At 64.3% G+C, this 56436-nt stretch carries 50 protein-coding genes and 1 pseudogene (1 of these 51 only partly in view); 30 read left to right on the top strand and 21 right to left on the bottom strand.

Annotation, left to right across the window (positions count from 1 at the left end; genetic code table 11):
- On the bottom strand, nt 1–840 hold the 5' portion of the coding sequence (locus OCW50_RS13425; protein ID WP_262297888.1) for a LysR family transcriptional regulator. It extends 54 nt beyond the left edge of the window; the window shows 840 of its 894 coding nt (coding positions 1–840); the start codon lies at nt 838–840; its stop codon lies beyond the left edge, outside the window.
- 139 nt (nt 841–979) lie between these two features.
- Here OCW50_RS13425 and OCW50_RS13420 point away from each other — a divergent pair, with 139 nt between their 5' ends.
- Complete coding sequence (locus tag OCW50_RS13420; protein WP_262297887.1) at nt 980–1708, top strand: SDR family oxidoreductase; 729 nt, start codon at nt 980–982, stop codon at nt 1706–1708.
- A 16-nt stretch (nt 1709–1724) separates the two neighbouring features.
- Nucleotides 1725–2084: an Atu4866 domain-containing protein gene (locus tag OCW50_RS13415; RefSeq protein WP_262297886.1), complete on the top strand. Its 360-nt coding sequence runs from the start codon at nt 1725–1727 to the stop codon at nt 2082–2084.
- Between the two features lie 448 nt (nt 2085–2532).
- Here OCW50_RS13415 and OCW50_RS13410 read toward each other — a convergent pair whose 3' ends face one another.
- Nucleotides 2533–2979, bottom strand: a complete 447-nt coding sequence (locus OCW50_RS13410; RefSeq protein ID WP_262297885.1) for a BLUF domain-containing protein — start codon at nt 2977–2979, stop codon at nt 2533–2535.
- Between the two features lie 166 nt (nt 2980–3145).
- Here OCW50_RS13410 and OCW50_RS13405 point away from each other — a divergent pair, with 166 nt between their 5' ends.
- The 3 genes from OCW50_RS13405 to OCW50_RS13395 all read left to right on the top strand — a co-directional run bounded on the left by OCW50_RS13405 (nt 3146) and on the right by OCW50_RS13395 (nt 6243).
- Complete coding sequence (locus OCW50_RS13405) at nt 3146–3370, top strand: hypothetical protein (protein WP_262297884.1); 225 nt, start codon at nt 3146–3148, stop codon at nt 3368–3370.
- 338 nt (nt 3371–3708) lie between these two features.
- Nucleotides 3709–4473, top strand: coding sequence for a GAF domain-containing protein (locus OCW50_RS13400; RefSeq protein ID WP_262297883.1), 765 nt, complete (start codon nt 3709–3711; stop codon nt 4471–4473).
- A 288-nt stretch (nt 4474–4761) separates the two neighbouring features.
- Complete coding sequence (locus tag OCW50_RS13395) at nt 4762–6243, top strand: methyl-accepting chemotaxis protein (protein WP_262297996.1); 1482 nt, start codon at nt 4762–4764, stop codon at nt 6241–6243.
- Between the two features lie 225 nt (nt 6244–6468).
- On the opposite strand, the gene OCW50_RS13390 is transcribed toward OCW50_RS13395, so the two are convergent.
- From OCW50_RS13390 to OCW50_RS13365, 6 genes are read right to left on the bottom strand one after another with little or no spacing between them, the layout of a single operon-like run.
- On the bottom strand, nt 6469–7365 hold the full coding sequence (locus tag OCW50_RS13390; protein WP_262297882.1) for a carbohydrate kinase family protein: 897 nt from the start codon (nt 7363–7365) through the stop codon (nt 6469–6471).
- On the bottom strand, nt 7362–8432 hold the full coding sequence (locus OCW50_RS13385) for an ABC transporter ATP-binding protein (protein WP_262297881.1): 1071 nt from the start codon (nt 8430–8432) through the stop codon (nt 7362–7364). Before OCW50_RS13385 ends, OCW50_RS13390 begins: the two co-directional genes overlap by 4 nt.
- Nucleotides 8432–9940 (bottom strand): argininosuccinate lyase, encoded by a 1509-nt coding sequence (gene argH / locus OCW50_RS13380; protein WP_262297880.1) that lies wholly within the window; start codon nt 9938–9940, stop codon nt 8432–8434. The genes OCW50_RS13385 and argH overlap by 1 nt, the downstream gene beginning before the upstream one ends.
- Nucleotides 9941–9945: 5 nt before the next feature.
- Nucleotides 9946–10800: a carbohydrate ABC transporter permease gene (locus OCW50_RS13375; protein WP_262297879.1), complete on the bottom strand. Its 855-nt coding sequence runs from the start codon at nt 10798–10800 to the stop codon at nt 9946–9948.
- Entirely contained in the window at nt 10800–11726 is a 927-nt protein-coding gene (locus OCW50_RS13370; RefSeq protein ID WP_262297878.1) for a carbohydrate ABC transporter permease, read from the bottom strand. Before OCW50_RS13370 ends, OCW50_RS13375 begins: the two co-directional genes overlap by 1 nt.
- Before the next feature lie 26 nt (nt 11727–11752).
- A complete protein-coding gene (locus tag OCW50_RS13365; RefSeq protein ID WP_373371384.1) occupies nt 11753–13018 on the bottom strand; it encodes a sugar ABC transporter substrate-binding protein in 1266 nt (421 codons plus the stop codon).
- Nucleotides 13019–13175: 157 nt separating this feature from the next.
- Between OCW50_RS13365 and OCW50_RS13360 the strand changes: the two genes are divergently transcribed.
- Genes OCW50_RS13360 through OCW50_RS13350 form a run of 3 tightly spaced genes read left to right on the top strand, consistent with a single transcriptional unit; the run spans nt 13176 to nt 17721 of the window.
- Complete coding sequence (locus tag OCW50_RS13360; protein ID WP_262297877.1) at nt 13176–14429, top strand: ROK family transcriptional regulator; 1254 nt, start codon at nt 13176–13178, stop codon at nt 14427–14429.
- Nucleotides 14419–16815 (top strand): PIG-L family deacetylase, encoded by a 2397-nt coding sequence (locus tag OCW50_RS13355; protein WP_262297876.1) that lies wholly within the window; start codon nt 14419–14421, stop codon nt 16813–16815. The genes OCW50_RS13360 and OCW50_RS13355 overlap by 11 nt, the downstream gene beginning before the upstream one ends.
- A 6-nt stretch (nt 16816–16821) precedes the next feature.
- The gene (locus OCW50_RS13350) at nt 16822–17721 is read left to right on the top strand and encodes a DMT family transporter (protein WP_262297875.1); all 900 of its coding nucleotides are present in this window, start codon (nt 16822–16824) and stop codon (nt 17719–17721) included.
- 94 nt (nt 17722–17815) lie between these two features.
- On the opposite strand, the gene OCW50_RS13345 is transcribed toward OCW50_RS13350, so the two are convergent.
- Nucleotides 17816–18832: an LLM class flavin-dependent oxidoreductase gene (locus tag OCW50_RS13345; RefSeq protein WP_262297874.1), complete on the bottom strand. Its 1017-nt coding sequence runs from the start codon at nt 18830–18832 to the stop codon at nt 17816–17818.
- 289 nt (nt 18833–19121) lie between these two features.
- Nucleotides 19122–19874: an SDR family NAD(P)-dependent oxidoreductase gene (locus OCW50_RS13340; protein ID WP_262297873.1), complete on the bottom strand. Its 753-nt coding sequence runs from the start codon at nt 19872–19874 to the stop codon at nt 19122–19124.
- A 111-nt stretch (nt 19875–19985) separates the two neighbouring features.
- On the opposite strand from OCW50_RS13340, the gene OCW50_RS13335 reads away from it, so the two are divergent.
- The 3 genes from OCW50_RS13335 to zwf all read left to right on the top strand — a co-directional run bounded on the left by OCW50_RS13335 (nt 19986) and on the right by zwf (nt 23688).
- Nucleotides 19986–20894, top strand: coding sequence for a LysR substrate-binding domain-containing protein (locus OCW50_RS13335; protein ID WP_262297872.1), 909 nt, complete (start codon nt 19986–19988; stop codon nt 20892–20894).
- Nucleotides 20895–21181: 287 nt separating this feature from the next.
- Entirely contained in the window at nt 21182–22177 is a 996-nt protein-coding gene (gene gnd, locus OCW50_RS13330; protein WP_262297871.1) for a phosphogluconate dehydrogenase (NAD(+)-dependent, decarboxylating), read from the top strand.
- Entirely contained in the window at nt 22174–23688 is a 1515-nt protein-coding gene (gene zwf, locus OCW50_RS13325; protein WP_262297870.1) for a glucose-6-phosphate dehydrogenase, read from the top strand. The genes gnd and zwf overlap by 4 nt, the downstream gene beginning before the upstream one ends.
- Nucleotides 23689–23831: 143 nt before the next feature.
- On the opposite strand, the gene OCW50_RS13320 is transcribed toward zwf, so the two are convergent.
- Together OCW50_RS13320 and OCW50_RS13315 are read right to left on the bottom strand one after the other, a co-directional pair.
- Nucleotides 23832–24233, bottom strand: coding sequence for a hypothetical protein (locus tag OCW50_RS13320; RefSeq protein ID WP_262297869.1), 402 nt, complete (start codon nt 24231–24233; stop codon nt 23832–23834).
- 134 nt (nt 24234–24367) lie between these two features.
- Nucleotides 24368–27706, bottom strand: a complete 3339-nt coding sequence (locus tag OCW50_RS13315) for a M10 family metallopeptidase C-terminal domain-containing protein (protein WP_262297868.1) — start codon at nt 27704–27706, stop codon at nt 24368–24370.
- Between the two features lie 1079 nt (nt 27707–28785).
- Here OCW50_RS13315 and OCW50_RS13310 point away from each other — a divergent pair.
- The 10 genes from OCW50_RS13310 to OCW50_RS13265 all read left to right on the top strand — a co-directional run bounded on the left by OCW50_RS13310 (nt 28786) and on the right by OCW50_RS13265 (nt 39256).
- Nucleotides 28786–29445, top strand: coding sequence for a FadR/GntR family transcriptional regulator (locus OCW50_RS13310; RefSeq protein WP_373371389.1), 660 nt, complete (start codon nt 28786–28788; stop codon nt 29443–29445).
- Nucleotides 29442–30614: a PLP-dependent transferase gene (locus OCW50_RS13305; protein WP_262271410.1), complete on the top strand. Its 1173-nt coding sequence runs from the start codon at nt 29442–29444 to the stop codon at nt 30612–30614. Before OCW50_RS13310 ends, OCW50_RS13305 begins: the two co-directional genes overlap by 4 nt.
- 61 nt (nt 30615–30675) lie before the next feature.
- Nucleotides 30676–31941: an ABC transporter substrate-binding protein gene (locus OCW50_RS13300; protein WP_373371383.1), complete on the top strand. Its 1266-nt coding sequence runs from the start codon at nt 30676–30678 to the stop codon at nt 31939–31941.
- Nucleotides 31942–32005: 64 nt separating this feature from the next.
- Complete coding sequence (locus OCW50_RS13295; protein ID WP_262271411.1) at nt 32006–32938, top strand: carbohydrate ABC transporter permease; 933 nt, start codon at nt 32006–32008, stop codon at nt 32936–32938.
- 10 nt (nt 32939–32948) lie between these two features.
- Nucleotides 32949–33788: a carbohydrate ABC transporter permease gene (locus OCW50_RS13290; protein WP_262297867.1), complete on the top strand. Its 840-nt coding sequence runs from the start codon at nt 32949–32951 to the stop codon at nt 33786–33788.
- Nucleotides 33789–33799: 11 nt separating this feature from the next.
- Nucleotides 33800–34894 carry an ABC transporter ATP-binding protein gene (locus OCW50_RS13285; RefSeq protein ID WP_262297866.1) on the top strand — a complete coding sequence of 365 codons (1095 nt, stop codon included), beginning with the start codon at nt 33800–33802 and terminating at the stop codon, nt 34892–34894.
- A 187-nt stretch (nt 34895–35081) separates the two neighbouring features.
- Nucleotides 35082–36113: a trans-3-hydroxy-L-proline dehydratase gene (locus tag OCW50_RS13280; protein WP_262271415.1), complete on the top strand. Its 1032-nt coding sequence runs from the start codon at nt 35082–35084 to the stop codon at nt 36111–36113.
- Nucleotides 36114–36325: 212 nt separating this feature from the next.
- Nucleotides 36326–36694, top strand: coding sequence for a HigA family addiction module antitoxin (locus tag OCW50_RS13275; RefSeq protein WP_262271416.1), 369 nt, complete (start codon nt 36326–36328; stop codon nt 36692–36694).
- Nucleotides 36666–38162 carry an ATPase domain-containing protein gene (locus tag OCW50_RS13270; protein WP_262297865.1) on the top strand — a complete coding sequence of 499 codons (1497 nt, stop codon included), beginning with the start codon at nt 36666–36668 and terminating at the stop codon, nt 38160–38162. The genes OCW50_RS13275 and OCW50_RS13270 overlap by 29 nt, the downstream gene beginning before the upstream one ends.
- A 2-nt stretch (nt 38163–38164) precedes the next feature.
- Nucleotides 38165–39256: a sensor histidine kinase gene (locus OCW50_RS13265; protein WP_262297864.1), complete on the top strand. Its 1092-nt coding sequence runs from the start codon at nt 38165–38167 to the stop codon at nt 39254–39256.
- Between the two features lie 81 nt (nt 39257–39337).
- On the opposite strand, the gene OCW50_RS13260 is transcribed toward OCW50_RS13265, so the two are convergent.
- Complete coding sequence (locus OCW50_RS13260) at nt 39338–39787, bottom strand: helix-turn-helix domain-containing protein (RefSeq protein ID WP_262297863.1); 450 nt, start codon at nt 39785–39787, stop codon at nt 39338–39340.
- 67 nt (nt 39788–39854) lie between these two features.
- Between OCW50_RS13260 and OCW50_RS13255 the strand changes: the two genes are divergently transcribed.
- Nucleotides 39855–41213, top strand: a complete 1359-nt coding sequence (locus OCW50_RS13255; RefSeq protein WP_262297862.1) for an MFS transporter — start codon at nt 39855–39857, stop codon at nt 41211–41213.
- A 439-nt stretch (nt 41214–41652) separates the two neighbouring features.
- Here the strand turns inward: OCW50_RS13255 and OCW50_RS13250 are convergent, their stop codons facing one another.
- Nucleotides 41653–42096: a GreA/GreB family elongation factor gene (locus OCW50_RS13250; RefSeq protein ID WP_262297861.1), complete on the bottom strand. Its 444-nt coding sequence runs from the start codon at nt 42094–42096 to the stop codon at nt 41653–41655.
- A gap of 620 nt (nt 42097–42716) precedes the next feature.
- On the opposite strand from OCW50_RS13250, the gene OCW50_RS13245 reads away from it, so the two are divergent.
- From OCW50_RS13245 to OCW50_RS13225, 5 genes are all read left to right on the top strand, one after another.
- On the top strand, nt 42717–43271 hold the full coding sequence (locus OCW50_RS13245; protein WP_262297860.1) for a GreA/GreB family elongation factor: 555 nt from the start codon (nt 42717–42719) through the stop codon (nt 43269–43271).
- A 64-nt stretch (nt 43272–43335) separates the two neighbouring features.
- Nucleotides 43336–43758 (top strand): nucleoside diphosphate kinase regulator, encoded by a 423-nt coding sequence (gene rnk, locus OCW50_RS13240; protein ID WP_262297859.1) that lies wholly within the window; start codon nt 43336–43338, stop codon nt 43756–43758.
- 57 nt (nt 43759–43815) lie between these two features.
- Nucleotides 43816–43968, top strand: coding sequence for a hypothetical protein (locus tag OCW50_RS13235; RefSeq protein WP_262297858.1), 153 nt, complete (start codon nt 43816–43818; stop codon nt 43966–43968).
- A 79-nt stretch (nt 43969–44047) separates the two neighbouring features.
- Nucleotides 44048–44902 carry a universal stress protein gene (locus OCW50_RS13230; RefSeq protein ID WP_262297857.1) on the top strand — a complete coding sequence of 285 codons (855 nt, stop codon included), beginning with the start codon at nt 44048–44050 and terminating at the stop codon, nt 44900–44902.
- Between the two features lie 514 nt (nt 44903–45416).
- Nucleotides 45417–45659 carry a helix-turn-helix transcriptional regulator gene (locus tag OCW50_RS13225; RefSeq protein WP_262297856.1) on the top strand — a complete coding sequence of 81 codons (243 nt, stop codon included), beginning with the start codon at nt 45417–45419 and terminating at the stop codon, nt 45657–45659.
- Between the two features lie 76 nt (nt 45660–45735).
- Here OCW50_RS13225 and mnhG read toward each other — a convergent pair whose 3' ends face one another.
- From mnhG to OCW50_RS13195, 6 genes are read right to left on the bottom strand one after another with little or no spacing between them, the layout of a single operon-like run.
- Nucleotides 45736–46107, bottom strand: coding sequence for a monovalent cation/H(+) antiporter subunit G (gene mnhG / locus OCW50_RS13220; protein WP_262297855.1), 372 nt, complete (start codon nt 46105–46107; stop codon nt 45736–45738).
- Nucleotides 46104–46388 (bottom strand): K+/H+ antiporter subunit F, encoded by a 285-nt coding sequence (locus tag OCW50_RS13215; RefSeq protein WP_262297854.1) that lies wholly within the window; start codon nt 46386–46388, stop codon nt 46104–46106. The genes mnhG and OCW50_RS13215 overlap by 4 nt, the downstream gene beginning before the upstream one ends.
- Nucleotides 46385–46873 carry a Na+/H+ antiporter subunit E gene (locus OCW50_RS13210; RefSeq protein ID WP_262297853.1) on the bottom strand — a complete coding sequence of 163 codons (489 nt, stop codon included), beginning with the start codon at nt 46871–46873 and terminating at the stop codon, nt 46385–46387. The genes OCW50_RS13215 and OCW50_RS13210 overlap by 4 nt, the downstream gene beginning before the upstream one ends.
- Nucleotides 46870–48492, bottom strand: coding sequence for a monovalent cation/H+ antiporter subunit D (locus tag OCW50_RS13205; protein WP_262297852.1), 1623 nt, complete (start codon nt 48490–48492; stop codon nt 46870–46872). The genes OCW50_RS13210 and OCW50_RS13205 overlap by 4 nt, the downstream gene beginning before the upstream one ends.
- Entirely contained in the window at nt 48489–48833 is a 345-nt protein-coding gene (locus tag OCW50_RS13200) for a Na+/H+ antiporter subunit C (protein WP_262297993.1), read from the bottom strand. The genes OCW50_RS13205 and OCW50_RS13200 overlap by 4 nt, the downstream gene beginning before the upstream one ends.
- The gene (locus OCW50_RS13195) at nt 48833–51769 is read right to left on the bottom strand and encodes a monovalent cation/H+ antiporter subunit A (protein ID WP_262297851.1); all 2937 of its coding nucleotides are present in this window, start codon (nt 51767–51769) and stop codon (nt 48833–48835) included. Before OCW50_RS13195 ends, OCW50_RS13200 begins: the two co-directional genes overlap by 1 nt.
- A gap of 440 nt (nt 51770–52209) precedes the next feature.
- On the opposite strand from OCW50_RS13195, the gene OCW50_RS13190 reads away from it, so the two are divergent.
- From OCW50_RS13190 to OCW50_RS13180, 3 genes are all read left to right on the top strand, one after another.
- Nucleotides 52210–53034 carry an alpha/beta fold hydrolase gene (locus tag OCW50_RS13190; RefSeq protein WP_262297850.1) on the top strand — a complete coding sequence of 275 codons (825 nt, stop codon included), beginning with the start codon at nt 52210–52212 and terminating at the stop codon, nt 53032–53034.
- On the top strand, nt 53031–54695 hold the full coding sequence (locus OCW50_RS13185) for an ATP-binding protein (protein WP_262297849.1): 1665 nt from the start codon (nt 53031–53033) through the stop codon (nt 54693–54695). The genes OCW50_RS13190 and OCW50_RS13185 overlap by 4 nt, the downstream gene beginning before the upstream one ends.
- Before the next feature lie 585 nt (nt 54696–55280).
- Nucleotides 55281–56223 (top strand): IS630 family transposase gene (locus OCW50_RS13180; RefSeq protein WP_262297848.1). Its coding sequence is split into 2 segments (ribosomal slippage): nt 55281–55615 and nt 55614–56223, totalling 945 coding nucleotides; the frame shifts between segments, so codons are not numbered across the junction.
- Nucleotides 56224–56252: 29 nt separating this feature from the next.
- Here the strand turns inward: OCW50_RS13180 and OCW50_RS13175 are convergent.
- Nucleotides 56253–56436 (bottom strand): annotated as a pseudogene (locus OCW50_RS13175) (hypothetical protein); the annotation flags it as partial.

The raw sequence follows: 56436 nt of genomic DNA, 5'->3' as shown, positions 1-56436 counted from the left end.
GTTCCGGCGATGGGGATAGTAGAGGTAAAAACCCGGAAAGGGCGGGCAAAACGCTTCGAGAAGCGGCACGAGCTCAGCCTGAGCGATATAGGGGCGGAAGGTCTCTTCCATGCCGAAGGTCAGACCTGCTCCGGCGCGGGCCAACTGGATCATCACCCGCATATCGTTGGTGGTCACGCGCGGGTCCACCGCCACGCCGAAGTCGCGCCCGCTCTCCGTGAACTCCCACCGGTAGGGCGCGACGCGAGGACTCGGACGCCAGCCGATGCAGCAATGCCCGGCCAGATCCCGTGGGTGGGCCGGGGCACCATGCAGGGCCAGATACTCGGGTGAGCCCACGACGATCTGCCGTTGCTCCGCCGAGACCGAAACGGCGATCATATCCTGCTCGATCACCTCGCCGAGGCGAACGCCGGCGTCGAAGCCTTCGGCAACGATGTCAGACTCCTCGTCGGTGACGGTGATATCGAGGCGGATGTCCGGATAGGCAGCAATGAATCCCGCCAGCAGCGAGCCACTCAGGAATCGTTCGGCAATGGAGGACACCGCCAGGCGCAGCATGCCGCTGGGCCGCTCGCGCATCTCGCCCATGGCGTCCATCGCCGTGCCGAGGTCGGCGAGGGCCGGACGCACCGACTCGTAGAGCCGCTCGCCGGCCTCCGTGAGACGGACGCTCCGGGTCGTCCGCTGGACAAGCGCCATGCCCATCCGCTCCTCGAGCCGCCGGATGGCCTGACTCACGGCCGAGCGGGTGACGCCCAGGCGTTCGCTGGCGGCCCGAAAGCTCCGCGCTTCCGCGACAGTCACGAAGACGGTGATGCCGGCAAGGTCCATGGTCATTGGTGACAGAAACTAACCAGCCTGTGCAGAATTGGCAAGTCGATCATCCCAATAGGTCAGACTACCTTAAACCCACGAGCGCGGTGCCGGACCAAGCACAGGACGGCACGGGCACAAACGAGAATGAAAGGAGCATTCGATGGCTGAGACAAAGATCGTTCTTGTTACAGGCGCCTCCAGCGGGATCGGCGAGGCCGTTGCGCTGGAACTGTCGAAGGCCGGCCATGTCGTGGTCGTGGGCGCCCGAAGGACCGACCGCCTTGACGACCTGGTCGGCCGGATCGAAGCATCCGGCGGCACCGCCCGCGCCCACCGGCTCGACGTGACCTCGCGGGATGACTTTGCCCGGGTCCTGTCCGCAACCCTCGAGGAATTCGGCCGGGTCGACGTCATCGTCAACAATGCGGGCGTCATGCCGCTGTCCCCCCTCAGGGCCCTCAAGGTGGATGAGTGGGACCAGATGGTCGACGTCAACATCAAGGGCGTCCTGAACGGGATCGCGGCCGTGCTGCCTCATCTGGAAGCCCGGGGCTCCGGTCATGTCGTCAACGTTGCGTCGATCGGGGCGCATCGTGTCTCGCCGACCGCTGCGGTCTATTGCGCCACCAAGCATGCGGTCTGGGCGATCTCCGATGGCCTGCGTCAGGAGACGGACCGCCTGCGGGTCACGGTGATCTCTCCGGGCGTCGTCACGAGCGAACTGGCGGAGACGATTTCCGATGACACGGCGCGTGATGCCATGCGGGAATTCCGAAAGGTCGCCATCGACCCGGACGCGATCGGACGAGCGGTTCTCTATGCGATCGAACAGCCCTCTGACGTGGATGTCAGCGAGATCATCGTCCGGCCGACCGCAAGCCCGCACTGATGACGGAGGCGCAGCGATGACGTGGAAGGCTCCCTGCCTTGCCTTCGCGGCTCTGCTGGGCGTCGCCCCGACCGCAACCGGACGGGCAGAACCCAACGATCAACATCAGGTCAGGACATCGACAGACATGGCAGATCACCCCTATCTCGGCATGTGGATCACAAAGGATGGCCTCATCCGCCAGGAACTCCTCCCGAACGGACGCTACGATGAGGCGCGGGACAGTCGCAAGAGCGCCTATCAGGGGCGCTACGAGATCCGCGGCAACCGGATCGAATATTGGGACGATACCGGGTTCACGGCGGACGGTGAGTTCATCAGCGATGTCCTTCACCACGGCGGAATGCTGTTCTATCGCGAGAAGCAGCTGAAATAGCGTCGTTGGCACGGCCCTCGATCCGGACGCATCCGGTGCTTGGCGGTCTTCCGATCGCGTTCACCGGGACAAGCCCGGCGCTGACGAGGAGAAGGTTGTGGGGGCCGGTGGCAACACCCTCCACACGTCATGGCCGGGCTTGTCCCGGCCATCCCGATGCGGAGAAGCACGGCGCCTCTCAGAAGCGGGATCACCGGCACGAGGCCGGTGATGACGTGGAGAGGGTGACCATCGCCGTGGCGTGACCTTTCCCACGCCCCTCCCACGTCATGGCCGGCCTTGAGCCGGCCATCCCGATCGGAAGGGCGCGGCGCCTCACAGAAGCGGGATCACCGGGACAAGCCCGGTGATGACGTGGAGGATGAGATACCCGGCTCGCACCACCCTCCTCGTCATGGCCGTCCGGTCATCACTCGCCTCTTGCCGGCCATCCCGATTGTCCGAGGCTCTAGACCGTACGATGGTCCTGAAGAACGAACCTCAGAAGAGCAAGGATCGCCTCGGCCTCGGAGGTTCCGTTTCGGAATGCGCCGGCACCGAAACGAGGATCCATCTCGTCTGGCGTCGCTTCCACATAGGCCATGGACCAGGTCGGAAATTCCCGCGCCCTGACAGGGACATAGTCGAGCAACGTCACATCCGCGTGGCGCCCGTCGCAGGCAATATGCCCGAACAGGCTTTTGACGGCGTGGGGTGGTCCCTCCAGGACCTGCGCAAACCGGCGGAGGTCGAACAACAAGGCGCCGGAGATGCCGGTTCGCCTGTTCCATTCGCGCGCCCACGCCAGAATCCGCCGGATCTCGTCAGCCACGGCTTGCGGTTCGACATCAATGGTCATCCGACTGCTGTAGATGAGCCGGCACAGGTCCGGCGGGGCTTCCTGCTCAAGATCCATTCTCACTTGCACGTTCGCGCTCACAATTGCCCAGGTATCAGAACGGAAAGGTCTTAGCAGACATGAGCGTTCGGTCCCTCACATAAGCTATGGTACGCGACCATAAGGTTGGGTAAGGACTGATTGAAGCCCACGAACCCTGCCGGACGCCGTTCGATGGGCCCCCATGAGCAGGCTCTGTCACTATCCCGAGATGTCAGCCTGCGACGGGGACACGCAGCAGGATCGCCTCCATCGGCTCCACGAGGCTTTCGGCATCATGTGCTCCATCGCCCGCCTGATCTGGCGTGAGGAGCCAGGCTGGAGGTCTCCGGATAATCCCAAGCAGTGCCGATCGGATGGATCCGTCGTGGCGCTCAGAGACTCCAAAGGAACCCTCGACGTGCTCTGACGGGATGCACAGCATCGAGATCGTTACAATGTTCCGGCAGAACTCGCCTGGGAGGCCATGCCGGAGCCGCGCTCCAACATGACGCACCAGGTGAACGAGACATATCTTCGGGAGGTTCATCGGCCATGGCGCACCGATCCGGCCTAGAATTCGAGGGCCATGATCGGCGGGTGGTGCGGCAAACGAGTCCGGGGGAGTGATTTCGGGCGAAGTTCCTGCTAGAGGGCAGCTATGCCAAATGCCGTTCGAAACCGTTCAGAGACGATCTATTGCACTATCCTTTTCCTCCCAATGAAAGTGCACGTTTAGAAGCCCTTCGCCGGCTCTCGATCCTCCATATGCCTCCGTCTCCGGCCCTGGAGCGGATTTGTCGTGTCGCTCAGAAACTTCTCGAGATCCCGATCGTCCTCGTCACGTTGGTTGATGCGGAGCGCGTCCGATTCAAGGCCGGGCTCGGCCTCGGCGACCTCGCCGAACCGCCCCGCGAGCATGCATTCTGCGCCTACACGATCCTGCATGACGTGGCTTTCGTGGTGCCGGACGCGAAGGTGGATCGCCAATTCGCATCCTATCCTTATGTCGACGGTGGACCGCAGATCCGGTTTTACGCTGGAGCGCCCCTGATCACCGAGCCGGGCATCCGACTCGGTTCCCTGTGTGTTCTCGATACCAAACCGCGCCAGTTCACGCCTGACCACACCGCCATGCTGCGGGGCCTCAGCCGCCTTGTCGTCGATGAAATCTGGCTCCATCACCTGGAGCAGAGCGGTCGCGTCGATCGCGACCTTGCGTCCCTTCCCCATGAGCAGCCCGAACTCGCCTTTATGCTCGACAGACCACTCACGGGAGCCCAGGTCAGAGCAGCCCGGGCCCTGCTGAACTGGTCCGTCCGGGAGCTGGCGGAGGCCTCCGGCGTGTCGCCGATGACGGTCAAACGCATCGAGGCTCAAGGAGGCGACACGGTTCGCAGGGAAAGCCTGAAGGCTGTCGAACAGGCTCTGGACCGGGCCGGCATAGGGTTCCGGTCCTCCTCCGACCTTCGGTGCGGAGTTGGGTTCCGGGCCGACCGGCGCGTCGATCGACAGGTCCGCGAACCGACCTAGAGCATCGGACGGACCCAGAGGGCCGCGTCAGCGACCCGAAGGGCCACGCCAGTGAAAAGTGGATCCGGTTCACCGTCAAACAATGCGGCTCGGCAAAGAAGAGAGATGATTCCTCATGAGGGGAAGCAGCTCTCAGTTTCACGTCTCAATCTTCACGCCTCATTAAAGCTTTCTGATCATTCTGGGCTCAGTGCAGTCGAAGGACGAGCTTTCGATTCTTGCCAGCCGGCGCCTTCGACTCTCACTGAGGGGGATCGTGTGAGCGCCCAATGCCGATTGGGGCCGACGATGTTCATGTTCCGCCTAGCCCATGAGACGAATGCCAAACTGTCTGCCCTGGATCGTTCGCAAGCTATCATCGAGTTCAAGCTCGATGGCACCATCCTGACGGCCAACAGCAACTTCCTGTCGGTCATGGGGTACAGTCTGGCCGAGATCAAGGGCAGGCACCACAGTCTCTTCGTCGATCAGGCCACCCGTGAGACGCGGGAGTACAGGGAGTTCTGGACCTCGCTCAACCGGGGCGAGTTCCAATCCGGCGAATACAGGCGAATGACCAAAGAAGGCCGCGAGGTATGGATCCAGGCCTCTTACAACCCGATTCTGGGGCGCGACGGCAAGCCAACCAAGGTGGTGAAGTTCGCAACAGACGTCACGCAAGCGAAACGTCGGAATGCCGAGTTCGAGAGCCAAATCAACGCGATCGTTCGGTCGCAGGCCGTCATCGAGTTCGATCTCGATGGAACCATCTTGTCCGCAAACGAGAACTTCCTGACTGCCTTAGGCTACCGGTCAGACGAAATCATGGGCCGCCATCACGGCATGTTCGTCGAGCCGCCGTATCGGGACAGCCCCGAATACCGTGAGTTCTGGGCTTCCCTGGGCCGCGGTGAGTTCAAATCCGGCGAATACAAGCGCGTGGGGCGGGGCGGCAAAGAAGTCTGGATCCAGGCTTCGTACAACCCGATTTTCGACATGAGCGGCCGCCCGCACAAGGTGATCAAGTTTGCAACCGACATCACGGCGCAGGTGACGGAGCGGCTCAGGCGGGCCGAACTGCAGAAATCCATCGCCGTCGATCTGGGCGAGATCACGAATGCTGTTGCGAATGTCACCGAGCAGACCTCGGACGCGGCTGACGCCTCCGGTGAAACCTCCCTGAATGTCCAAGCCGTGGCGGCCGGTGCAGAAGAACTCGCAGCCTCCGTGCACGAGATCAGTCAGCAGGTCAGTCATGCGCTCGCAATTTCGACAGAGGCCGTCGCCCAAGGTCAACAGACCAGTGCCATCGTGTCGGGATTGACGACGTCCGCGCAGAAGATCGGCGAAATCGTTACGCTCATCGACAAGATCGCCTCTCAGACCAACCTGCTGGCGCTCAACGCCACCATCGAGGCGGCCCGTGCCGGGGAAGCTGGCCGAGGGTTTGCCGTCGTCGCCTCGGAAGTCAAGGATCTGGCCACGCAGACGGCGAAGGCCACCGAGGAGATCAGCGGACAGATCGAACGAACGCAGATCGCGACCCGCCAGGTCGTCGATGCCATCGATCTGATCACGACCACGGTCGTGAAGATCAACGAGATCTCGGTTGCCGTCGCAGCTGCGATCGAAGAGCAGTCCGCAGTGACACGCGAGATGTCGATCAGCATGCAGACGGCCTCGCACCGTGTCTCGTCGATCAGCGGCAGCATGACCGAGATTGTCCGCTCCGCCGAACTCGTCAGCACCGCAACGCGCAAGGTGCGGGAAGCATCGGCCGCCATGGCCTAGAGCACTGAAAAAGTGGGAACCGGCTTTGCGTGAAAAGATGCTTCAAACCAAAAGCTTGAACCATCGGGCGTGAGTTCGAGCACACGTCCTATGGTTCAGGCAAAGAAGAGAGATGTTTCCGCGTGAGGGGAAGCCGCTCTGGATTGAGCGCTTGTTGCGTGGCGGGTGGCTTTCGAGAACCTCGCACCGCCCCGCCTGAGTGACAGGGGCGTTCGAAGGCTCCTCTCACCGCTGCTGTCGCGGGACTCCTCCCGCAGACTGGACGGAAAGGCTGCCAGCCTCGATCCCGGCCGCCACGCTTCTTTCGAGATCGGATGTGTCGAGCCATGTGTGCAGGAAGCCTGCATTGAACGCATCGCCGGCTCCGGTGGTGTCGACCACGGTCACTGAGGGGGCCTGCACGGACAGGAAGGTGGAGCCCTGGGATGCGACAGCGCCATGTTCGCCACGCTTCAGCACGACCAGGGGAAAATGCTTCCGCAGATCGAGAAGGACGGCTTCCGTCGATGTCCCGCCTGTCAACGCTTCTCCCTCCTCGGCATTCGGGAGGAAGACGTCGATCCCGGCGCATCGATCGAAGAAATCCGTATCGCGACGGATCAACCGGTCGTCCCAGCTCGGATCGAGCGAGACCGTCAGCCCGCGCTCCTTCGCCATGGCGATCACGTCGGGATTGTCCTTGAGGGTCGCGAACTCCGCGATGTGCAGATGGGCGATGTCGGGCGCGGAAAGTGCCTCCTCCAGAGTGGCCGGCCGGGACGTTCCGGCACGCCGGGAGACGAAAGCTCGTTCGCCGTCCTTGACCAGGGCAACGGTCGGCTGGGGCCCGGCATCGTCCGACCGTTCGACGAAGGCGAGGTCGACACCGCTCCCTTCAAGCTCAGCTCTGAGGCTCTCCGACAAAGGGTCCGTTCCCAGGCGTGTGAGCAGCGCGACCGGCCGGCCGAGAGACGCCACATGAGCTGCCGTGATGTAGGCGCCGCCGCCCGCGACAATGGTCACGGCTTCCGCGAAACGCTCGCGCCCGAGCACCGGCATTTCCTGAAGGCCCGTGAAGATGATGTCGCAATAGGTTCGCCCAAGGCACAGCACCTTGGTCCGCTTGGAGTCTCTTCCCGTCATTGGACAGCCAGTGTTCTCTCTGTCGTCCTGTCGAAGTAATAGAGCCTCTCCGCCGGAGCGTGCAGAGTGAGTTGCTCACCGATTTTCGGGACCTCCCGCCCCGGCGCGGAGCCGACGATGGTCTGGTCTCCGCTTTCGATGTGGACGAGTGTCTCGGAGCCCAGGGTTTCCACGACGACGACCGTGCCCGATGCGGACATGCCCGATGATCCGGCCTCGGCCGGGGTGAAATCCTGCGGACGAATGCCGACCAGGATATCGGGTGTCGAGGGCGACAGGGATGGTACCTTCACGGAGCCCCCGATCGACAGATCGGCCCGACCTTCCTTCAACGATGCGGGGATCAGATTCATGGTCGGGCTGCCGATGAAGCGCGCCGTGAAGACGTCGACAGGCTTCTCGTAGAGTTCCAGGGGCGAGCCGACCTGCAGGATCCTGCCGTCCCGCATCACGACGATCCTGTCGGCCATGGTCATGGCTTCGACCTGGTCGTGGGTCACGAAGACGGACGTGGTGCCGAGCCGATGATGGAGCCGCTTGATTTCAATGCGCATTTGGGTGCGTAGCTGAGCATCAAGGTTGGAGAGAGGCTCGTCGAACAGGAATGCGGCAGGATCGCGGACCATGGCGCGTCCGATGGCGACGCGCTGGCGCTGACCGCCTGACAGCGCCGATGGACGGCGCTCCAGGAGATGCGAGAGGCCGAGGGTCTGCGCGACCTGTTCCACCCGCGCACGCTTCTCGCTCTTGGCCAGCTTCGAACGATAGAGGCCGAAGGCGATGTTGTCGGCAACGGTCATATGCGGATAGATGGCATAGTTCTGGAACACCATGGCGATGTTCCGGTCCTTGGGCTGGAGGTCGTTGACGACGCGGCCGTCGATTTTGATCTGCCCATCGCTGATCTCCTCAAGCCCGGCGATCATTCGCAGCGTCGTGGACTTGCCGCATCCCGAGGGGCCGACCAGGACGACGAACTCGCCGTCTTGGATCGCGAGGTCGATGCCATGGACGACGGCCGTCTGCCCATATCGCTTGACGAGTCGATCGATTTCAATGGTCGCCATCAGCGAGCTCCGAGAAGTGCATTGAAGCGGGTTCGAAGATCCCGGGCGCAGGCTTCAGCGCGGGTCTCGGTGTCCTTCAGCCGTGTGCCGATCTCTGCGATTTCCATCTTGTACCCTGCAATCGCGCGAGCCAATGCTCCCGGGGCCGGTCCGCCGAAACGGTCGCGGACGGCAACGAAGTTTTCGGGCGAGACGATTTCGCCGAACTGGGCCGGGGTGACCCGTGTTCCACGACCGGTACAGCGATGGAAGGCTTCCTGAAAAGCCTCGTAGCCATCGCCCGCGATGTCTCCTCCGATGGCGACGACGGATCGCGCAACCTCTGCCGCGATCTCGTGCGCTTCGCGGAAGGAGAGCCCCTCCAGGCGAAAGAGGCTGTCGGCGAGCTCCGTCACAGTGATGCAACTGCGGCGAATGTTCTGACGAACCCGATCGGCGTCGATGCGCAGGGACGGGATGAGGGCTGCGAGGAGATCAAGAACCCGGCCGCCGCTTTCGAAAGCGCCATAGCCGAAGCCCTGGCTTTCCCCTTCGCTGTCGTTCATGTCGGTGAAGGGCGTGTTGTGCATGATCGTCAGCATCGCCTGCGCCCGCCCGACGGTCTGGGACGACAGATGTCTCATATGCTCGATCGGAACCGGATTTCGCTTCTGCGGCATGATCGACGAGATCTGCACGAAGGCGTTGGGAACGTAGACCTGTCCGACCTCGAAGCTCGTCCAGAACTGGAGGTCCTGGATGAAGCGGCCGAGATGCAGGAAAATCAGTTCGATGGCGGAATACGTGGACGTGATGTAGTCGATCGAGGCAATGCAGCCGTAGGAATTCTGCAGGGGACGGCGGAAGCCGAGCAGATGGGCCATCAGGTCGCGATCGATGGGAAAGCCGCTCGTCGTGATCGCGGCGGCGCCCATCGGGCTCCGGTCGACGATGTCCCGTGCCGCTTCGAGACGGGCGATGTCGCGCAGCAGGGTCTCAAGGACGGCCGACAGGTAATGACCGAAGACGGTCGGCTGCGCGGGCTGACCATGGGTATAGGCAACGATCAGTGTCCCGCTTTCCCGCTCCGCTACGGATGCGAGGACGTCTGCCAGGCGCACCAAGCGCTCCAGCATCGGGTCGATGCGGTGCTTGAGGCCGAGCTTGAACAGCGTGTGGTCGATGTCGTTGCGCGAGCGTGCGGTATGCAGGCGCCCGGCAAGGTCCGGCCCGAGGCGGGCGCGCAACTGCTTTTCGATGAGGAAGAAGAAGTCTTCGACTTCGCCGGTGTAGGTCAGGGAGCTGACGTCGACCTCGCGGTCGATGGCTTCGAGCGCCTGGGCAATCGGCCGGGCCTGCTCCATCGTCAGGATTCCCGTCTCGTACAGCATCACTAGATGCGCCCTGTCGATGAGACGGAAGCCCTCCACGTGGTGATCCTTGGCGCCATCGAAGAGCGGACGCAGCACCGTCTCCTTGTAGACCGGATCCGGGAAGGTGGATGTGTCGTTGAAAGTGCCTGAGGTCATCGGCTTCAGCCTTTAAGTCCGGCCAGCATCACGCCTCGGACGATGTAGCGTTGGAGGAACAGGAAGATGACGAGCGTGGGAAGAGTGGCGATGCTTGCTCCCGTCATGATCTTCTCCCACTGGATGGATTGCTCGACCGCGAAGCTGGAGAGCCCGACCGGCAGGGTATAGAGCTCTGCACTCGTCGTCACGATGAGCGGCCAGAAGAAGGCCGTCCAGTTGCCGAGGAACGTGAAGATCGCAAGGGCCGACAAGGCGGGGGTCACGAGAGGCATGGCGATCTTCCACCAGATGGTGAACTCGTTCAGGCCGTCGATCCTCGCGGCCTCCAGGAAGTCGTCGGGAACGCTTTCGAAGAACTGCTTCATCAGGAAGGTCCCGAACGCCGTCATCATGCCTGGGAACATGATGCCCCAATAGCTGTCGAGCCAGCCGAACCGGCTCGCCATGAGGTACCAGGGCAGGACCAGCATTTCGGTCGGGATCATCAGGGTGGACAGAATGGCGATGAACACGATGTATCGGCCCCTGAACCTGAATTTCGCCAGGGTGTAGCCGACCAGACTGTCGAAGAACACGTTCGAGAGAGTGACGATCACCGCCACAATCGTGGAATTGATCAGCCAGCGCGTGAAGCGCCCGTCGCCCAGGATCTCGATGTAGTTGTCGAGGGTTGGCGCCGCCGGGATGACGCGAAGGTCGTAAACCTGCGAGGCGTCCTTGAGGGATGTGGAGAGCATGAAGAGGAGAGGCGTCACCATGATGATGCCGCCGATGAACAGGAGCGTCCAGGAGACGATCCGTCCGGGCCTGATCCGCGACATGGGGAGAGACCCGCGGGAGGATGCGACAGAGGTCATCAGCGGTCCCTCATGATGCGCAGCTGGACAAGGGAGATGACGAGGAGGATCACGAAGAGAACAACCGTCTGGGCAGCCGCGTACCCCATCTCGTAGGAGCTGAACGCGGTCTGGTAGATCATCAGCACGAGCGGCTTTGTCGAATTCAGCGGCCCGCCGGGATCGTTCGTGTTGATATTGTAGACCTGATCGAAGATCCGCAGAAACCCGATGGACGAGAACACGACCAGGAAGACCAGGGTCGGCTTGAGCAAGGGGATCGTGATCCTGCGCAGGATCGCGCCTTCTGAGAGACCGTCGATCCGCGCGGCTTCGTAATAGGTCACCGGAATGGCCCGCAACCCGGCCAGGAAGATGATGATCTGAAAGCCGAGCCCCGCCCAGACGGCCGGCGCGAGGACGGCCGGAAGCGCCTGGGTGGTCGAGCGAAGGAAGGGCTGCTGCGGAATGCCGAAACTCGCCAGGATGTCGTTGATCACGCCTATTGGAACGGGCTGGTAGAACCAGCGCCAGACCCATGCCATTGCGGCCGCCGTGGTGAGAAACGGCAGGAAGTACAAGGCGCGGATGAACGAGTGCATGAAGCGCACCCGGTCCAGATAATAGGCCACGGTGAACGAGATCAGCAGGCTGATCGGCGTACCGAGGATCAGGTAAAGGAATGTGTTGCGGAACACCTGCCAGAAGAGCGCGTCGGCAAGGAGCCTCTTGTAGTTCTCGAGCCCGACGAAGGCGGCAGGTCGCGTGATGGTCCAATCCGTCACGGACAGATAGAAGGCCTGAAATGTCGGCCAGAAGCGGATCACCACATAGAAGAGAAGAGGGACCGCAAGGAAGCCCCACGCCCAGATCCGCTGCTTCTGGCCAAGACTCATCCTCGACCAAAGGCCGCCGGCGGCGACCTGCTGATGTGCGATGACGGACATGGGATGTTCCCTGCGGTCTCGATGTGTCAGCGCTTGGCGCGATCGATGATCGCCTGCTCGGCTTCGGCCGCCTTGGCGAGCGAGGTCTTCGGATCCTCCCCGCCGATCAGGACCCGGTTCACCATATCGATGGCGCCCTGCCGCTGGGCCGTCTCGTCCTTGAACAGGGTCGTGTGGGAGTATTCCAGGCCTTTGAGGAATGGACCATAAACGGGATGGGCGATGTTCTCGGGCGTGAGAGCGGCGGCACGCCGCGCCGGCAGTTCGCCCACGACCTCCATCCAGATCTTCATGGCGTCAGGAGAGGAGACGTACTTCAGGAACTTCTCGGCGGCCGCGAGCTTTTCGCCCTCTGCCTTCGTGGTGATCGCGTTGGCGAAATAGCTGGCGTAGTTGCTGCGCACGCCCTGTGCATTGGCGGGAAGTTCGGTCACGCCCCACTCGAAGCTCTTGATGGTGCCGAACGAGCCGAGGCGGAAGGTGCCGTCGATGGTCATGGCTGCGAGGCCCGCGCGGAAGGCGGCCTGCCCTTCGTCCATGAAGCCCGTCTGGCCGACCTTATGCTTCTTTTGCAGATCGGTGTAGAAGGTGAGCGCCTTCAGGCCCGCTTCATCGTTGTAGGCGACCTTGGTGTCGTTGTCCGTGTAGGGCACACCGCCGAACTGGCGGATCAGGACTTCCCGCCACCATTGGTGGTCCTGCCCACCCATATCGAGCGTCATCCCCGCGGAGGTGATATTGCCGCTGCCATCGCGCTTGGTGGTCTTCTCGGCGGCTGCAACAAGCTCCTCAAGCGTCTTGGGCGGGTTGTTGGGGTCGAGGCCGGCATCCTTGAAGATCTTCTTGTTGTAGAAGAGCGCGAGGGAGCGAACCGCAGTCGGCAGGCCATAATAATCGTTGCCGCGCTTCATGGCGCTGATGATCGGGAAGAAATCACGCTCGATTTCCGCAGCCGGAAAAGCCTCGGCGCGAAGCGGGCGGATCATCTTGCCGGCGATGAAATTGTCGGTCCAACCATAGAAGAGCTGCACGACATCCGGTCCCTGACCGGCCAGGATCGCCGCGGCGACCTTCGTCTGGTAGTCGGCGTAGGGAAACGTGGTCTGCTTGACCTTGATGTCCGGATTGGCCTCCTGGAACTTCGCGATCAGCTGGGTCATCGCCTTGACGCGGGTGTCGAAGACATATTGCCAATATTCGATCTCGACGGCTTTTGCCCCTGAGGCAGCCAAGGTGACGACGCCTAGAGCGACGCTCGCGAGCATGTGACGAAAACGCATATCCCTCTCCATTCTGCAGGCGCCTGGGCGCCGAAAGATCTCTGGCGGCGGCCTTCGAACGGGCCTTTCCGGGGTCAAGGCTCCTCCAGAGAGACGAGCCTGTCAATAAGATAATTAACTTGAGTTATTCATTACTTCAGGTCATCGTCGCTTTGGTGGAGTGGTCGAGATGCCGAGAAAAGGAAAATCAGGAGCGCCATCGACGATCGGAAGCAATCCGGAGCGGAACCGCTTCCACAACCGACGCGTGGTGCTGGACGTGGTCCGGCAACTGGGGCCGGTCGGAAGAATGGAGATCTCACGCCACGCGCATCTGAGCACTCAAGCCGTCTCGAACATTGTTGAGGATCTTGTCGCCGACGGGCTGCTGATCAGAACAGGCCGGCTCCGCGTGGGGCGCGGCCTGCCGCCGATCCAATTCGCCGTGAACCCGAACGGCGGGATGACGGCCGGGGTCGAGATCGCGGCCGATCATGTCTGCACGCTCCTGATCGACATCGGCGGGCGCATTCGGGCCCAGCGCCACATCCCGATCCCGCGGAACGACCCTGAAACCGTGCTTCCCGTCATCAAGGCCGAGATCGAGGCCGCGCAGGCGCAGTTGAAGCCTCCCGTGCCGCAGCTCCTCGGTGTCGGGGTCGTGATGCCTGGGCCGTTCAATGTGGAGGGCATGACGTCCGTCGGGCCCACCACCCTGTCCGGGTGGCTGGATTTCGATGCGGTCGCCCATATCGGCGGCATGCTGGGAGTGCCCGTGACGCTGGAGAACGATGCCACTGCCGCCGCCGTGGGCGAACGCCTCCATGGCGTGGCCAAGGATCTGAAGACCTTCTGCCTGATCTATTTCGGGCAAGGACTGGGTTTGGGCATCATGATCGATGGCCGTCCGTACCGTGGGGCGAACGGCAATGCAGGCGAGATCGGGCACGTGCTGGTGGAGAAGGGAGGACGCCTCTGCTCGTGCGGTCAGAGGGGCTGCCTTGAAGCTTACGCCTCCTTCCATTCGCTCGCTCAACAATTGGAAGCCGCCGGAGTTCATGCCATCGACGACGCGGAACTCGAGCGCTTGCACCGCGAGAGGCATCCCGTCGTTCTCGCGTGGATCCAGGAATCCGCCGGGTATCTGGCTCCGCAGGTCGCAATGCTCGAAAACCTCTTCGATCCGGAGGCCATTGTCCTCGGCGGCGTTCTCCCGCCCGGATTGCTGGAAGATCTCGTAGAGGCCATGCAGCCCCTTCCCCTGTCGGTCGCCCGGCACAGGAACCGGAGCGAGGCGCGCCTGATCCATGGGCGGACCGGCCGCTCGACGGCGGCGCTCGGCGCGGCGGCGCTGCCGCTCCTCGAGACCATGACCCCGCGTCTCGATAAGGCTCATGCCGCCCGACGTGAACAACCGACCGAGGAGATCTCCCTTGCTGGATGACCGTCGCCGTCTCGCCCGTGCCGTTCACCAGCCGGCCCTCGTTCGCCTGCACCGGGCCCTGAGCCGGCTTCCCTCCGTGCTCACCGTGATGAACACGGGCGCACATCCGGACGACGAGATCAACGGGATGCTGGCGGCCTTTCGCTTTGCCTACGGCATGCGGATCGTGGTCGCGTGCTCGACGCGAGGTGAGGGGGGGCAGAACGCTCTCGGCCCGGAGCGAGGCGGAGCGCTTGGCGTTCTCCGAACGGCCGAGATGGAGGAGGCGGCGCGGCGCATCGATGCCGACGTGGCATGGCTGGGTCATGGGCCCGACGATCCGGTTCACGATTTCGGGTTCTCCAAGAACGGTGACGACACCCTGCGGAGATGGGGCGAGGAGCGGATCGTCGAACGGCTCGTCCGGGCCTATCGGCAGGTTCGACCCGACATCGTGATCCCGACGTTCCTGGACGTGCCCGGACAGCACGGCCATCACCGGGCCATGACGCGTGCCGCCGAAGCGGCGCTGGCATTGGCCGCCGACCCGGCGGCGTTTCCCGAGCACGCCGCACAGGGCCTCGCACCCTGGCGGGTTTCCAAGTTCTATCTTCCGGCATGGTCGGGCGCGGGCTACGCCTATGACGATGAGGTGCCGCCTCCGCCGGCAACGCTCAGCGTTGAGATCGCCGGTGGCGATCCGGTCACCGGCTTGGCCTATCGCCAGCTCGGGGAGTGGTCCCGCGCCGCGCATGCGTCCCAGGGAATGGGGGTGTGGCGGGACAATCCGGTCGATCAATGGGCGCTTCACCTGAAGATCCAGGCCGGCGCCGCGCCGGGGGCAGAGCGGGATATCCGCGATCATCTGCCTGCAAGCCTTGGCGATCTCGGCCGCCTGCCGGGATTGACGGAGACGCATGGCGGCTCTCTGCGGGAAGCGCAGGAGCTCATCGATGCCGCGCTGGCCGCATTCCCTGATCGTGCAAAAATCGGCAGGGCCCTGAGTGACGCGGCAAGGCTGATCGAGGACACGCGGAACAGCATGGACGGGCCTGCTCTCGACCCATGGGGGCACCGCCTCGACCGAAAGGTGCGGGAGATCGATGCCGCGCTCTTCGAAGCCCATGTGAAGGCCGCGAGAGCGATCTTTCGCGGAACGGCTCATCCGGGTGCCGAGATCGGCCTGGATGTGGCCGTCGATGCGCCCGGCCTCGCGAAGCTCTCCGTCACGCCGCGAGTTCCGCCCGGGATCCGGGCGACGGAAGTCTCCCGCGATGCGGGGTTCGTCCGCTATGCGGTCAGCATCCCTGAAACGGCTCCTCACACGGCAAACTATCCGGAAGCATTCGATCCTCTCGGCGGTCATGGTCAGGCCGGCATTCTCATCACGGGCGAGCTCCATGACCGCATCGTCCGGATCGATCTGGACACCGAAGAGCCATTGACGATCGGGCCATCTCATTCCCTCTCGCTCGAGCCAGGTTTCGCGGTGGTGAACTCCCTGAGCCCGGTCTCCGGGATCCGGGTGCGGACGACGGGAGCGAGCCCTGCGGACTGGCAGGTGCCGCCGGGTTGGAGCATCCGGCGCCAGGACGAAGAATGGATGATCGAGCCGCCCCATCGGGCGGAGCCCGGTCTGGCGAGTCTCATCCCAATCGTCGAGGGCAGGCCTGCCAGCACGGTGAGAGCCATTGCCTATCCTCATACCCGCCCGACAGCATATGTCGCACCGGCGGAGTTCAAGGTTCTGACCCTCGACCTTGCACTGCCGAACGACGCCCGTGTCGGTTATGTCGGCGGCGGAAGCGACAATGTCGGCCCGCATCTGCGCCTCCTCGGGCTCGATGTGACGGATCTGACCGAAGCCGATCTGAAGGACGGCTCTCTCTCGAAGTTTACCACCATCGTCATCGGCATCTTTGCTTTCGGGTTGAGGCGCGACCTTCAGTCCGCGACCGCGCGACTGCATCGGTTCGTGGAGGAGGGCGGTCATCTCGTGACGCTCTACCATCGCCCGACGGATGGCTGGGATCCGGATCGGACACCGCCCCGGCGCCTGTCCATCGGCTCGCCGTCCCTGCGGTGGCGCGTGACGGACCCTGCCGCCCCCGTGACAGTGCTGCGACCGGCTCATCGCCTGCTCTCGGCCCCGAACAGAATCGAGCCGAAGGATTGGCAGGGCTGGGACAAGGAGAGAGGTCTCTACTTCGCCGCCGATTACGACCCGGCCTATGAAGAGCTTCTGTCACTTCACGATCCCGGCGAGAGCCCGCTCATGGGTTCTCTGATCTCGGCTCCCGTCGGCCGAGGGCGGCACACCCATGTGGCGCTGGTGTTGCACCATCAGCTCGACAGGCTCGTTCCGGGGGCCTTCCGCCTCCTGGCGAACCTCGTTCAACCAGCCTGAGAGGACATGGCAGCCGAGTCGGAAGGCAGGTCGAGCCCGCCTCCTGTTCCGCTGTGGATCAGCGCAGGATGGCTCCTGCTCGACATGGCGCTGGTCACGACCATGCAGGCCATCGTCAAGGCCGAGGGCGAGACCTATCCGGCGGTCCAACTCGTTTTCCTGCGCTCGCTGGTGGGATTCCTATCGGTGACGCCGCTGGTCTGGCGCCACCGCGGGAAGCTGACCGACCTTTCGAACATTCGCGGCCATCTCGCTCGCGTAGCCTTCAATTCGGCGGCTCTCACCCTGAATTTCGCGGCCTTCGCGGCCTTGCCGCTGGCGTTGGTGACCGCGATCGGCTTCACGAGGCCTCTCGTGCTTCTGGCGATGGCAGCCGTCATGCTGGGAGAGCGCGTGAGCCGGACACGCTACGCTTTCACGGCACTCGGATTCCTCGGGGTCATCGTCATGGTGCGGCCCGACGCGATCCCGTGGAACATCGGCCTGCTCGCCGCTTTCGGATCCGTATTCTTCGGCTCCCTCGCGGTCATCCAGACGAGGCGTCTTGCCGGCCAGGACACCGTCGTCCTGATGCTCTTCTACACGGTCGGCCTGACGCTCCTGACGGCGATCCCAGCCGCACTCGTCTGGGTGCCGATCCCATGGAGCGAAGCACCGGATATCATCCTCGTCGGCGTCCTGGCGCAGCTGGGTCAATATTGCTGGCTGCAGGCCTATCAAAAGCAGGAGGCTCGCCTCCTGGCGCCCATCGGCTATCTGTCGATCCTCTTCTCCGGATTCGCGGGATGGCTCTACTTCGGCGAGATCCCGTCCCTGTCCATGTGTGCCGGCGCGGCGATCGTGGTTCTCACCACCGTGCTGGCGACACCGGCCGAGCGCTGGCTGAAGAATGCCAACAGGGCGTGAGGACAGGGCCCTGGCGATCATCCCCGTCGCCCTGTCGGATTCCTTGTCATTCAAGCGGTGAGACGGCGATCGAGGTGCCGGGGCAAGCCGGGTGTCATCGCCAGTCCAGCGCCGGAGCGACGTGCTTCAGGATGGCCTCGATGACATGGGCGTTGTAGTCGACGCCGAGCTGGTTCGGCACCGTCAGAAGGAGCGTGTCGGCCTCGGCAATGGCTTCATCGGCCTTGAGCTCCTCCACGAGCCTGTCCGGCTCGGCCGCATAGGAGCGGCCGAAGATCGCCCGCATGTCGTCGATGACGCCGATCTGGTCGCTGTCCTTGCCGCGCCCGAAGTAAGCTCGATCGCGATCGTTCACGAGTGCGAAGATCGAGCGCGAGACGGACACGCGAGGCTCGCGGGCGTGCCCCGCCTCCACCCATGCTTGCCTGTAGCGGCGGATCTGCTTGGCCTGCTGAACGTGGAAGGGCTCGCCTGTCTCGTCCTCCTTCAGGGTCGAACTCTGGAGATTCATGCCCTGCTGCGCGGCCCACATCGCGGTGGCGTTCGAAGCGGATCCCCACCAGATGCGCTCGCGCAGGCCCTCCGAATGCGGCTCGAGACGCAGCAGGCCAGGAGGGTTCGGGAACATCGGCCTCGGGTTCGGCTCGGCGAAGCCTTCCCCTTTGAGAACGTTCAGGAGCACCTCCGTATGGTGGCGGGCCATGTCGGCATCGCTTTGACCTTCTTCGGGCGCGTATCCGAAATACCGCCAGCCATCGATCACCTGCTCGGGCGAGCCGCGGCTGATGCCGAGCTGCAGACGCCCGCCGCTGATCAGATCGGCGGCACCTGCATCCTCGGCCATGTAGAGAGGGTTCTCGTAGCGCATGTCGATCACGGCGGTGCCGATCTCGATCCGTTTCGTCCTGGCGCCGATCGCCGCCAGCAGCGGGAACGGCGAGGCGAGCTGGCGTGCGAAGTGATGGACGCGGAAATATGCGCCATCCGCGCCAAGCTCCTCGGCCGCCACGGCAAGATCGATGGACTGGAGGAGCGTATCGCGGGCCGAACGCGTCTGTGACTGCGGCGAGGGCGACCAGTGCCCGAACGAGAGGAATCCGATCTTCTTCATGATGCAGTCCTGTACGAATGCGTTCGATCGATTCGCCACGATAGAGCATCGGACCCACTTTTGGGATCGATTCCGATGCTCCACTCTTGGCCGGCGCATCGTTGAGCGCGGCCCGCTGGGTCCGTCCGATGCGCCAGCAGGTCGATAGGGTGTTCGTGCAGGGGCTTCCCCCGCGAGCCCAGCGCCGCCGGATCAGCGAGACCGGGCGAGGGGTGCGCCAGGAGGGCCGGGGCCTTCGGTGGCCTCGGCCGCTCCGGTTCGGAATCGGGCCGTTCGCCCGCGGGGAACGTCAGATTTGAACCTGACCACCATCGACGAAGAGCTCGATGCCATTGACGAAGCTGGCCTCGTCCGAGGCGAGAAACAGCACGGCCCTGGCGATCTCATCAGGCTGACCGATCCTCCCGGCCGGGATGAGGCCGGCGAGATAGTCCTTGGTCCGCTGTGCCTGGTCGCCGCCGCCGAAGAGTTCGTTCAGGCCCGCGGTCTCGGTGACACCTGGGCTGACCGCATTCACCCGGATGTGACGGTCCTTCAGGTCGAGGATCCAGGTGCGGGCGAAGTTGCGCACCGCCGCCTTGGACGCCGAATAGACGCTGAACCCCGGCGTGCCGGAAATGCTGGTCGTCGACGAGGTGAGAACGACCGACCCACCGTCCTTCAGAAGGGGCAGCGCCTTCTGAACCGTGAACAGCACGCCTTTCACATTCGTGTCGAAGGTGCGCTCATAATGCTCCTCGGTGATCGAGCCGAGGGGAGCGAACTCGCCACCGCCCGCATTGGCGAAGACGACGTCGATCTGCCCGTGCTTCTGCTGAACCGCATCGTAGAGCCGGTCGACATCGGCCAGCCGGCTCATGTCTCCCCGGATTCCCGTCACATGGCCGCCGATTGTTCTCACGGCCTCGTCGAGCGCCTCCTGCCGGCGCCCGGTGATGAATACCCAAGCGCCTTCGGCCGAAAACGCTTTTGCTGTCGCCAACCCGATTCCGCTCGTCCCGCCGGTGACCACCACGACCTTGTTGTCGAACCTGTTCGTCACTGTCTTCTCCATGCTTGGCCGTGATTGGCCCCTGTCGACAGAGATGTGACGAGAACGATGATGCGAACAGACCGGTTCTATGGCACATAGCGTTCCATGAGAGGAACGCTGATGCGGAAAGATCTCAACGATTACGCCTACTTTGCCGAAGTTGTGGCTCATGGCGGCTTTGCCGCCGCAGGTCGGGCGCTGAAGGAGCCGAAATCGAAGCTCAGCCGCCGTATTGCCGGGCTCGAGGCCCGATTGGGCGTTCGGCTCATCGAGCGCTCGAGCCGCCGGTTCCGGGTGACAGAGGTGGGGCAGGCCTTCTATGAACGGTGTCGCACCCTGCTCCTGGAGGCCGAGCAGGCCGAGGCCCTGGTCGCCGAGGCCAAGGCGGAGCCGCATGGACGCATCCGGATGAGTTGTCCGACCGGCCTCGTCGAAGTCATCTCCGGGACGATCCAAAGCTTCCTGACGCGCTACCCGAAGGTGAAGCTGCAGCTTCTCGCAGTCGATCGCCCGGTCGATCTCATCGGCGAACGGATCGACGTCGCTCTGCGGGTGCGAACCGCCCTGACGAGCGACGCGGCGCTGACCATGCGTTCGCTGGGCACCTCCCGCCGCATCCTCGTGGCCAGCCCTCAGCTCGCCAGTCGGCTCCGTGCGGACATTCCATCGCTCGCGGCCCTCCCCACGCTCGGAACGAGCGACGACCCTGGAGAGATCGAGTGGACGCTGGAACGCGATGATGGTGCCGTCCATGTGCTGCGGCACGAGCCGCGCATGACCTGCGGGGACTTCGCGGCGGTCCGGGACGCGGCAGCCCATGGGTTGGGGATCGCGCTCCTGCCAGACCACGTGTGCGCGGAACACCTTGCTCGCGGCCAGCTCGTGCATGTCTTGCGAGATTGGAGAGGGCAGCAGGGGATCGTTCACCTGGTGTTCACGACCCGGCGCGGGCTGCCCCCGGCTGTTCGAACCCTCATCGACCACCTGGCGGCAGGCTTTCCCAGAGAAGCCCTCGGGGCCGATCACTGACGATGCGGCGCCTTGGTCTGAGTACGACGCACGACGACGTTTCCTCGTGGCGAGAGACGGTTCCCCGGATGGGCGGACCTGCTCCCGTCCCGTTCGCTCGTGACGGTGTCAGTCGCATCACGGGGTCCATACCCTCCGTGGGCCGTCGTATATGGACGATCCGGCTGATGATCCTAAGTCTTGAGCGAGGCCGACAGGTGCCGGTCCATCTGCTTTGCCACCTGTCCCGCGCACCGGAGACATCAGCGCCGACCATTGCGGCTTAGACACAGAGCTGGAGACTGAAGATGCAACTGGGAATGGTTGGCCTCGGCCGCATGGGCGGCAACATCGTTCGCCGTCTCATGCAGGCAGGACACGCGGGCGTCGTGTATGACCGCGACCCGGAAGCCGTCCGCGGTCTGGTCCGTGAGGGCGCTGCGGGAGCCGAGACCCTGGAGGATCTCGTGGCGAAGCTGGAGGCGCCACGGACCGTCTGGCTCATGCTGCCCGCCGGCAGGGTGACCGAAGAGACGGTCCAGCAGCTTGCCGGACTGCTCGAGGCGGGCGACACCATTATCGATGGCGGCAATTCCTTCTGGCAGGACGATGTTCGGCGAGCCGGCCAGCTCCGCAGCCGCGCCCTCCACTATATCGATGTGGGCACCAGCGGCGGGGTGTGGGGGCTCGAGCGTGGATACTGCCTGATGATCGGGGGTGAGCCCGAGGCGGTCGAGCGCCTGGATCCGATCTTCGCCGCCTTGGCGCCTGGGCGTGGCGATCTGCCGGTCACCCCGGGACGGGAGGGCGGAGATCCGCGGGCAGAGCAGGGCTATCTCCATGCCGGGCCGAACGGCGCCGGGCACTTCGTCAAGATGATCCATAACGGCATCGAGTACGGCCTGATGCAGGCCTATGCCGAAGGCTTCGATATCCTGCGCAACGCATCGAGCCCAGCTTTGCCTCCCGAGCATCGCTTCGACTTCAAGGTCGCCGACATCGCCGAAGTGTGGCGCAGGGGAAGCGTGATCACATCCTGGCTGCTTGATCTCACCGCCACCGCCCTGTCCGCAGACGAGCACCTCAGCACCTATTCGGGATATGTCGAGGATTCCGGCGAGGGGCGCTGGACCGTCCAGGCTGCCATCGACGAAGCGGTCCCGGCCGAGGTTCTGACAGCCGCCCTCTACGCCCGGTTCCGATCGCGCCAGGAGCACACCTTTGCCGAGAAGATCCTCTCGGCCATGCGCAAGGGTTTCGGCGGTCACATCGAGGCGAAGAGGCCGGAGGGAGAAAAGGCATGACGCAGTCTCACGCACCGGCCGCCGACCCGTGCTGTTTCGTGATCTTCGGCGCCTCCGGGGATCTGACAAGCCGCTTGCTCCTGCCGGCTCTCTACAATCTCGCCGCCACTGGCCTCCTCCCGGAGCGCTTTGCCATCGTGGGCGTTGCCCGCAGCGCCCGAACGGCCCACGAGTTCCGGGAGGATCTTCTGACGGCGTTGAAGGCGCATGCCACCCGTGAGGTGGACCCCGACTTGGCCCAAAGGCTTGTCGCTCATGCCGCCTACGTGTCCGGCAGCATCGACGACGGCGAGACCTTTCTCCAACTCAAGGCGGTCTTGGAGGAGCTTGAGGCAACGGCAGGCACGGGCGGCAATCGCCTGTTCTACCTGGCCATGCCGCCGGATACGTTCGAGCCGATTGCGCGCCAGCTGGCAAGGGCCGGTCTGTCCGACGAGGGCCCCTCAGGCACTCCGTGGCGCCGGGTCGTCGTCGAGAAGCCCTTCGGGACGGACCTGGCCTCGGCCCGGGCTCTCAATCGAGCCCTTCTGGAGGTGCTCGCGGAAGATCAGATCTACCGCATCGACCACTATCTCGGCAAAGAGACGGTCCAGAACATCCTGCTTCTTCGCTTTGCCAACGGGCTGTTCGAGCCGATATGGAATCGGGATCACATCGATCATGTGCAGATTACGGTGGCCGAAACCGTCAATGTCGAGAGGCGAGGGCGCTTCTACGACAGGACGGGAGCCTTGCGGGACATGGTGCCCAACCACCTGTTCCAGTTGCTGGCGCTGATCGCCATGGAGCCGCCGGCCCGGTTCGAGGCGGAGCGCGTCCGCAATGCGAAAGCTGAAGCCCTGGCGGCCATCAGGATCCCGAGCGAGGCCGAAGCGCTCGCAAACTCGGTGCGCGGTCAGTACCGCGCCGGCCGCGTCAATGACGAAGCCGTGGTGGCCTACCGGGACGCCGAGCACGTGGCGCCCGGCAGCACCACGGAAACATACGCGGCTCTCCGGCTTGAGATCGATAACTGGCGATGGGCCGGGGTGCCGTTCTACCTGAGAACCGGCAAGGCCCTCACGGCCCGCCGGACGGAGGTGGCGATCAAGTTCAAGCAGGCGCCGATCTCGATGTTCGAGCAGACCTCCGTCGATCGGCTGGGGCAGAACTTCCTCGTCCTGCGCATTCAGCCCAACGAAGGGATCACATTGCGCTTCAACGCGAAGGTGCCGGGACCTGTGCTCGCGGCGGAGAGCGTCGATATGACGTTCAAGTACAAGGATCACTTCGATGTCGCTCCGAGCACCGGATACGAGACCCTGATCTACGACTGCATGACGGGCGACGCCCTGCATTTTCAAAGGGCCGATGGAGTCGAAGCGGGCTGGGCCATCGTCCAGCCGTTTCTCGATGCTTGGGCGAAAGCAGGGGCCAGGGGGCTTGAATACTACCCTGCGGGCTCGTCAGGGCCGGAGGAGGCAGGGTTCCTGCTGGCCCGCGACGGACGCCGCTGGAGGATCATCGAGTAGCGACGATCCACCCTCGCACGCCGTTGGCGACACGAACGACGGGGCGGAGATGGTCTCTCTGCAGGGCGTGAGGGACGCCGGGGCTCCAGGCGGTCTCCAGGCGGGCCTGCAATGCTTCGGGCGTCACTCCAGCCCGCAGCGCTTCAGTAGGTAGCGGCGTTGAGCGTGACAGGGACAGGCGGGCCGGCCTTGAACGGTGCGCTGCCCCGCGCGAGCAGCCATCCATCCGCACGCTCCAGGCGTGCAACGATCTGCAGCGTGGGCGAAGGAGCCAGGTTAGCCGGCGCCGAAAACGAAAAGGCGAGAGTCCTCGACGTGCCGTCGGTCTGAATGCGCGTTCCGGCCGCGCGACGGCGCGCTTCGTCCCGGATCGACCGGTCCTCGAGATAGATCTCGAGCCGGCCTTGCGGAATCGCCGCGCCTCCTTCGAACGTGACTGCGCCGCGGATCTCTTGCGCTTGTGCTGCGGCGGGCCCTGCCGCGGCAGCGACAGCCGCAACGCCGGCGGCCATCCATAAAGTGCGGCTGTCGGTCGGGCGTTTCATCACAGGCTCCATGATCGCCCCGCAGGACTGGCGCATTGGGGCTTTTGCCGCTCCGCGTGTGGTTCGGACACGAGAGACGGATTGCCATCCAACGAGAAGGCGGGGCGCCTGGAAGCGCCCCGCCAGGGTATGGGTTAGATGATGACGAAGTCGGTCGCCGCGACATTCAGGTTTTTGCTCAGCCGCGCAAACTGAACGGCTGCACCCTGTCCCGACCCGTCGGCGTCGTAGAACAGGGCCCCGCTATCGGTATCGTAGATGATCCGATCGTCGGCGTCATGAGCAACGCCCGCCTTGCTTTTGTGGAACGCCCCCAGGGCGAGAGCGCCATCGCCACCCACGTTCCCGAAGATGAGGTTGTCCAGCAGGAACGTGTCATCGCTGACCTTGAAGTCCGTGATCCGGTCGACGTTGCCGTTCCCGAGCGCCGTCGAGAAGCGGAAGCTGTCCTCTCCCGCGCCGCCGGTGAGCGTGTCGGCTCCCAGACCGCCGTCCAGCAGATCGCTGCCGCTGCCGCCGTTGAGCTTATCGGCTCCAGCAACGCCCGGCTGAGCCGGCGCAGGGGGGAACTCGACCGACACGTTCACCTTGTAGGTCGAGCCTTGCGGCACGGCTTCGGACCAGCCGTCGCCCGGCGCCGTGTCTGACCAGCTGCCCTCTAGGATGTAATAGGTACCGGTCTCCTTGACGACGAATACCAGGCTCGAGTCACGGTTGCTTGTGGAGCCGGGATCACTGCCGCCGTCGTCGTTCTGGGCGATGATGTTGCCGCTGCTGTCGAGCAGCCTGAGCCAACTGTCATGGACGTTCGGATCGGCGATGCCGTCGATGTCGATGGTGATGACGGTGCCGGCCGCCAGATCGATCTTGTAGTATCCGCCCTGGCCGGTTCCGGTGGCGTTGACGGTCGTATGAAGAACCGTCGTCGAATCGAAGATGTCGGGATCGCCGGCGAGGGAGAAGTTGTTGGAGAGGTCGAACGCGGTGGCGATCGAGTTGTTCGTCGCATCCGGTCCCAGCGTGGCATAGCCGGTTCCGAGCCCCGGGCGAGGGGGCGCGTCGCCCTGATAGGCGAAGTCGCCGAGCAGGATGTCGTCGCCGCGGCCGCCGTCGATCGTGTCGTTTCCGCCTTGGCCGGTCAATACGTTGGCGGCATTGTTGCCGGTCAGTCGGTCGTTGTGTCCTGAACCTGCCAGATTTTCGATGGACACATAAGTATCTCCGCCAGACTTGCCCCCAGCAAGAGTAAGCCTGACGCCGCTCGTCGCGCCGGCATAATCCGCCGTGTCGCTGCCGGCTCCGCCGATCAATCTGTCGGCCCCGCCGCCACCGGTCAACGTGTCGTTGCCCGCACCACCCGAGAGCTTGTTGGCCCGGGCATTGCCGATGAGATGGTCGTCGAAGGACGAGCCGACGGCATTCTCGAAGCCGGCAAGAATATCGTGCCGGATCGTCGTGCCTCGGCCGACGATCTGCACCGGACCGTCAGCGTCGCCGCCGCTGGCCGTGCCGTTCGCAAGATCAATCGTGACGCCATCGGAGCTGCCAGTGTAGACGACCGTGTCGGTGCCGGAGCCGCCATCCAGGTAATCCTGGCCGGCGCCGCCGATGATCGTATCGTTCCCGGCTTCTCCGTAAAGGATGTCGCCGTCGTTGCCGCCATCCAGGATGTCGTTGCCGCCGCCGCCGTTGAAGTAATCGCCGCCGCCACGTCCCCAGAAGTGGTTTGCCGCGGATGTGCCGATGAACCGGTCGATGCGATCGTCGGAGCCGATCAGGTTCTCGATGCTGTCGAACGTGTCACCCGACGCGGTGCCGCCGCTGGCGGTATTGGTCGCCAGGTTGACGAGCAGCTGGAAAGGGCTTTCCTTGCTGTAATCGACCGTGTCGACGCCCGCGCCGCCCCTGAAGACATCCACGCCGTCCTGGCCGCTCAGCGTGTCGTCGCCGTCGCCGCCATCGAGGATGTCATTGCCTTGGCCACCGAGAAGGGTGTCGTTGCCGCGGCCGCCGTAGAGCGCATCGTTGCCGTCGTCGCTCTCGGTCTGGTCTGCGAGATCTTCCACATCGATCGTGTTGTTGATATCCCGGCTGGCGAGCGAGTCGCGGCCGCCGATGATGAGGTCGTCGCCTCCCTGCCCGAAAATCGTGTCGTCCCCGGCGCCGCCATCGAGCGTGTTATTTCCATTGTCGCCGAAGGTAATGCTTGTCAGCGTGTTGTCGCCGGCACTGGGCGGGGTCTCGCCGCCGCCACCGGGCTGAAGGGTCGACACGTCGGCGTAGATGATGCTTTCGACGTTGGCGATCGTCCTGATCCTCAAGTCCCTGGAGAGGAGGATGACCGTGTCGTTGCCCCCATTGACTTCCTCCCGGACGATGTCGTCGAGCGAATCGACGAAATAGATATCGTCGCCGCCGTTGCCCGCCATGCGGTCAGCCCCGCCGCGCCCGTCCAGGACGTTGGCGCCGTCGTTGCCGATCAGGATGTCGTCATACCGGCTGCCGACGCCGTTCTCGATGTAATAGCCGGTTCCATCCGCGTTGTGGCCGGCGAAAATGGAGACGTTGTTGCTGTGTCCGTTGACGCTGGAGAAACGTCCCGGACGCAAGTCGAGGATCGTTCCCGCCGTCGAGCCGGAGAAGTCGATCGTGTCCGTTCCGCCCGTATCATGGATCGCAAAGCCGATGTCATGGCGCATGCCGGAGGAGGTCAGCTGATAGCCGAGCTGCGTGCTGCCGAAGCCATAGACGTTGTCGCCGGTGTTCAGGTCGATCTGCTGATAGGTGCGCACCCCGTTCGCGTCGACGGTGGAGAAAAAGCGGCGAATGACAGCCTCAATGTCGGCCATGAGCGGCGACGAGGCGGACCAGCGGCTGGTCTCGCCGACGTCGATCCCATCGAAATAGGACATGACGCTGTATTGCTGGCGATCATAGGTCCAGGTCGCGTTGTTCAGATAGTTGATCTGCACGCCTCCGGGGCCGCTGTAATTGTAGAGCCCCGGGTGGTTGAGGCCGAACTCATGGCCGAATTCATGGATGAAGGAATCGAAGACGTACCCGCCCACGTCCGTCTTGTTGGGTTCGGTGTCGTGGAAACGCTGACCGATGCTGACATAGCGGTTGCTCGAATAGGCGCTGCCCTCGTCAGCTTCTCCCAGCTCCGGGCTGACGACCTCGATCCAGTCCGTTGCGCGGTTGAACGACGCGTCGTCGACGATCTCGAATTTCAGTGGTGTGACCGCGGACCACATCTGAAGGGCTCCGATCGCGGCCGCCTTATAGTCGGGGTGGTCATTGAGTTCGTAGACGTTGATCCTCAGCGTTCCTGCCGCGAGCGCGGGGGTCAGGCTGCGGCCCAAGGCGCCCAGATAGCCCAGAAAGGACTCGTAGTCCTCGCTCTTGCCATAAGGGTTGTCCGGCGTCTGATCGTTGACCCACCACTGATCGCTGGCTTGGCTCGGTTGCGGCATCTCGGGGTTCCTCTCTGACTGATTGTGCGCTGCCGCGAGGCCGCGCTGGTTTGACGTACCAATGTCCCCCAGGCATGCGTTGCGCGTGCCTGTCAGCCCTTCACGCTTCGCAAGTAATGTGTCCGGAATTTTTGACTTGTCTACCCCTGAGGAAGTACCCTTTTTTCTCGAAAGACGTCGGGAGGATTCGCATCGCACGCGGACATGACGAAGAGGTTCGGCAGTAAAGGCCACAAGCGGCGGAGTAAGTGACTGATCGAAAAAGCTTAAGCCCTGCTCAAGCGGGCATGAGGCCGATTGGGCCGTGAACGACGGCCCGTTGCTCGGAGCCGAACAGAAGCGAATGCCGTGCTGACGTCATCATCGCAGTCGCGCGTTCACGATCGGCAACTGTGAGGCCGGCGGCGGTATTCGCCATCTCGGCTTCGAGGGATCGGGACTGCGAGTGGAGATGCGCGGCGGAATTCGGTGTTGTCTGGCGGAGAAAGAAGGTGCGCCCTGTCATGGATTGACCCGAAACGGTGCGCCCGATCTTCTGATCTGCGTCGCTTTCTGGCGCCCTCCCGGGGCTGCATCTGGTTGATCTCTGTTCGACGCATCATCGGTTGAGCCCCGGTGCCTGCAGTGCCCCATAGGCTGATTCCGGCACCCGCTACCTGCCATGGTCCGCGGGGCGACGCCCCACGGTTGCGCCCCGTGAAATCCTGCCCGACCTTCCTGACCCGCCGATACAGCGTTTCATGATGGGCCGAGATCCCACCGGCAGCCAACCCCGCCGGGATCCAGAGGCTCGCCACGCAACACAGACACGAAGATCAGGCAGAGCCGTTCTCCTTGCGCCCGTCGAGGCGGCTCGTGAGGTCGTCTCCTGACCGGTGACGTCGGACCGCCTTCAACCGGGGACCGCACCTTCATTGTCACGCCTTGTCTTGACATCGAGGACGCGCTGATCCAGCCTCAAAGTTGTCAGACCAATTCCGGAGCGCGTCTGCTTCGGGGTGACGCAGCTCGGTATCGGAGGCTGGGGCGCAGTGGAACCAGAATGGGGAACTCAGGTCCGTCGCACCACGTCCGCACGCATGTCGGGCGCGATGCAGGCCATCGCCGAGTATATCGGCCATTCGAATCTGCAGCCGGGAGATTGCCTGCCTCCCGAGCGTGAGTTGATGGGTGAGCTCTCGGTCGGCCGTTCCACGATTCGCGAGGTTATCCGTCACTGGCAGGCACTCGGGGTGGTCGAGAGCCGCAGGGGCAGTGGCACTTACCTCCTGCGTCGGATCTCGCCCGAGACCATGCACCTTCCGCTTGCGGTCGACAGCGGGCAGAACGGCCTTCTCCAGATGCTGGAGGTTCGCCGTGGCCTGGAAGTCGAGGCAAGCGCCCTCGCGGCCATGCGGGCCGGTGCCGCCGATCTCGAGCGGATCGAATCCAAGCTCCTGATCATGGAGGCCGTTCACCGCGAGAAAGGCTGCGCTGGCCCCGAGGACCTGGCATTTCATCTCTCGATCTATGACGCCAGCGGCAATCCGATCTTCAACCAGCTCCTGTCGCAAATGCGGGAGAGCGTGCAGACGCTGTTCGGCATGTCGCGGGTCCGGGTGGATTTCGCCGCCCGATCCTTTCCGTTCCATCGCGAGCTGTTCGAGGCCATCGCGGCCAAGGATCCGGATGCAGCCCGCTTCAAGACGCTTTCGATCCTCGCCATCGTGGAGGAGGATATCAAGGACATGATCAGATGAGCACCTCCGTCGATCCACTGGCCCGTGCCATGGCCATCCTTGCCCATGATGGCGAGCATGCCTACGAGGCTGTCGTGCCTCCGATCGCGCAAACCTCTCTCTTTACCTTCAGCTCATATGCCGAGATGGAGGAAACCTATCGCGGCCAGAAGGTGCGCCCCACCTACACCCGCGGGCTCAATCCCACGGTTCGTCTGTTCGAAGAGAAAATGGCCGCCCTGGAATGCGGGGATGATGCCATCGGATTTGCCAGCGGCATGGCGGCCATCGCCTCTACCGTCCTGGCATTCGTCCAGCCGGGCGACCGGATCGTATGCGTGGAGCACGTCTATCCTGACGCGTACCGGCTCTTCCAGACCTACCTCAAGCGGATGAACGTGACGGTCGACTATGTGGATGGTCGTGACCATGACGCAGTCAGACGCGCCCTGCCCGGCGCCAGGCTCTTCTACATGGAGAGCCCGACGAGCTGGCTCATGCATGTCCACGACGTAGCGGCGCTTGCCGGAATCGCACGCGAAAATGGTGCGATCTCGATCATCGACAACAGCTGGGCGAGCCCCATCTTCCAGCAGCCGCTGACCCTCGGGGTCGACCTTGTGGTCCATTCCGCCTCGAAATATATCGGCGGCCACAGCGACGTGGTGGCGGGCGTCGTCGTGGGCTCGGGTGGGCTCATTGGAGAGATCCGATCCCGCATTTATCCCTACCTCGGCGGCAAGCTGTCCCCATTCGATGCATGGCTTCTGCTGCGTGGTCTTCGCACCTTGCCGATCCGCATGAGAGCCCATGAGGCAGCGGGTCTGCACGTGGCGCGCGAGCTCGCGAAGCGACCGGACGTGGTGGCGGTCTATCATCCCGGCCTGAGCAATGGGCTGCTCGACGGGCTGCAAGGCACATCCGGCCTGTTCTCGTTCGAGTTCGACGGCAGCGTCGACATCGCCCGGTTCGCGGACTCGCTCCGGTTTTTCAAGCTCGGCGTGAGCTGGGGCGGACATGAGAGCCTTGTGGTGCCTGCCCAGGTGGTCCGGGCCCAGGCGGCAGGGCCCAATTCGGCGATCGATTTCGGCGTCTCCGATCGTGTCGTGCGGCTTCATGTGGGCCTCGAGGGCCAGGATGCCCTCGTGGCCGATCTCTCACAGGCCATCAGGGAGGCGAAGATGAGCTAACCAAACTGTCGTCAGGAGCGGTCGAACACGTTCGAGACAAGATCAAAACAGAGGGAAGACCATGATCCAACGCCTGCTGCTCGCTACTGCGCTCGCCACGACCTTCGTCGGCAGCGCCCTTGCCCAGACCACCCTGAAGCTCACGGAAGTCATCACCAGCCCCGAGCGGACAGAAACGCTCAAGGGCATCGTGAAGGGTTTCGAGGAGGCAAACCCCGGCGTGAAGGTGGAAATCACGTCTCTGCCCTGGAGCCAAGCCTTCGAGAAATTCGCCACCATGGTGTCCGCCGGCGATACGCCGGACGTTGTCGAGATGCCGGATCGGTGGCTTTCGCTCTACGCGAACAACGGCGCCCTGGAGAGCCTCGAGCCTTACCTGAAGGCTTGGGCCCATACGGGCGGGTTGAACGAGAGAGCCCTGGAGGTCGGTCGCAGCGTCAAGAATACCGCCTACACGATACCCTACGGCTTCTATCTGAGAGCCATGTTCTACAACAAGAAGCTTTTCGAGCAGGCCGGCGTGAAGGAGCCGCCGAAGACCCTGACGGAGTTCGAGGAGGTCTCCAAGAAGGTTTCGGCCATCCCGGGCAAGTACGGCTACTGCCTGCGGGGTGGTCCCGGCGGCCTGAACGGCTGGGTGATGTTCGGCGCCACGATGGCCGGCGACAACGCCTTCTTCAAGCAGGACGGGACCTCGACCTTCGCCGATGAGGGATGGGTGAAAGGCCTCGCCTATCTCACCGATCTCTACAAGAAGGGCTACGCTCCGAAGGACAGCGTGAACTGGGGCTTCAACGAGATCGTCGCCGGGTTCTACTCCAGCACCTGCGCCATGCTCGATCAGGATCCTGATGCACTGATCGCCATCGCCGAGCGCATGAAGCCGGAGGAATACGGAGTCGCGCCTTTCCCCAAGGGCCCAGCAGGCAAGGCCTTCCCGACGCTGGGCTATGCGGGTTGGTCTATGTTCGCGAACAGCAAGAACAAGGAGCTGTCCTGGAAGCTGCTTGCTGCGCTCGCCGGCCCTGAGGGCAATATCGCCTGGAACAAGAAAACGGGTGCGCTGCCGATCTACAAGTCGGCCGAGAACGATCCGTTCTATTCCGGCCCGCAGTTCAAGGGATGGTTCGAGGAACTCGCCGACAAGAATGTCGTCCCGACGATCATGCCGACCTACCTGCAGGAATTCGCCTTCTTCGCGGACTCGCTCGCGGTGAAGACCAGCCAGCAGGCTCTTCTTGGCCAGCTCGCCCCGAAGGACATGGCGGCTCAGTGGGCCGATTACATGACGAAGGCACAGAAGAAGCACCTTGCTTCGAGCAAATGAATCCGGATCGGCGCGGCGTCCGAGCCGCGCCGTCCGCTTGTTTTGTCCTGTCAAGGAGCGCCGCATGTCAACGATGCCCCTATACGAGGAGGCTGCAGGCCGCCGGCGTGCGCCGCTGCGCAGGCTCGTGTCAGGCCTCGAGCCTTACCTGTACATCGCTCCCTCGGTCGTCCTGATTGCGGTCATCATGCTCGTGCCGCTGACGATCGGCTTGTCCTACGCGTTTCGGGACATGCAGCTGATCAACCCCTTCAGCGGCGGCTTCGTCGGTCTCGAGCATTTCCGGACTCTCTGGACGGATGCGGCGTTCTGGCTTTCCATGAGGAACACCCTTGTTTGGACCTTGGCTTCGGTTGTCCTGCAATTTGCCTTCGGCCTCGTGCTGGCACTCCTCCTCAACAATTCTTTTCCGGGGCGCGGCGTCATCCAGGCATTGGTTTTTCTGCCCTGGGCAGTGCCGACGTTTCTATCCGGCCTGAACTGGGCCTGGCTGTTCAACCCTGTTGTCGGTCCCCTGCCGCACTGGATGGCGGCCCTCGGAATCCTGCCTGCTCCCGAGAACATTCTGTCGGACCCCCATCTCGCGATCTGGGGGCCGATCGTCGCCAATGTCTGGTGGGGCATCCCGTTCTTTGCCATCACGCTGCTTGCGGCCCTGCAATCGATCCCGCAGGATATCTATGAAGCGGCCGCCATCGATGGCGCCGGTGCCTGGCGGCGCTTCATCGACATCACCCTTCCGTTCCTGGCGCCCACCATCGCGATTACGGTCATGCTGCGGACCATCTGGATTGCGAACTTCGCCGATCTGATCATCGTCATGACCAATGGCGGACCCGCGGATCAGACGCAGATCGTTTCGAGCTACATCTTCACGCAGGCATTCCGGCGCCTCGATTTCGGCTACGCATCCGCGATCGCGATGGTGCTGCTCGGGCTTCTGCTGGCCTATTCCTTCGTCATCATCCTGATGCGGCAGTCCCTGCTGAGGCGATGAGGAGAGCCCTATGACATCGTCCGCCCGCAGCACCCCGTACTGGATCCTTCACTATGGGCTGCTCGCCCTCTATGTCGCTTTCGCGCTCTTTCCCCTCTACTGGCTGCTCAAGGTTTCTGTCACGCCGAACAACCTTCTCTACAGCGAGGGCATCCGGCTCTGGCCTTCCCGCTCTTCCCTGGCACACTACACGTTCGTCCTCGCCCATAGCGACTTTCCGCTGTTCTTCAAGAACAGCCTGATCGTCTCGGGCAGCACGGCCGCGACGGTGACGCTGATCGCTGCTCTTTCGGGCTATGCGATGTCACGGTTCGATTTCCGCGGCAAGATGTGGCTCGTCGGGCTGATGCTCATCACCCAGATGTTTCCGCTCGTCATGCTGGTGGCTCCGATCTTCAAGCTTTTCTCGCCGCTCGGTCTCACCAACAGCCTCACCGGTCTCGTCATCGTCTACACGGCCTTCAACGTGCCGTTCGCGACCTTCCTGATGCAGTCGTTCTTCGACGGGATCCCGAAGGATCTGGAGGAGGCTGCGATGATCGACGGCGCTTCGCGCTTCCGTGCCTTTCGGCAGATCATCCTCCCGCTCACTCTGCCGGGCATTGCTGCAACCCTGGGCTTCGTTTTCACGGCAGCCTGGAGCGAGCTGCTCTTCGCCCTCATGCTGGTGTCGAAGGCCGATGCGAGCACGTTTCCGGTTGGTCTGCTCAGCTTCGTGTCGAAGTTCTCGGTCGATTTCGGGCAGATGATGGCGGCAGGCATCCTGGCCCTGATCCCCGCATGCCTCTTCTTCCTTCTCATTCAACGCTATCTCGTCCGGGGTCTGACGGCGGGCGCGGTCAAAGGCTGAGGGTTAGCATCATGGCTTCCATCGATATTCAGGGTGTCGGCAAGTCCTATGGGGCCGTTCCTGTCCTTCACGAGGTCGACCTGTCGATCCAGGATGGGGAGTTCGTCGTGCTGGTCGGGCCTTCGGGATGCGGCAAGTCCACGCTCCTGCGCATGATCGCAGGACTGGAGGGCATCACCCGCGGGGACATCCGCATCGCCGGGAGGGTTGTGAACGAACTGGCGCCGAAGGACCGGGATATCGCCATGGTGTTCCAGTCCTATGCCCTCTATCCGCACATGACGGTTCGCGACAACATGAGCTACAGCCTCAAATTGCGAGGAACGCCTTCGGAGCGGATGGCCCAGGTCGTGAATGCGGCCGCCGCCAAACTGGGGCTCGAGTCCTTCCTCGACCGAAAGCCCCGCACCCTGTCGGGGGGACAGCGGCAGCGCGTCGCGATGGGGCGCTCCATCGTGCGCAAGCCGAAGGCGTTCCTGTTCGATGAGCCGCTGTCCAATCTCGATGCGCGTCTTCGCGAACAGATGCGCGTGGAGATCAAGAAGCTCCACCGGGAGCTCGGCACGACGTCGATCTATGTGACCCACGACCAAGTGGAGGCCATGACCCTCGCCGACCGGATCGTCGCGATGAACGCAGGCGCCGTCCAGCAGGTTGGAACGCCGCTCGATCTTTACGAGCGCCCCACGAACCTGTTCGTCGCCAGCTTCATCGGGTCGCCTGCCATCAATGTGCTCGACGGCACCCTGCATGGTGACGGCGAACGTCGGTTCGTCGCCCTCGGGTCAGGCGAGACGATGCCGGTCTCCGATCGTATCCAGGGCCGGGATGGCCAAGCCGTGAGGGTCGGGGTGCGCCCTGAGGACGTCCAGGTGTCGACGAGGGGGGAGGGGGATCATACGGGTCAAATCGAGCTGGTGGAGCCGATGGGCCTAGGGACGATCCTCCATATCAGAACCGTCTCTTCCGCTCTGAAGGCATTCGTGCTGGAGCGGGCGCATTACCAGATCGGCACGGACGTCGCCTTCAGCCTGCCCGCGCCCAAGCTCCACATTTTCGATGCCCAAACAGGTCAAAGGCTTCCGGATCAGGCCGTCTCTCCTTAGAAAGCGCGGATTTCTCTGCTTTGAGTGGCAGGGCCCAGAGCATTTTTCGGGGAACAGGATCCGGTTTTCGCTGGCGCGGCCCGCTGGGTCCGTTCTGACCGATGCTCTCATTCAAGAAGAAAGCATCGGATGGATCCCAAAAGTGCAAGTCCACTTTTCACGTCCGATGCTTTAAGGAAACCGAACGATGCGCTCCTCGAAAATCATCCACGTGGTCAGTTGCCATGCCGAAGGCGAAGTGGGCGACGTGATCGTCGGTGGTGTCGCGCCTCCGCCCGGAGAGACCGTATGGGAACAGTCACGCTGGATCGCACAGGACAAGACGTTGCGGAATTTCGTCCTCAACGAGCCGCGCGGCGGCGTCTTCCGTCACGTGAACCTGCTGGTACCCCCCAAGAACCCCAGGGCGCAGATGGGCTGGATCATCATGGAGCCGGAGGATACGCCTCCCATGTCCGGCTCCAACGCGATCTGCGTCTCAACCGTCCTGCTGGACAGCGGCATCATCCCCATGACCGAGCCGGAAACCCGCATGGTCCTGGAGGCTCCCGCGGGGTTGGTGGAGGTCGTCGCGGAGTGCCGCAACGGCAAGGCTGAGCGGATCACGGTCACGAACGTGCCGAGCTTCGCCGCCAGGCTCGATGCGACGCTGGAAGTGCCGGGGCTGGGTACGATGACGGTCGATACCGCCTATGGCGGCGACAGCTTCGTGGTCGTCGAGGCCGAGACGCTCGGCTTCAGGCTGGTCGCGGACGAGGCCCGCGCACTGGCCGAAATCGGCATCAGGATCACCAATGCCGCCAACGAGCAACTGGGCTTCTCCCATCCCGAGGACACCGGATGGAATCATATCTCCTTCTGCGCTTTCGCCGGGCCCTTGTATCGGGAGAACGGACGATTGATGTCGCGCTCGGCGGTCGCCATTCAGCCAGGCAAGATTGATCGGTCGCCGACCGGCACGGCGGTATCGGCCCGGATGGCGATCCTGCATGCCCGCGGCCTGCTCAAGGAAGGGGAGACGCTGACCGGCGTCTCGATCATCGATACCCAGTTCATCGGCAGGATCGTGCGTGAGACGACGGTGGCTGGACAGACGGCGATCGTTCCGTCAATTTCCGGGCGCGCATGGATCGCCGGAACCTCCCAACTCATGCTCGACCCGTCCGACCCGTTTCCCGGAGGGTACAAGCTGTCCGACACTTGGCCGATGCTCAAGTAGGCGCCCCCTGGACAGCCAGACTTCTGGTCCGCGCGATGCGCTAGAGCATTTTTCGGTGAAGTGGATCCGGTTCACCGTCAAAAAATGCGGCTCGGCAAAGACAAGAGATGATTCCACGTGAGTGGAAACAGGTCTGGTCTTCCAGGGCTTCCTCTTGCTTTCTGGCCGCTGTCACCCATAACGCTACAATCCGCCTTGCCGAAAGCAGGATCATGGCCTCACCACGCGATGCCTGCCCTCAGGCTCCGCTCCATCCCGGTGGCATGCTGCGCGATCAGGTGCTGCCCGGGCTCGGCCTTTCCGTAAGCCAAGCCGCCCGCGAACTTCGCATCGCCCGCCAGACGCTCCACCGGGTTCTCGCCGGCACGGCCGCGGTCAGCCCCGAGATGGCGACCCGCCTGGCCCGCCTGTCGGGAACCGCCCCACGGCTTTGGCTCGATCTCCAGCAGCGCTATGATCTCTGGCATGCCGAGCAGGCCCTGGCCGGGGTGTTGACGCTGATCCCAACCCACATCCTGCCTCCGGTCATCCTGGCCGAGATCGGACTTTCGAATGACCACACCATTCAAGCCCCGCCCTAAGGCGAAAACCGGAGTCGAGGGGCTCGACGACGTTCTCGTCGGCGGCCTCGCGCCAGGGCACGTCTATCTCCTGGAGGGCAGCCCCGGCACCGGCAAGACCACCATCGCGCTCCAGTTCCTGCTGGAAGGCGCCAAGGTGGGCGAGACAGGCCTCTACATCACCCTCTCCGAGACCGAGCAGGAGCTTCGCAACGGTGCGGCCTCCCACGGCTGGTCCCTGGACGCTGCCATCCATGTGTTCGAGCTCGTGCCGCCCGAAAGCCTGCTCGACGAGGAACATCAGCAGAGCCTCCTGTACTCGTCCGATCTCGAGCTCGGCGAGACCACCAAGGCGGTGTTCGCGGCCATCGACCGGGCCAAGCCGGTGCGCATCGTCCTGGACAGCCTGTCCGAGATCCGCCTCCTGGCCCAGAGTTCGCTGCGCTACCGCCGGCAGATCCTGGCGATGAAGCACTACTTCGCCCAGCAGGGGGCAACGGTCCTGATGCTCGACGACCTGACCACGGACACCAACGACAAGACCGTGCACAGCATCGCCCATGGGGTGATCCGCCTGGAGGGGATGACGCCGATCTATGGGGCCGAACGCCGTCGTCTGCGGGTGGTCAAGTATCGCGGCCAGAGCTTCCGAGGCGGCTATCACGACTTCACGATCGCCGAGGGTGGGGTCCAGGTGTTCCCGCGCCTGGTGTCGGGGGAGCACAAGACGGGCTTTGCCCGCGACGTGCTCACCAGCGGGATCAGGGAACTCGATGCTCTGCTGGGCGGCGGCATCGAGCGGGGCTCCAGCACCTTGGTCATGGGTCCGGCCGGAAGCGGCAAGTCGCTCCTCGCGGTGCAGTTCGCGGTCTCCGCCGTTCAGCGGGGCGAGAAGGCGGCGTTGCTCGTTTTCGACGAGGAGCTCGGTCTCCTGCTCGACCGCACCAGGCTGATGGGCATCGACCTGGAGGCGATGCGCGCGGCCGGCAACCTGTTCATCGAGCAGGTCGACGCCGCCGAACTCTCGCCGGGCGAGTTCACGCACCGGGTCCGGACCCAGGTGGATGAGCATGAGGTCAAGACCATCGTGATCGACAGCCTCAACGGCTACCAGGCGGCCATGCCGGAGGAGCAGTTTCTGATCCTGCACATGCATGAGCTGCTGCAATACCTGAACCGGCAGGGCGCCTCGACCTTCCTGCTCGTGGCGCAGCACGGGCTCGTCGGCGACATGAAGGCGCCGGTCGACGTCACCTACCTGGCCGATACGGTGATCCTGCTGCGCTACTTCGAGGCCTTCGGCCAGGTGCGGCGGGCCCTGTCCGTCATCAAGAAGCGCTTCGGCTCGCATGAGAGCACCATCCGCGAGATGCGGGTCGACGGCAGCGGGATTGCCATCGGCGCGCCGCTCAGGAGCTTCCAGGGCGTGCTGCGCGGCGTGCCGGTGATGGCGGAGGAGGACCGCGCCTCCCTGCTCGAAGATCGCTGAGCATGGACGCCGTGTCTCATCTGCACTCCATGCGGGCTCTCATCCTGGCCCCGCATGGGCGGGATTCTGCTGTTGCCGCCGATCTTCTGCGCGCGGTGGGGATTGCCGCTGAGGTCTGCCCCGACCTGCCGGGGCTGGTCCGGGAGCTCGAGCGGGGAGCCGGCTTCGCGCTCATTACCGACGAGACGTTCCGCACGGCCGATTTGAGCGATCTGTCCCGCTGGTTGGCGGACCAGCCGCCCTGGTCCGACTTTGCCTTCGTGCTGCTGACCCAGCGTGGAGGAGGGGTCGAACGCAATCCGGCCCTCGCTCGCCTCACCGAGATCCTCGGCAACGTGACCTTCCTGGAGCGCCCCTTTCACGCCGGGACGCTGGTCAGCGTGGCGCGGACGGCCCTGCGCGGCCGGGAGCGGCAATACGAGGCGAGGGCGCGCCTGGAGGAAATGCACACGGCGGAAAAGCGTCTGATGGCCGCGCTCGACCAGGCGAGGCGCGCCGCCGAGCACCAGGCATTGCTCATCGGCGAATTGAACCACCGCGTGAAGAACACCCTGGCCACGGTGCAGTCCATCGTCATGCAGACCCTGCGCACGAACGTCACGTCCGCTCAGGCAAAAGAGGCCATTCAGATGCGGCTGTTGGCCCTCTCGCGGGCGCACGATGTGCTCACCCGTGAGAGCTGGGAGGGTGCCGACCTGATCGAGGTCGTCACGCGGGCGCTCGAGCCCTACGAGGCCGTGAACGAGAACCGGCTTCACATTGCCGGGCCGCATGTGCGGCTCACGCCCCGCATGTCGTTGGCCCTGGCGATGGCTCTCCATGAACTGGCGACCAACGCGGTCAAGTATGGCGCCCTCTCGAACAAGCTCGGCATCGTGGACGTCTCGTGGACGGTGCAGCAGAGCGCGGGAGCGCAACCCCGGCTGAGCCTGCGCTGGACGGAAAGCGGCGGTCCGCCTGTGAAGGCTCCCTCTCGCCGCGGCTTCGGATCACGCCTCATCGAGCGAAGTCTCGCGCAGGATCTCGATGGCCAAGTGGAGATCGCGTTTGAGCCGACAGGGGTGGTATGCACGGTCGATGCTCCGGTCGCGTAGGGCGCGGCTCCCCGCCGATCGATGATCTTCAGGGGCATGTTTCGCGCCCGATGCTTCAAGCTTTTGTTTCAAGGCATCTTTTCACGCGAAACCGGTTCCCACTTTCGCGCCCGATGCTCTGGACGCCGGACGGGTGACGCGTCTGCGCGTCGCTGCCTTCAGGAGCTTGCGGAAGGTTGGGCATTCCAGGTGCGACGGGGCGGGGCACTCGGCCACGTGCCGAAGGGCATCCCGCAGCACGCGCAGGTCGCGCATCTGCCGCTGCAAATCATCCGCCTTGGCGTGCAGCTGATCGCGGGGAATGTCAGGCCGGCCGTCCTTCCCGAACATGCCCGCGATCTCGGTGAGGGAGAAGCCCGCCGTTTTCCCGAGTTCGATGAGGGACAGCTTCAGGAGGACGTCGGCATCGAACTGCCGCCGTAGCCCATGCCGGCTGATCGACCGGATCAGACCGATCTCCTCGTAGTAGCGCAGTGTGGAAGGTGGTACGCCTGACCGTTGAGCAACCACGCCGATATCCATCATTCCCATGCTTGACCTCAAGTCGACTTGAAGTCGTACCGTGTCTCGAATCGTCACTTCGAGCAAGAGGTCAGCTATGAACGTCACCACGATTTCGAGACAGACGCAGGTCTGGCGGGACCCGCGAGCGATCTCGCTGCTGATGGCGGCATCGCTCACGACCATGGCCAATGCCACGATCAGTCCCGCGCTCCCCGGGCTCGAGCGCCTGTTCGCCGAGGATCCGAACGCTGCGATGCTGGTACGCCTGCTGGTACCGGCGCCCTCCATCAGCGTCGCCATCCTCGCGCCGTTCGCCGGTCTCGTCGCCGATCGGTACGGCCGGCGGCGGATGCTCCTGGCGGGGGTCATCCTCTTCGTCGCCGCGGGATGCGCGGGGCTGTTCCTTCCCGACCTCCCGAGCATCTTCGCCAGCCGCTTGGTGCTGGGGCTGGCCGTCGCCCTCATCATGACGGCCCAGACCGCGCTTGTCGGCGACTACTTCACCGGAGACGATCGGACCGCGCTGTCGGGACTACAGATATCGGCCCGGAACTTCGGGGGGCTGGTGTTCATCTCACTCGCGGGATGGTTTGCGGCGATCTCACCGCGTCTGTCTTTCGTCATCTACGGAGTGGCCGCGCTCTTCCTGCCTCTCATGTGGAGGGTCATCGTCGATCCGCCGAGGACCCCGCCTATCGTCCATGCCCGCCTGGAGAGCAACGCCTCCCATCCTTTATCATGGCGTTTCGCCATCGGGCTGCTCGCGCTTCTTCAAGCCGCCACGAACATGATCTTCTTCGTCATGCCGACCCAGTTGGCGTTCTACTTCGCAGAATCACGCTACAGCAGCCCAGTGATGACCGGCTCGGCGCTCGGAGGCCTGATGCTTTCCGGCGGCTGCCTGGCGCTGCTGTATGGCCGGGTCCAGAGGGCCATCGGCTACGGTGGCGTTTTCGCTCTGGGGTATGGTGTGATGGCCCTCGGTTTCGTGTTGCTGGCCCGTGCTATGAGTCCTCCGGCTTGGTTCGCCGGAGCCGCGGCCATCGGCGTAGGCTATGCGCTGGTCTCGCCGAGCTTCGTCACCCTCGCCCTGGGGCTTGCCCCGCTCTCCCGGAGGGGGACGGCCGGAGGCATCCTGACCGCCTCCGTGTTCATCGGCCAGTTCTGTTCGCCTCTCGCGAGTTCACCATTGGTTGCGGCATACGGTTACGAGGGGCTCTTCTCCATCACCTCATCGCTTGCCGCCGCGATGGCGGGTGCGGCGGTCTTGAAGGGCTGCGCGAGGGGACTTCAAGCCTTGAAACCCGCGCTTCCAACGATGGACTGGCAACACCCGACGAATCCCTCAGGCCGATCAGCGCCGCGCCTTCCGGTGACAGCACTGAGACTTAGTCGGCCTCGCCATCGTGTTCGTCAGGATAGACCAGCGTGGCGCACCGGACATTCCAAGTGACCTCCCAAGTGACTTCCCAAGTGACTTCATCGCGATATTCCAGCCGCGCGTGCATCGTGGCCACGGAGGATGGAATGGCCCGGGGCGTCACATCCGTGGCCCGGATCAGCTCATTGGCGAGCATCGCCGCCGCAGCGCGGTCGTGCGGATTGGTCAGGTGGAACGTCGCGAGAAAGGCTAGCGCACCGTGCGAAAAAGTGGACCCGGTTTTTCGCACGGTGCGCCGGCCAAGAGTGGAGCATCGGATCCGATCCCAAAAAAGGGAGGAGAATGGGGGAGCGGTCGCGAAGGGCGAGAGTGCACCATCGTCTCCTAACCCACAAGTGGGTCCACTTTTGGGATCGGATCCGATGCTCTAAGCGGTCGTCGTCGCCGGTCGAGATCGTCACGGGCGGAAGGGTCTCTTGCTTGATCATCGTGTCCACCACCAGCCTCAAGCCTAGGTTATGCTGCCCGGACTGCGCATGAGCGCCGAGGCTCCGTCCAGGAAGCGAAGGCCGATGCCCTCCACGACCACCTCATGGACCGCGCCGTCTGTTTCCACGAACGACATGCAGTCGCCGACACGCAGGCCCAGGAGCGCCGTTCCCAGGGGCGTGGTGACGGAGATCTCCGTGCCGGATGAGATCAGATCATCAGGGTGGACGAGCAGGTGCGCACGCGCCTTCGGCTCGTCATCGATGCGAAAGATCACGCGGCAGTTCGTCGACACCACATCCTCCGGCAGTGCCGATGGATCGCAAACCCGCGCGCGACGCAACTCCTCGAGCAGGAAGTCGGACGCAAAGTGGCTGTGCTTCTGCTGGATCATCGCCGTGAACAGCAGGCGGTTGTAGTCGCTGGCTGCGATGGTGATCGGCGGAGGATGGCGCTGCACGTTCATGAACATCTCCTCGGTGACGGTCCTCCTGGGAGCGCGCTTGCGCATCCGAAGGAGGAACAGGCATGACCGACCCGACATGCGGGGGGCATGCAACGGATCGACAATGGATGGAGAAGGACTTCATGTCCCCGAGCGCCGGCGACCGGAAGAGTCCAGCCGGGTCTCGGGGCCTACTGGCCTGCTTTGAGGCAGCCCGCGTGCGCGAAAAGGCGGAGGTTTTTCACAAACGTTCTCATGACACCCTCAAAGTAGGCCTATTGCCTGCGAATGCAAGGATGCCGGTCATGCATGCGTCCGAATGACCTTCGAACGCTTTTCGATTCGTCGGCCGCAAGGCTTGCGGGCATCCCGCGACGGCCGCAGTGCTTGAACCTGAAGTTTTGATGCTTACGTACATACTGTCATGATTGCCTCGCATCATATCCTCCTCCACCGCGGAGGCCGCCTCCTGGCAGGCGGCTGAACCCCGAACCTGCGCGGGCGCCTTGCGCCGCCGCCGTTCGGGGTCATGACACATCCTGCAAAGTTGAATTCGGCATGCCCGATCCCGGGTGAGTGTGGGCGTCCGCCTCAAGGCCGCGCGTCCGTGGGCCCGGGTCGGTGCCGCAAAGGAGGACTCCATGAACGGAACCGTTGAACTGCCGCGCGTCACCATCGCGACGCATGATTATAACCGCCTCATGTCCGTCGCGGCCATGGAGGGCCAGCGGTGCAGGCGAGATCGCGAGTTCCTGATGTCGGAGCTGCGTCGGGCCGTGCTCTGCCACCCCGACGCGTTGCCCGACGACGTGGTTTCGACGAACGCGAAGGTCACGTACCGGATCGATGGCGGCCGACCGACCGCACACGTCCTGGTCCATCCGCAGGACCTGCTCTGGCCCGGTGCGGAACTGTCGGTGCTGACACCCTTGGGAATTGCCCTGCTCGGCCTTCGGGTGGGGGACCGTATGCCCTTCCGCACGAACCGAGACGGACCGGGGCACGAGGTCGTGGTGGAGGATGTCCAGTTCCGGCTTCTGCCGGATGAAGGCGACCCTGCCTGGGATGCGCCTGATCATTCGGACCGTAGGGACCGCAACACGCGGGACGATCTCGACCGCCGGCTCGACGAGGCACTGACGGAAACCTTCCCGGCCAGCGATCCGGTCTCGATTATCGTCTGCGGACGGTCCTGATCCCGACAACCACAATGCGTGCTGCCTTCCCGTGGCCGTGCGCCGCGACACAAAGGAGAAGACAATGAAACAGGTGACCCTTCCGCCCATCACGATCTCAAGGGTCGATTACGACCGGCTGGCCTGGATCGCGGCCGCTGGCGTCAACAGCCGACGCTACACCGTCGCCGAGATGCTCGCGGACGAACTCGATCGCGCGGCGATCGCGGCGCCCGGCGCCATCCGCCCAGACATCGTGACCATGCACTCGGAGGTCGAGTACCAGGACGAGGTCACGGGCGACGTCCGTCGCGCCACCCTGGTGTATCCGGGCGAGGAGGATCTGGATGCCGGACGGATCTCGGTCCTGACCCCGGTCGGTGTCGCCCTGATCGGCCTGTCCGAGGGACAGTCGATGGAGTGGCAGGGGCCGACGGGCGGACGGCGCAAGGTGACGGTGCGACGGGTGCGTTTCCAGCCCGCGCGCATGGCCGGCCTGAGCGCCTGAACCCTGACACGCAACAAGCCGCAGGGACATGCTCCCGAGCAGCAATGGAGAAGAAACATGAAATCCGAAAGCAAGATCCCCATCACCACGAAGCCGCGCAATCCCCGTTCGACTGAAGCGAAGGCAGTCGCGGTTCCTGCCTGGACACCGCAGCCCAACCCGCTGAGCCGCGAGGAGATCCGAAAGCTGGTGATCGACCAGATCGGGTAGCGGCGGCTCCCTGCCGCTGCTACCCTGCGACGGCCATGCGCGACAACTCCGAGCCCTCGAGACGACAGGAGACGAGCCCATGCACATTCTGGCGGCAACGGACTTCTCGACCCGCTCGCAACGGGCCGTGCGGCGCGCCGGCCTGCTCGCGCGGGATTGCGGCGCCGAGCTCACCCTCGTGCACGTGGTCGACGACGACCAGCCGCCGGACCTGGTCGCGCTCGAAACGCGCGAGGCCGAGCGGATCCTCGGCGAGCAGATCGCGGCGGTCGCCGAGCTGCGCGGGCTCCCGTCTCGCCCGCTGGTCGTCGCGGGCGACCCGTTCGACGGCATCCTGCGCGCCGCCGCGTCCACGGGCGCGGACCTCATCGTCATGGGAGCCCACCGCAAGCAGCTCCTGCGCGACATCCTCGTGGGGACGACCATCGAGCGCGTGATCCGCACGGGACCGCATCCGGTGCTGATGGTGAACGGGGAGGTGGAGTGGCCCTACCGGACGGCCCTGGCCCCGGTCGACCTGTCCGAGCCGTCCGTGAACGCCATCAGGACCGGCATGGCCCTGGGGCTGCCTGGCGGTGCCCGGCTCGCGCTCATTCATGCCTTCATGCCGCTGGCGAAAGGGCAGATGTTCTACGCGGGGCTCGACTCGGACACCATCGACCGTTACGTGGCCGACGAACGCGTCCGGGCCGCCAGGGAGCTGGCCGAGTTCCTGGAGGCGAATGGTCTCGATGATCATGAGAAACCGGTCCGCATGGTGGAGGAGGGCGCCCCATTCCAGGTGATCTCCGCGGCCGTGGAGCAGGTGAAGCCCGAGGTGCTGATCATCGGGACGCACGGCCGCTCAGGCATCGCCAAGGCGCTCCTGGGGAGCGTGACCGAAGAGGTTCTGCGCTCCCTCGATGTCGACATCCTCGCCGTCCCGCCGACCTGATGAGGCGGCAGGTTCACCGCCCGGGATCATCCCGGCGGCCGGCCAGTGATCGACATCCGCGGCCTCGGACGATCCACGTTCCGCTTGGCCGATCTTCTTGTGTCCGGCGTCGAGCGGCCTAGCGCACCGTGCGAAAAAGGGGACCCGGTTTTCGCGTCGAACGGTGCGCCGCGCAAAGGCTCGAGCATCGGATAATCGGGATCACCGGGACGAGCCCGGTGATGACGTGGGAGGGTGGAATGAGCGGGTGATGATACCCTGCACACGTCATGGCCGGCCTTGTGCCGGCCATCCCGATGCGGTGAGGCGCAGCGCCTCAAACAATCGGGATCACCGGGGCAAGCCCGGTGATGACGGGCGGTGGATCGGCCGAGCGATCAACACAGGGTCCCGAACGGTGCGCCAGCCAAGAGTGGAGCATCGGAATTGATCCCAATCGTGGGTCCACTTTTGGGTCCGATGCTCTAGATCCAACCATAATGGGCAACTTCACGTCCGAACCAGAACACCCCGGATGCCGCCACTCACCCCCGAGCAATGCCGTGCCGCCCGTGGCCTCCTGGACTGGACCCAGGAGGAACTCGCCGAACGGGCGGACGTCTCGCGCAGTACCATCCGTGACTTCGAGAACGGGCGCCATACCCTGCACATGGCGACTGCCGCCCAGGTCGTGGCGGCCTTGGAACGGGGTGGGGCGCTGCTGATCCCATCCGACCATGCCGGTCCCGGGGTGCGGCTCCGAAAGCCCGTGGCCTAGAGCCTCGGAGGTGAAATGTGGACACCACTTTTCACCTCCGAGGCTCGAGGATGCGCACGCTCCCTCGCGCCTGGTCCTATCCGGGAGGGGGCAGGTCCGACACCGACTCGGCTGCCGGAACCTCCCTGCTGCCCTCCGTGCGGTCGCGGTAAAGCGCCGCCCTGACGAGCAGCATCAGCGTCACAGGCGTGGTCAGCGTGACGAAAACGGCGATCAGGATCTCGTGCACGACCGGACGCGCCTGGAGAGCGCTGAAGAACAGGGCCGAACCGGCCAGGATGCAAGCCATTCCCAAGGTCGTGCCGAGCGTGGGCGCATGGACACGGGCGTAGAACGTCCCGAGCCGCAGGAGCCCAAGCGATCCAATCAAGGTGACGGCCGCTCCGACCAACACCAAGAATGCGGTCGACAATGCGGCCCAGGCCGGCAGGTCCCCTGCTGCGCTCATTCGATCACCTCGCCGCGCATGAGGAACTTGGCCAGGGCCACGGTCGAGACGAACCCGAGGAGGCCGATGACCAGCGCCGCCTCGAAATACAGGGTGCTGCCGACACGGATCCCGAACGTGACCAGCATCAGCATCGCGGTCGCGTAGAGCGTGTCCAGCCCGAGGATCCGGTCCTGCGCCCGCGGGCCGGCGACGACACGGAAGGCGGCACAACACATCGCCAGGCCGAGCAGGATCTGAGCGATGCCGACGGCCCATTCGAGGATGACGGGTGCACTCATTCGAAGATCTCCATCAGCAGGCGTTCGTAGCGGCCCTTGATCGTCCTGATCCACACGGTCTCATCGACCAGATCCAACACGTGCAGCAGGAGGGTGCCCCTAGCGGCGTCGTAGTTCACCCAGATCGTGCCGGGCGTCGAGGTGATGATGATCGCGAGCACCGCGAGCCCATGGCGGTTGCGCAGGTCGAGCGGGATCGTCATAAAGCCCGCGTTCACCCCCGGCTCCCGGGAGCGCACGATGATCCGCCCGACCGCAAGGTTGGAGCGGAGGATGTCGGCCAGCACCATGCCCAGAAGCCGCAGGGCTGCTCCCGGTCGACGGATGCGCGGCTTCTCGGGCCGCAGCGCTGCCATCGCCCAGGAAGCCAGCACGGCGAGGACACTCCCCAGCACAAGATGGCCGGGCGAGACGCTCTGGTTCAGCAGCAGCCACAGCAGGAGCAGGGCCAGCGAAAGCAGCGGGTAGGGCAGGATCCCGTTCATGGCCGTGCCTCCCCGGCGGCGGATCCCAATCTCGGCGCAGCCAGCACGCCCGTGACGTAGTCTTGCGGGGCCTGAAGGGCCTGCGCGGTCGCCTCCATGTAGCGCATCGCCGGACCGCCGCCGACGGTGAGGCCGAGGCAGAGCAGCAGGAGAGCGAGCACGGGGGCCATCTCGATGACGCGGACCCGGGGAACGCCGTCGTGCATGCGGGCCCAGAACGAGCTGATGCCGCTCCGCGTCATGGCGATCAGCGTCGCAAGCCCCGACACCGTCAGGAGGCCGATCATCGCCCAGGTTGAGGCTTGGACCGCAGGGCCGTCCGCCTTGAGCATCGTCGCCATGATGGCGAACTTGCCGACGAAGCCCGACAAGGGCGGCAGGCCAGCGAGGAGCAGGGCGCAGGCGATGAAGCTGCCGCCGAGGATGGTGATCGTCGCCGGAATGGCGATTCCGATCTCCTCCGCCAGGCTCTCGTCGTCGCCCTCGCCATAGGCCTCCATGGTGACGGCGAGCACGTCGGCCCCTGGATCGCGAATGCGCTCGACCAGTTCGACAAGCAGAAAAAGGGCCGCGATCCCCAGGGTGGAGCTGACGAGGTAGAACAACGTGGCGCCGATGACCGCCCCACTTCCGGTGCCTATGGCGGCGATCAGGGTTCCGGAGGAGACGAGAACGCTGCACCCGGCGAGCCGCGACAGAGTTTGCGAGGCCAGGATGCCGATCGTGCCGAACACGATCGTCAGCATGCCGCCGACGAGCAGCCCCTCGCCGCCGAACCCGGCGAGGGATCCCGCCCCCGGGCCGAACACCAGCGTCCACAGGCGCAGGATGACATAGACGCCGAGCTTGCTCATGACCGCGAAGATCGCGGCTGCCGGCGCGGAGGCCGCCGCATAGGTGGTCGGAAGCCAGAAGTTGAGCGGCCACGCGCCCGCCTTCATCAGGAACGCGGTGCCGAGGATCGCCGCCGCGGCCGCGAACAGCGCCGCATCGCCTGGCGCAAGGGCCGGGATGCGGCGGGCGAAATCGGCCATGTTGAGCGTGCCCGTGACGCCGTACGTCAGGCAGGCGCCGATCAGGAAGAGGAGGGAGGCCACTAGGTTGATGGCGATGTAGGCCAGGCCGGCCCTGACCCGGGCGGTCCCATCCCCATGCAGGACGAGGCCGTAGGAGGCGGTGAGCAGCACCTCGAAGAACACGAAGAGGTTGAAGAGGTCGCCGGTCAGGAAGGCGCCGTTGAGGCCCATGAGCTGAAGCTGGAACAGCGTATGGAACCGCGGCCCCGCGCGGTGCCAGCGTGCAAGGGAATAGAGCAGCGCCGCGATGCCGAGCGCGCTCGTCAGCACCAGCATCAGGGCCGAGAGCCGATCCAGCACCAGGACGATGCCGAAGGGAGCGGACCAATTGCCGAGCTGATATGTCCTCACGCTGGATCCCGCAGGCATCATGTCGGCCTGACGCAGCAGGGCGATGGCGACGACCAGCAGGGCCATCGTGGCTGCGGCCCCGATACCGCCCTTGAGGCCGCGACGGCGCTCGTCGAGGAGCAGCATCACGGCTCCCGAGACGAGCGGCAGCAGGATCGGCACGACGATCAGATGGTCGAGCAGGCCCGTCATCGCGGATCATCCCGGCCGTCGACGTGGTCGGTGCCCGTGAGGCCGCGCGAGGCCAGAAGGACGACGAGGAACAGGGCCGTCGTCGCGAAGCTGATCACGATGGCGGTCAGCACGAGCGCCTGCGGCAGCGGGTCGGCATAGAGCGCCGGATCGACGGCCTCGGGGTTCTCCAGGACCGGTGGTGCCCCGACCCGCAGGCGGCCCATGCCGAAGATGAACAGGTTCACGGCGTAGGACAGCAGGGACAGGCCGATGATGACTTGGAAGGTGCGCGGACGCAGCAGGAGCCACACCCCCGAGGCGGTCAGGATGCCGACCGCGAGCGCGAAGACGATCTCCATCATGCATTCTCCTTTGTAGGGGCAGGCCTCTCGGCCGGGAGCGGCGGACGGGCGGCGCGCGGTGTTCTGACCGACTGGTGCGCCAGGGCGACCAGGATGAGCACGGTGGAACCCACCACGACAGCGAAGACGCCAAGGTCGAACAGCAGCGCGGTGGCAGCGGGCACCTTGCCGATGGCGGGCAGGTCGACATACCGGAAGGAGGAGGTCAGGAACGGGTGGCCGAACGCCCAGGCCCCGACCCCCGTGAGGGCGGCGCAGAGAAGCCCGAGGCCGATCCAACTGACGGGAAGGATCCGCAACCGCGCCTCGACCCAGCGCGTCCCGCCCGCCATGTATTGCAGGATGATGGCGATCGACATCGTGACCCCGGCCGCGAAGCCTCCGCCCGGCATGTCGTGGCCGCGCAGGAACAGATAGATCGCGACCATGATGATCACCGGGAACAGCCACTGCATGATGATGCCCGGGATGGTGAGATAATCGGCCAGGGTATCACCTACCGCCCGATCCGGACGGGCTCTGTCGTAGGCATCCTGGACCTGCTGCTGCTCGGGCGCGTCAAGGCTCTCGGGCGCCGGGCGGAAGCGGCGCAGAAGCGAGAAAATCGTGATCGCCACCACAGCGAGCACCACGACCTCGCCGAAGGTGTCGAAGCCGCGGAAGTCGACCAGGATGACGTTGACGACGTTGCGGCCGCCCCCTTCGGAGTAAGCGTTCTCGATGAAGTAGCGCGAGATCGTGTTGGGAAGCGGCCGCGTGAGCGTGGCGTAGACGAGCAGTGTCATGCCCGTGCCGGCCGCGACGGCGAGCATCAGGTCCCGCGCGCGCCGCATCCTGTCATGGGCTCCCATCGAGAGGCTCTCGCCCATGACCTCGACCCGCTTCGGCAGCCAGCGCAGGCCAAGAAGGATCAGCACGGTCGTGACGATTTCGACCAGGAGCTGGGTGATGGCGAGGTCGGGCGCCGAGAACCACACGAAGGTGATGCAGGTGACGAGCCCGGCCCCGCCGAGCAGGACCATGGCCGCGAGGCGGTGGAACTTGGCCAGCCAGGCGGCGCCGATGGCGCACAGGCCGCCGACGATCCAGAGCAGGAGGAAGGCGGGGTCGAAGGCCGTGCCCGGGCGGGAGCCGGCCTCGAAGCCCCGACGGTAGAGCGGCCAGAGGGCCGCGAGCACGGCGAACCCCACCAGCAGGCGCAGTTGCGGCTGAAGCCGCTGGGTGCCGACGACGCGCTCCAGGGACCGGGCCCACTTCCACGACAGGGTGACGAGCACGCGCTCGAAGATGCGCTGGCCCTTGAGGCGGCGCATCAGGGGAGGACCGTCGATTCCCTTCGCTAGGTAGCCTTGCAACAGCCAGTACAGGATGACGCCGCCGGTGAGCGCGATCAGGCTCATGAGCAGGGGCTCGTTGAAGCCGTGCCAGACGGCCAGGCTGTAGTAAGGGGTGTCAGGCCCCAGGACCGCACGCACTGCCGTGGCGAGGAACGGCTTGATGGTCATCGCCGGGAGGATGCCGACGAGCAGGCACGCCAGGACGAGGAACTCGACGGGAAACCGCATCCAGTGGGGTGGCTCGTGCGGCGTGCGCGGCAGGTCGACCGGCGGAGGGCCGAAGAAGACGCCGTGAATGAACCGCAGGGAATAGGCGACGCTGAAGGCGCTGAACAGCATGGCAAAGTAGGGCAGGGAATGGTCGAGCAGCGAGTCGACGTGGAAGGCCGCCGCCTCGGCGAAGAACATCTCCTTGGACAGGAAGCCGTTGAGCAGGGGGACGCCGGCCATGGCGGCGGCCGCGACCATCGCCAGGGTGGCGGTGATCGGCATGAACCGGAACAGGCCGCTCAGGCGCCGGATGTCGCGGGTGCCCGACTCGTGGTCGATGATGCCGGCCGCCATGAACAGCGACGCCTTGAAGGTCGCATGGTTGATGGTGTGGAAGATCGCCGCCACGGCGGCCAAGGGGCTGCTGAGGCCGAGCAGGAGCGTGATCAGGCCGAGATGGCTGATGGTGGAATAGGCCAGCAGACCCTTGAGGTCCTGCTGGAAGATGGCCGCATAGGCACCGAGAAGCAGGGTGCAGAGGCCCGCCGACACCACAACGTAGAACCACGCTTCCGTGCCGGACAGCACGGGCCAGAGCAGGGTCAGCAGGAACACGCCCGCCTTCACCATGGTGGCCGAATGGAGGTAGGCCGAGACCGGCGTGGGCGCCGCCATGGCGTGCGGCAGCCAGAAGTGGAACGGGAACTGGGCGCTCTTGGTCAAGGCCCCGAGCAGGACCAGGATCAGGGTCGGCAGATACAGGCTGCTGCTGCGGATCGTGCCGCCCGATGCCAGCACCCGGTCGAGATCGTAGCTGCCGACGACATGGCCGATCAGCAGGACGCCTGCGAGCAGGCACAGCCCGCCGGTGGCCGTGACCGTGAGCGCCATGCGAGCGCCGTCGCGCGCGCTGGCGTTGTGGTGCCAGTAGCCGATGAGCAGGAACGAGAACAGGCTGGTCAGCTCCCAGAAGAAGACGAGCTGGATGAGGTTGCCGGACAGCACGATGCCCAGCATGGCGCCCATGAAGGCGAGCAGGAATGCGAAGAAGCGCGGCACCGGGTCGGCGGGCGACATGTAGTAGCGCGCGTAGAGCGCCACCAGGAACCCGATGCCGGCGACCAACATGGAAAACAGCCAGGTAAAGCCGTCCATGCGCAGGGTGAAGTCCAGGCCAAGGGTCGGCAGCCATTCGGCGCTGATGCGCAGGGCACCGCCCCGATGGACGGCCGGATACTGGATGGCCGTCAGCACCGTGGCGCACAGGGCCACGGTCCCGGCCAGGAAGGCGGCGCCATTCCTGGCGTCCTGGCGCAGGAAGGCGGCCACGAGGCTCCCGATGAAAGGAAGGGCGACAATGGCCAGGAGGAGCATGCCACTGGACATGGATTGGGGTGTCTCCTTCCGGGTGGGGAGCGCAGGCGAACTCCAAAACTGGGGCGATATCGCCCAATATGGTTGACGTCAGCGGCCAGACCAAGGGTTCGCCTCGTAAAATTCGCGCCAAGCTTCCGCCGGGCTTCGGACGGAGCTGGACCGCATTCCTTGGTGTGTCGGCCGCGGCCGCCATGCACCGACCTGCTGCCACGGCAATCCGTCGACCACACCGATCACCTTGCGCGACAGGCCGGACACGCTGGCCCGGTGCAAGGCCTCGCTCGGGCTGCACCAGCCGGGTCGTGCGGCCTTCCCATGTTCGAGACCACGGGTCATTCCTGTTGAAACAGGAGCAGAGATCCTTAGATATTCCTGCCGAACTGCGCAGCTTGCGCCTATCCCTGGAGCAAGCGGCCCTACCATCAGTCTTCGGATTGCACGGAGTGTCCATGTCCGCCGTTCTTCAGCGCAACAATGTCAAGGTTGTCGGCAAGGGTCAGCAGCCGATGCTGTTTGCCCACGGCTACGGCTGCGACCAGAACATGTGGCGCTTCATCACGCCCGCCTTCGAGGATCGCTACAAGATCATTCTCTTCGACCACGTCGGCCACGGCCAGTCGGACGCGACCGCTTTCGACCCGGCGAGGTACGGCTCCCTCCACGGCTACGCCGAGGACGTGCTCGCGATCTGCCGTGAGCTGGAGCTGAAGGACGTGATTTTCGTCGGGCACTCGGTGAGCGCCATGATCGGGGTGTTGGCCGCCATCCAGGAGCCGGACCGATTCGACCGGCTGGTGCTGATCGGCCCGTCGCCGCGCTACGTCAACGATGGAGATTACATCGGCGGGTTCAAGCAGGAGGACATCGAGGGCCTGCTCGACGTCCTCGACAGCAATCATCTCGGCTGGTCGAGCACCATGGCGCCGGTGATCATGGGCAACCCGGACCGGCCGGAACTCGGCGAGGAACTCTCCAACAGCTTCTGTCTCACGAATCCGGAGATCGCCAAGCACTTCGCCCGTGTGACCTTCCTGTCGGATAACCGGGCCGACCTTCCCAAGGTGAAGACCAAGGCGCTCATCCTCCAGTGCTCCCAGGACGTCATCGCCCCGGAGACGGTCGGGCGCTACATGCACCAGAACCTCAGGGGCAGCCAGCTTGTTCTGATGAATGCGACCGGGCACTGCCCCAACCTAAGCGCACCCGAGGAGACGATTGCTATCATGGAAGCCTTCCTGGGCGAGCCGGCCCCGATCAAGGCGGCAGCAGAGTGACCATCGATCAGGGAGCGCTGACCGAGACGGCCGAGGAACTCTACGAGAGCGCCCCCTGCGGCTATCTCTCGACCCTTCCGGACGGCACCATCATCCGGGCCAACCAGACCTTCCTCACCTGGATCGGCATGGAGCGGCAGGACCTCGTCGGCCACAGGGGCTTCCAGGACCTTCTCGGCATCGGCGGCAGGATCTTCTACGACACGCACTTCGCGCCGCTCCTGCGGATGCAGGGATTCGTCAACGAGATCGCGTTCGATCTCACCTGCGCGGACGGGCGGAAACTACCGGTTTTGGCCAACACCGTCCAGAAGCTGGACGCCGCCGGCCGCCCAATGGTTCATCGCATCACCCTGTTCAATGCCACCGACCGGCGCAAGTACGAGCGCGAGCTCCTGTTGGCCCGGCAGAAGGCCGAGCAGGCCACGGAAGAACTCAGACGGTTGAACGAGACCCTGGAGGAGCGGGTCGCCCAGGAGGTCGCCGAGCGCATGAAGGCCGAGGAGGCCCTGCGGCAGGCCCAGAAGATGGAAGCCGTCGGTCAGCTCACCGGCGGCATCGCGCACGACTTCAACAACCTGCTGACCATCATCGTCGGCAACATCGAGCTGTTGCAACGCCGTCTGCCCGACGGCCACGAGCGGCTCCAGCGCGCCGCCGATCATGCCATGGAGGCGACCCGTCGGGCCGCCACTTTGACGCAGCGACTGCTGGCCTTCTCCCGCCGGCAGCCGCTCGATCCCAAGCCGGTCGACGCCAACAAGCTGGTGGCCGGCATGTCCGAGCTGCTGCGCCGCACCTTGGGCGAGACGGTTGTGCTGGAGACGGTTCTGGCCGGCGGCCTATGGCGGACGCAAGCCGACCCCAACCAGTTGGAGAACGCCATCGTCAATCTGGCGGTGAACGCCCGCGATGCCATGCCGAATGGCGGCAAGCTCACGATCGAGACGGCCAACACCCGCCTAGATGAGGCCTATGTGGAAGCCTTGGCCGAGCCCGTACCGCCCGGCCAATACGTGCAGGTGTCGGTCTCGGATACGGGAACCGGCATGGACAAGGCCACGATGGAGAAGGTGTTCGAGCCTTTCTTCACCACCAAGGCAGCTGGCAAGGGAACGGGCTTGGGCTTGAGTCAGATCTACGGCTTCGTGCGCCAGTCCAATGGGCACGTCAGGATCTACAGCGAGCTGGGTGAGGGCACCACGATCAAGATCTACCTGCCTCGCCTGATCGGCTCCGACCAGGAGCCTGCCGAGGCGCTGGCAAAGCGCCCGGCGATGGTGAAGGGAGCTGGTGAAACCATTCTGGTCGTGGAGGACGAGCGTGATCTGCGGACGTATGCCGTCGAGGCGCTGCGCGATCTTGGATACCGCGTGCTCGAGGCAGCTGACGGGCGTGAGGCTCTGGCAGCTGTCGAGCAGCATCCCGAGATCGCATTGCTATTCACCGATGTGGTGCTGGCCGGCGGGATGAACGGACGGGCGCTCGCAGACGAGGTCACACGCCGTAAGCCCGGTCTCCCCGTCTTGTACACGACCGGCTATACGGCCAATGCCATCGTCCACCACGGCCGCCTCGACGTCGGGACGCACCTGATCGGTAAGCCCTTCACCTATGCGGAGCTGGCCGCCAAGGTGCGTCGGATGCTCGATGGTGCGTGATGTCAACGGCTTATGAGCGTGAGGTGGCGAAGGACTGCTCTTGGCGGATTGTGTTGAGAAACTCCGCAAGTGCCGCTTGTCCCGTAGCCGGCATGCAGGATGCCGGGCCTGATCTGGCACGCTGACTCCCGTAAAGGACCGGTGCAGCGGCACTCGGGAGTTCTCCAAAAAAAATCGGTCCGTAGCAGAAGGAGACTGGGTGTCTGCCCATGCGGCGTGAGCGGACGATTCTCGCGGTCGTCCGGCGAGTCGCGCTGATCCAGGCTTGAGCGCGAAGCAGTCCCGCGACCTAAAGCATCGGACCCAAAAGTGGACTTGCACTTTTGGGATCCATCCGATGCTTTCTTCTTGAATGAGAGCACCGGTCAGAACGGAAAACCAGGTCCACTTTTCCGTCCGATGCTCTAGAGCATTGTTCGGTGAAGTGGATCCGGTTCACCGTCAAACAATGCGGCTCGGCCAAGACGAGAGATGATTCTACGTGAGGGGAGGCAGCTCTAGAGCCTTTTCCGACTGTTGCGAGTCGGAGGGATTCCGCTTTGAGATCTGATGTGGCCTGCTGTCTTCCAGACATGGAGGCACGGCATGGCACGCGCTCACAGTCAGGATCTGCGGGACCGGGTGATCAAGACAGCCCTGGGTGGCGCCTCAGTGCGACAGGCCGCCGCCCGCTATGGGGTCGGCATCTCAACCGCCGTTCTGTGGGTGCGCCGCGCCCGATCCGGCGAGGTGGCTGCCCGCCGGCAGGGTCAACCCAGGCGCTCCAAGCTCGACGCGCATGCGGCTTTTCTCCTGGAGCTGATTGAAGCCTCCTCGCATATCATTCTTCACGAAATGCAGGCGAGGCTGAAGCAGGAGCGCGGCGTCTCGGCTGGCATAGGCACGCTCTGGCGCTTCTTCCACGCGCGGGCGATCACCGTCAGAAAAAACCGCCCACGCCTGCGAGCGCGACCGGCCCGATGTCAGAGCCGCGCGCCAGGCTTGGTTTGACGGGCAGCTGGATCTCGACCCGGGACGATTGGTGTTCATCGACGAGACCAGCGCCTCGACCAAGATGGCACGCCTGTATGGACGCTGCGCGCGGGGCCAGCGCTTGCGGGTCGGACTGCCGCACGGACATTGGAAGACCACCACCTTTGTGGCCGGTCTACGCTTGAGCGGGTTTACCGCGCCGATGGTGCTGGATGGGCCGATGACCGGCCCGTGGTTTGCGGCTTATGTCGAGCAGATCCTGGTGCCGACCCTCCGGCCGGGCGACGTGGTGATCCTGGACAACCTGCCGCCGCACAAGAGCGCGACGGTGCGGGAGCTTGTTGCGGCAACAGGGGCGACGTTGAGGCGCCTGCTGCCGTATTCCCCTGACTTCAATCCAATTGAAAATGCCTTCGCCAAGCTTAAGGCACTGCTGCGCAAGGCGGCTGCCCGCACCAAGGACGCGCTCTGGCAGACCATCGGTGAGCTGTTGGACGAGTTCTCGCCCGAGGAATGCGCCAACTACTTCAGGGCCGCTGGATATGAACCGGAGTAAGCGGAAATGGCTCTAGGCTGAATCGACATTCAGCGCATCCATTGTAGTGCCGCGGCGATCAGAATGAAGCTGAGGAAGTTTGCGGTCCTTCGGTCATAACGGGTGGCAATACGGCGGCAATGTTTGAGTTTGTTGAAGCAGCGCTCGATCAGGTTGCGCGCCTTGTAGGCCTCACAGTCATAAGGGATCAGGACCTTTCGCGTGGGATTGCAC

It is taken from the genome of Microvirga sesbaniae, assembly GCF_025460805.1.
In the GTDB taxonomy this organism is placed as follows: domain Bacteria; phylum Pseudomonadota; class Alphaproteobacteria; order Rhizobiales; family Beijerinckiaceae; genus Microvirga; species Microvirga sesbaniae.
The sequence above is the reverse complement of the archived record's forward strand: the minus strand, read 5'-3'. Positions and strand labels throughout refer to the sequence as shown.

Bases quoted from the DNA above. Each gene is read 5' to 3' on its own strand.
- OCW50_RS13400 (WP_262297883.1), top strand. From the start codon at position 3,709: ATGCCTCCGTCTCCGGCCCTGGAGCGGATTTGTCGTGTCGCTCAGAAA.
- OCW50_RS13375 (WP_262297879.1), bottom strand. From the start codon at position 10,800: ATGACCTCTGTCGCATCCTCCCGCGGGTCTCTCCCCATGTCGCGGATC.
- OCW50_RS13205 (WP_262297852.1), bottom strand. From the start codon at position 48,492: ATGACGGGCCTGCTCGACCATCTGATCGTCGTGCCGATCCTGCTGCCG.
- OCW50_RS13285 (WP_262297866.1), top strand. From the start codon at position 33,800: ATGGCTTCCATCGATATTCAGGGTGTCGGCAAGTCCTATGGGGCCGTT.
- mnhG (WP_262297855.1), bottom strand. From the start codon at position 46,107: ATGAGCGCAGCAGGGGACCTGCCGGCCTGGGCCGCATTGTCGACCGCA.
- OCW50_RS13270 (WP_262297865.1), top strand. From the start codon at position 36,666: ATGACCACACCATTCAAGCCCCGCCCTAAGGCGAAAACCGGAGTCGAG.
- OCW50_RS13300 (WP_373371383.1), top strand. From the start codon at position 30,676: ATGATCCAACGCCTGCTGCTCGCTACTGCGCTCGCCACGACCTTCGTC.
- argH (WP_262297880.1), bottom strand. From the start codon at position 9,940: ATGACCTCAGGCACTTTCAACGACACATCCACCTTCCCGGATCCGGTC.
- OCW50_RS13360 (WP_262297877.1), top strand. From the start codon at position 13,176: ATGCCGAGAAAAGGAAAATCAGGAGCGCCATCGACGATCGGAAGCAAT.
- OCW50_RS13345 (WP_262297874.1), bottom strand. From the start codon at position 18,832: ATGAAGAAGATCGGATTCCTCTCGTTCGGGCACTGGTCGCCCTCGCCG.
- OCW50_RS13390 (WP_262297882.1), bottom strand. From the start codon at position 7,365: ATGACGGGAAGAGACTCCAAGCGGACCAAGGTGCTGTGCCTTGGGCGA.
- OCW50_RS13215 (WP_262297854.1), bottom strand. From the start codon at position 46,388: ATGAGTGCACCCGTCATCCTCGAATGGGCCGTCGGCATCGCTCAGATC.
- OCW50_RS13320 (WP_262297869.1), bottom strand. From the start codon at position 24,233: ATGAAACGCCCGACCGACAGCCGCACTTTATGGATGGCCGCCGGCGTT.
- OCW50_RS13295 (WP_262271411.1), top strand. From the start codon at position 32,006: ATGTCAACGATGCCCCTATACGAGGAGGCTGCAGGCCGCCGGCGTGCG.
- OCW50_RS13190 (WP_262297850.1), top strand. From the start codon at position 52,210: ATGTCCGCCGTTCTTCAGCGCAACAATGTCAAGGTTGTCGGCAAGGGT.
- OCW50_RS13335 (WP_262297872.1), top strand. From the start codon at position 19,986: ATGCGGAAAGATCTCAACGATTACGCCTACTTTGCCGAAGTTGTGGCT.
- zwf (WP_262297870.1), top strand. From the start codon at position 22,174: ATGACGCAGTCTCACGCACCGGCCGCCGACCCGTGCTGTTTCGTGATC.
- OCW50_RS13275 (WP_262271416.1), top strand. From the start codon at position 36,326: ATGGCCTCACCACGCGATGCCTGCCCTCAGGCTCCGCTCCATCCCGGT.
- OCW50_RS13410 (WP_262297885.1), bottom strand. From the start codon at position 2,979: ATGGATCTTGAGCAGGAAGCCCCGCCGGACCTGTGCCGGCTCATCTAC.
- OCW50_RS13350 (WP_262297875.1), top strand. From the start codon at position 16,822: ATGGCAGCCGAGTCGGAAGGCAGGTCGAGCCCGCCTCCTGTTCCGCTG.
- OCW50_RS13305 (WP_262271410.1), top strand. From the start codon at position 29,442: ATGAGCACCTCCGTCGATCCACTGGCCCGTGCCATGGCCATCCTTGCC.
- OCW50_RS13395 (WP_262297996.1), top strand. From the start codon at position 4,762: ATGTTCATGTTCCGCCTAGCCCATGAGACGAATGCCAAACTGTCTGCC.
- OCW50_RS13250 (WP_262297861.1), bottom strand. From the start codon at position 42,096: ATGAACGTGCAGCGCCATCCTCCGCCGATCACCATCGCAGCCAGCGAC.
- OCW50_RS13370 (WP_262297878.1), bottom strand. From the start codon at position 11,726: ATGTCCGTCATCGCACATCAGCAGGTCGCCGCCGGCGGCCTTTGGTCG.
- OCW50_RS13415 (WP_262297886.1), top strand. From the start codon at position 1,725: ATGACGTGGAAGGCTCCCTGCCTTGCCTTCGCGGCTCTGCTGGGCGTC.
- OCW50_RS13245 (WP_262297860.1), top strand. From the start codon at position 42,717: ATGAACGGAACCGTTGAACTGCCGCGCGTCACCATCGCGACGCATGAT.
- OCW50_RS13235 (WP_262297858.1), top strand. From the start codon at position 43,816: ATGAAATCCGAAAGCAAGATCCCCATCACCACGAAGCCGCGCAATCCC.
- OCW50_RS13200 (WP_262297993.1), bottom strand. From the start codon at position 48,833: ATGGAGATCGTCTTCGCGCTCGCGGTCGGCATCCTGACCGCCTCGGGG.
- OCW50_RS13230 (WP_262297857.1), top strand. From the start codon at position 44,048: ATGCACATTCTGGCGGCAACGGACTTCTCGACCCGCTCGCAACGGGCC.
- rnk (WP_262297859.1), top strand. From the start codon at position 43,336: ATGAAACAGGTGACCCTTCCGCCCATCACGATCTCAAGGGTCGATTAC.
- OCW50_RS13385 (WP_262297881.1), bottom strand. From the start codon at position 8,432: ATGGCGACCATTGAAATCGATCGACTCGTCAAGCGATATGGGCAGACG.
- OCW50_RS13210 (WP_262297853.1), bottom strand. From the start codon at position 46,873: ATGAACGGGATCCTGCCCTACCCGCTGCTTTCGCTGGCCCTGCTCCTG.
- OCW50_RS13260 (WP_262297863.1), bottom strand. From the start codon at position 39,787: ATGGGAATGATGGATATCGGCGTGGTTGCTCAACGGTCAGGCGTACCA.
- OCW50_RS13405 (WP_262297884.1), top strand. From the start codon at position 3,146: ATGAGCAGGCTCTGTCACTATCCCGAGATGTCAGCCTGCGACGGGGAC.
- OCW50_RS13420 (WP_262297887.1), top strand. From the start codon at position 980: ATGGCTGAGACAAAGATCGTTCTTGTTACAGGCGCCTCCAGCGGGATC.
- OCW50_RS13315 (WP_262297868.1), bottom strand. From the start codon at position 27,706: ATGCCGCAACCGAGCCAAGCCAGCGATCAGTGGTGGGTCAACGATCAG.
- OCW50_RS13225 (WP_262297856.1), top strand. From the start codon at position 45,417: ATGCCGCCACTCACCCCCGAGCAATGCCGTGCCGCCCGTGGCCTCCTG.
- OCW50_RS13365 (WP_373371384.1), bottom strand. From the start codon at position 13,018: ATGGAGAGGGATATGCGTTTTCGTCACATGCTCGCGAGCGTCGCTCTA.
- OCW50_RS13265 (WP_262297864.1), top strand. From the start codon at position 38,165: ATGGACGCCGTGTCTCATCTGCACTCCATGCGGGCTCTCATCCTGGCC.
- OCW50_RS13290 (WP_262297867.1), top strand. From the start codon at position 32,949: ATGACATCGTCCGCCCGCAGCACCCCGTACTGGATCCTTCACTATGGG.
- OCW50_RS13255 (WP_262297862.1), top strand. From the start codon at position 39,855: ATGAACGTCACCACGATTTCGAGACAGACGCAGGTCTGGCGGGACCCG.
- gnd (WP_262297871.1), top strand. From the start codon at position 21,182: ATGCAACTGGGAATGGTTGGCCTCGGCCGCATGGGCGGCAACATCGTT.
- OCW50_RS13280 (WP_262271415.1), top strand. From the start codon at position 35,082: ATGCGCTCCTCGAAAATCATCCACGTGGTCAGTTGCCATGCCGAAGGC.
- OCW50_RS13195 (WP_262297851.1), bottom strand. From the start codon at position 51,769: ATGTCCAGTGGCATGCTCCTCCTGGCCATTGTCGCCCTTCCTTTCATC.
- OCW50_RS13310 (WP_373371389.1), top strand. From the start codon at position 28,786: ATGTCGGGCGCGATGCAGGCCATCGCCGAGTATATCGGCCATTCGAAT.